Origin of the sequence: Promicromonospora panici (assembly GCF_900608595.1) — a bacterium.
In the GTDB taxonomy this organism is placed as follows: Bacteria; Actinomycetota; Actinomycetes; order Actinomycetales; family Cellulomonadaceae; genus Promicromonospora; species Promicromonospora panici.
The window spans coordinates 1-56,331 of sequence record NZ_UWYY01000020.1; the positions used below are offsets into that span (position 1 = coordinate 1).

56 protein-coding genes (1 of these 56 only partly in view) are annotated in these 56,331 nt (G+C 72.3%); 34 read left to right on the forward strand and 22 right to left on the reverse strand.

The features are described 5' to 3' along the window. On the reverse strand, window positions 1-921 hold a 921-nt coding region (locus tag EW117_RS21900; RefSeq protein WP_129788827.1), incomplete at its 3' end, for a DUF3866 family protein. 82 nt (window positions 922-1,003) lie between these two features. Here EW117_RS21900 and EW117_RS21905 point away from each other — a divergent pair. The 8 genes from EW117_RS21905 (at window position 1,004) to lnt (ending at window position 11,512) form a co-directional block, all read left to right on the forward strand. After that, entirely contained in the window at window positions 1,004-2,131 is a 1,128-nt protein-coding gene (locus EW117_RS21905; protein ID WP_129788828.1) for a helix-turn-helix transcriptional regulator, read from the forward strand. After that, window positions 2,124-3,140, forward strand: coding sequence for a helix-turn-helix transcriptional regulator (locus EW117_RS21910; protein WP_129788829.1), 1,017 nt, complete (start codon window positions 2,124-2,126; stop codon window positions 3,138-3,140). The genes EW117_RS21905 and EW117_RS21910 overlap by 8 nt, the downstream gene beginning before the upstream one ends. Before the next feature lie 11 nt (window positions 3,141-3,151). Next, entirely contained in the window at window positions 3,152-3,484 is a 333-nt protein-coding gene (locus tag EW117_RS21915) for a hypothetical protein (RefSeq protein ID WP_129788830.1), read from the forward strand. A gap of 164 nt (window positions 3,485-3,648) precedes the next feature. Next, window positions 3,649-3,948 (forward strand): Sec-independent protein translocase subunit TatA, encoded by a 300-nt coding sequence (gene tatA, locus EW117_RS21920; RefSeq protein ID WP_129788831.1) that lies wholly within the window; start codon window positions 3,649-3,651, stop codon window positions 3,946-3,948. 36 nt (window positions 3,949-3,984) lie between these two features. Next, complete coding sequence (tatC, locus tag EW117_RS21925; protein ID WP_129788832.1) at window positions 3,985-4,725, forward strand: twin-arginine translocase subunit TatC; 741 nt, start codon at window positions 3,985-3,987, stop codon at window positions 4,723-4,725. 106 nt (window positions 4,726-4,831) lie between these two features. Next, window positions 4,832-7,795, forward strand: a complete 2,964-nt coding sequence (locus tag EW117_RS21930) for a DEAD/DEAH box helicase (protein WP_129788833.1) — start codon at window positions 4,832-4,834, stop codon at window positions 7,793-7,795. Window positions 7,796-7,908: 113 nt separating this feature from the next. Continuing rightward, the gene (locus EW117_RS21935) at window positions 7,909-9,705 is read left to right on the forward strand and encodes an amidohydrolase (protein ID WP_242504441.1); all 1,797 of its coding nucleotides are present in this window, start codon (window positions 7,909-7,911) and stop codon (window positions 9,703-9,705) included. Between the two features lie 124 nt (window positions 9,706-9,829). Then, on the forward strand, window positions 9,830-11,512 hold the full coding sequence (gene lnt / locus EW117_RS21940) for an apolipoprotein N-acyltransferase (RefSeq protein WP_129788834.1): 1,683 nt from the start codon (window positions 9,830-9,832) through the stop codon (window positions 11,510-11,512). Between the two features lie 128 nt (window positions 11,513-11,640). On the opposite strand, the gene EW117_RS21945 is transcribed toward lnt, so the two are convergent. Next, complete coding sequence (locus EW117_RS21945; protein WP_026365682.1) at window positions 11,641-11,985, reverse strand: RNA polymerase-binding protein RbpA; 345 nt, start codon at window positions 11,983-11,985, stop codon at window positions 11,641-11,643. 345 nt (window positions 11,986-12,330) lie between these two features. Here EW117_RS21945 and EW117_RS21950 point away from each other — a divergent pair, with 345 nt between their 5' ends. The 6 genes from EW117_RS21950 (at window position 12,331) to EW117_RS21975 (ending at window position 18,268) form a co-directional block, all read left to right on the forward strand. Continuing rightward, window positions 12,331-13,488: an LLM class flavin-dependent oxidoreductase gene (locus tag EW117_RS21950; protein WP_129788835.1), complete on the forward strand. Its 1,158-nt coding sequence runs from the start codon at window positions 12,331-12,333 to the stop codon at window positions 13,486-13,488. After that, window positions 13,485-14,171 carry an FMN reductase gene (locus EW117_RS21955; protein ID WP_129788836.1) on the forward strand — a complete coding sequence of 229 codons (687 nt, stop codon included), beginning with the start codon at window positions 13,485-13,487 and terminating at the stop codon, window positions 14,169-14,171. The genes EW117_RS21950 and EW117_RS21955 overlap by 4 nt, the downstream gene beginning before the upstream one ends. Before the next feature lie 136 nt (window positions 14,172-14,307). Beyond that, window positions 14,308-15,135: a hypothetical protein gene (locus EW117_RS21960; protein WP_129788837.1), complete on the forward strand. Its 828-nt coding sequence runs from the start codon at window positions 14,308-14,310 to the stop codon at window positions 15,133-15,135. Window positions 15,136-15,399: 264 nt separating this feature from the next. After that, window positions 15,400-15,957: a hypothetical protein gene (locus tag EW117_RS21965; RefSeq protein WP_129788838.1), complete on the forward strand. Its 558-nt coding sequence runs from the start codon at window positions 15,400-15,402 to the stop codon at window positions 15,955-15,957. A gap of 26 nt (window positions 15,958-15,983) precedes the next feature. After that, window positions 15,984-16,820 carry a ChbG/HpnK family deacetylase gene (locus tag EW117_RS21970; RefSeq protein WP_129788839.1) on the forward strand — a complete coding sequence of 279 codons (837 nt, stop codon included), beginning with the start codon at window positions 15,984-15,986 and terminating at the stop codon, window positions 16,818-16,820. Window positions 16,821-16,834: 14 nt separating this feature from the next. Beyond that, window positions 16,835-18,268 carry an MFS transporter gene (locus tag EW117_RS21975; protein WP_242504442.1) on the forward strand — a complete coding sequence of 478 codons (1,434 nt, stop codon included), beginning with the start codon at window positions 16,835-16,837 and terminating at the stop codon, window positions 18,266-18,268. Between the two features lie 250 nt (window positions 18,269-18,518). Here EW117_RS21975 and EW117_RS21985 read toward each other — a convergent pair whose 3' ends face one another. Continuing rightward, entirely contained in the window at window positions 18,519-19,835 is a 1,317-nt protein-coding gene (locus EW117_RS21985; protein ID WP_207211992.1) for a CehA/McbA family metallohydrolase, read from the reverse strand. A 178-nt stretch (window positions 19,836-20,013) separates the two neighbouring features. Between EW117_RS21985 and EW117_RS21990 the strand changes: the two genes are divergently transcribed. After that, window positions 20,014-20,907 carry a Vgb family protein gene (locus EW117_RS21990; protein ID WP_242504443.1) on the forward strand — a complete coding sequence of 298 codons (894 nt, stop codon included), beginning with the start codon at window positions 20,014-20,016 and terminating at the stop codon, window positions 20,905-20,907. A gap of 13 nt (window positions 20,908-20,920) precedes the next feature. On the opposite strand, the gene EW117_RS30300 is transcribed toward EW117_RS21990, so the two are convergent. Next, complete coding sequence (locus EW117_RS30300) at window positions 20,921-21,862, reverse strand: DNA-binding protein (RefSeq protein ID WP_129788840.1); 942 nt, start codon at window positions 21,860-21,862, stop codon at window positions 20,921-20,923. A 591-nt stretch (window positions 21,863-22,453) separates the two neighbouring features. Here EW117_RS30300 and EW117_RS22000 point away from each other — a divergent pair. Together EW117_RS22000 and EW117_RS22005 are read left to right on the forward strand one after the other, a co-directional pair. After that, complete coding sequence (locus EW117_RS22000) at window positions 22,454-23,155, forward strand: M15 family metallopeptidase (protein ID WP_129788841.1); 702 nt, start codon at window positions 22,454-22,456, stop codon at window positions 23,153-23,155. Between the two features lie 2 nt (window positions 23,156-23,157). Further along, on the forward strand, window positions 23,158-23,478 hold the full coding sequence (locus tag EW117_RS22005) for a hypothetical protein (protein ID WP_129788842.1): 321 nt from the start codon (window positions 23,158-23,160) through the stop codon (window positions 23,476-23,478). 72 nt (window positions 23,479-23,550) lie between these two features. Here EW117_RS22005 and EW117_RS22010 read toward each other — a convergent pair whose 3' ends face one another. Together EW117_RS22010 and EW117_RS22015 are read right to left on the reverse strand one after the other, a co-directional pair. Next, window positions 23,551-24,273 (reverse strand): dienelactone hydrolase family protein, encoded by a 723-nt coding sequence (locus tag EW117_RS22010; protein WP_129788843.1) that lies wholly within the window; start codon window positions 24,271-24,273, stop codon window positions 23,551-23,553. 230 nt (window positions 24,274-24,503) lie between these two features. Next, entirely contained in the window at window positions 24,504-24,932 is a 429-nt protein-coding gene (locus tag EW117_RS22015; RefSeq protein WP_129788844.1) for a pyridoxamine 5'-phosphate oxidase family protein, read from the reverse strand. A 94-nt stretch (window positions 24,933-25,026) separates the two neighbouring features. Here EW117_RS22015 and EW117_RS22020 point away from each other — a divergent pair, with 94 nt between their 5' ends. Beyond that, window positions 25,027-26,004: an AraC family transcriptional regulator gene (locus EW117_RS22020; RefSeq protein ID WP_129788845.1), complete on the forward strand. Its 978-nt coding sequence runs from the start codon at window positions 25,027-25,029 to the stop codon at window positions 26,002-26,004. Here EW117_RS22020 and EW117_RS22025 read toward each other — a convergent pair. The 6 genes from EW117_RS22025 to EW117_RS22050 form a co-directional block, all read right to left on the reverse strand. Then, entirely contained in the window at window positions 25,976-26,350 is a 375-nt protein-coding gene (locus tag EW117_RS22025) for a response regulator transcription factor (RefSeq protein ID WP_129788846.1), read from the reverse strand. The genes EW117_RS22020 and EW117_RS22025 overlap by 29 nt on opposite strands. Window positions 26,351-26,408: 58 nt before the next feature. Further along, window positions 26,409-26,951: a hypothetical protein gene (locus EW117_RS22030; RefSeq protein ID WP_129788847.1), complete on the reverse strand. Its 543-nt coding sequence runs from the start codon at window positions 26,949-26,951 to the stop codon at window positions 26,409-26,411. Next, the gene (locus EW117_RS22035) at window positions 26,941-27,447 is read right to left on the reverse strand and encodes a pyruvoyl-dependent arginine decarboxylase (protein ID WP_129788848.1); all 507 of its coding nucleotides are present in this window, start codon (window positions 27,445-27,447) and stop codon (window positions 26,941-26,943) included. The genes EW117_RS22030 and EW117_RS22035 overlap by 11 nt, the downstream gene beginning before the upstream one ends. Next, on the reverse strand, window positions 27,447-30,116 hold the full coding sequence (locus EW117_RS22040; RefSeq protein ID WP_129788849.1) for a hybrid sensor histidine kinase/response regulator: 2,670 nt from the start codon (window positions 30,114-30,116) through the stop codon (window positions 27,447-27,449). Before EW117_RS22040 ends, EW117_RS22035 begins: the two co-directional genes overlap by 1 nt. A 194-nt stretch (window positions 30,117-30,310) precedes the next feature. Beyond that, the gene (locus EW117_RS22045) at window positions 30,311-30,688 is read right to left on the reverse strand and encodes a response regulator (RefSeq protein WP_129788850.1); all 378 of its coding nucleotides are present in this window, start codon (window positions 30,686-30,688) and stop codon (window positions 30,311-30,313) included. A gap of 116 nt (window positions 30,689-30,804) precedes the next feature. After that, on the reverse strand, window positions 30,805-31,968 hold the full coding sequence (locus EW117_RS22050; RefSeq protein WP_165362814.1) for a sensor histidine kinase: 1,164 nt from the start codon (window positions 31,966-31,968) through the stop codon (window positions 30,805-30,807). 147 nt (window positions 31,969-32,115) lie between these two features. Here EW117_RS22050 and EW117_RS22055 point away from each other — a divergent pair, with 147 nt between their 5' ends. From EW117_RS22055 to EW117_RS22065, 3 genes are read left to right on the forward strand one after another with little or no spacing between them, the layout of a single operon-like run. Beyond that, on the forward strand, window positions 32,116-33,141 hold the full coding sequence (locus EW117_RS22055; RefSeq protein ID WP_129788852.1) for an ATP-grasp domain-containing protein: 1,026 nt from the start codon (window positions 32,116-32,118) through the stop codon (window positions 33,139-33,141). Beyond that, on the forward strand, window positions 33,138-34,415 hold the full coding sequence (locus EW117_RS22060; protein ID WP_242504444.1) for a glycosyltransferase family 2 protein: 1,278 nt from the start codon (window positions 33,138-33,140) through the stop codon (window positions 34,413-34,415). The genes EW117_RS22055 and EW117_RS22060 overlap by 4 nt, the downstream gene beginning before the upstream one ends. A 23-nt stretch (window positions 34,416-34,438) precedes the next feature. Beyond that, the gene (locus tag EW117_RS22065; protein ID WP_129788853.1) at window positions 34,439-35,629 is read left to right on the forward strand and encodes a hypothetical protein; all 1,191 of its coding nucleotides are present in this window, start codon (window positions 34,439-34,441) and stop codon (window positions 35,627-35,629) included. A gap of 39 nt (window positions 35,630-35,668) precedes the next feature. Here EW117_RS22065 and EW117_RS22070 read toward each other — a convergent pair whose 3' ends face one another. The 3 genes from EW117_RS22070 to EW117_RS22080 form a co-directional block, all read right to left on the reverse strand. Further along, a complete protein-coding gene (locus EW117_RS22070; RefSeq protein WP_129788854.1) occupies window positions 35,669-36,226 on the reverse strand; it encodes a histidine kinase dimerization/phospho-acceptor domain-containing protein in 558 nt (185 codons plus the stop codon). Further along, entirely contained in the window at window positions 36,223-37,290 is a 1,068-nt protein-coding gene (locus EW117_RS22075; protein WP_129788855.1) for a PIG-L family deacetylase, read from the reverse strand. Before EW117_RS22075 ends, EW117_RS22070 begins: the two co-directional genes overlap by 4 nt. A gap of 112 nt (window positions 37,291-37,402) precedes the next feature. Further along, the gene (locus EW117_RS22080; protein ID WP_129788856.1) at window positions 37,403-38,674 is read right to left on the reverse strand and encodes an erythromycin esterase family protein; all 1,272 of its coding nucleotides are present in this window, start codon (window positions 38,672-38,674) and stop codon (window positions 37,403-37,405) included. 57 nt (window positions 38,675-38,731) lie between these two features. On the opposite strand from EW117_RS22080, the gene EW117_RS22085 reads away from it, so the two are divergent. Next, window positions 38,732-39,505, forward strand: a complete 774-nt coding sequence (locus EW117_RS22085; RefSeq protein WP_242504445.1) for a MerR family transcriptional regulator — start codon at window positions 38,732-38,734, stop codon at window positions 39,503-39,505. A gap of 129 nt (window positions 39,506-39,634) precedes the next feature. Continuing rightward, the gene (locus EW117_RS22090; RefSeq protein ID WP_129788858.1) at window positions 39,635-40,687 is read left to right on the forward strand and encodes a hypothetical protein; all 1,053 of its coding nucleotides are present in this window, start codon (window positions 39,635-39,637) and stop codon (window positions 40,685-40,687) included. 16 nt (window positions 40,688-40,703) lie between these two features. Here EW117_RS22090 and EW117_RS22095 read toward each other — a convergent pair whose 3' ends face one another. From EW117_RS22095 to EW117_RS22105, 3 genes are all read right to left on the reverse strand, one after another. Beyond that, window positions 40,704-41,873, reverse strand: coding sequence for an RNA polymerase sigma factor (locus EW117_RS22095; protein ID WP_129788859.1), 1,170 nt, complete (start codon window positions 41,871-41,873; stop codon window positions 40,704-40,706). Window positions 41,874-41,886: 13 nt separating this feature from the next. Further along, complete coding sequence (locus EW117_RS22100; protein ID WP_129788860.1) at window positions 41,887-42,303, reverse strand: YciI family protein; 417 nt, start codon at window positions 42,301-42,303, stop codon at window positions 41,887-41,889. Between the two features lie 170 nt (window positions 42,304-42,473). Beyond that, on the reverse strand, window positions 42,474-43,958 hold the full coding sequence (locus tag EW117_RS22105) for a tyrosine-type recombinase/integrase (RefSeq protein WP_129788861.1): 1,485 nt from the start codon (window positions 43,956-43,958) through the stop codon (window positions 42,474-42,476). Window positions 43,959-44,074: 116 nt separating this feature from the next. On the opposite strand from EW117_RS22105, the gene galE reads away from it, so the two are divergent. Further along, window positions 44,075-45,097 carry a UDP-glucose 4-epimerase GalE gene (galE, locus tag EW117_RS22110; protein ID WP_129788862.1) on the forward strand — a complete coding sequence of 341 codons (1,023 nt, stop codon included), beginning with the start codon at window positions 44,075-44,077 and terminating at the stop codon, window positions 45,095-45,097. A gap of 39 nt (window positions 45,098-45,136) precedes the next feature. Here the strand turns inward: galE and EW117_RS22115 are convergent, their stop codons facing one another. Next, window positions 45,137-46,552, reverse strand: a complete 1,416-nt coding sequence (locus EW117_RS22115) for a 3'-5' exonuclease (protein ID WP_129788863.1) — start codon at window positions 46,550-46,552, stop codon at window positions 45,137-45,139. A 207-nt stretch (window positions 46,553-46,759) separates the two neighbouring features. Here EW117_RS22115 and EW117_RS22120 point away from each other — a divergent pair, with 207 nt between their 5' ends. From EW117_RS22120 to EW117_RS22130, 3 genes are all read left to right on the forward strand, one after another. Next, entirely contained in the window at window positions 46,760-47,095 is a 336-nt protein-coding gene (locus EW117_RS22120) for a hypothetical protein (RefSeq protein ID WP_129788864.1), read from the forward strand. Between the two features lie 79 nt (window positions 47,096-47,174). After that, window positions 47,175-48,131, forward strand: coding sequence for a ribonuclease Z (locus EW117_RS22125; protein ID WP_129788865.1), 957 nt, complete (start codon window positions 47,175-47,177; stop codon window positions 48,129-48,131). Between the two features lie 278 nt (window positions 48,132-48,409). Continuing rightward, the gene (locus EW117_RS22130; protein ID WP_165362815.1) at window positions 48,410-49,204 is read left to right on the forward strand and encodes a tyrosine-protein phosphatase; all 795 of its coding nucleotides are present in this window, start codon (window positions 48,410-48,412) and stop codon (window positions 49,202-49,204) included. Here EW117_RS22130 and EW117_RS22135 read toward each other — a convergent pair. Then, window positions 49,155-49,685, reverse strand: coding sequence for a GNAT family N-acetyltransferase (locus EW117_RS22135; RefSeq protein WP_129788867.1), 531 nt, complete (start codon window positions 49,683-49,685; stop codon window positions 49,155-49,157). The two genes, EW117_RS22130 and EW117_RS22135, sit on opposite strands and share 50 nt — an antisense overlap. 89 nt (window positions 49,686-49,774) lie before the next feature. On the opposite strand from EW117_RS22135, the gene EW117_RS22140 reads away from it, so the two are divergent. The 3 genes from EW117_RS22140 (at window position 49,775) to EW117_RS22150 (ending at window position 52,626) form a co-directional block, all read left to right on the forward strand. Further along, on the forward strand, window positions 49,775-51,151 hold the full coding sequence (locus EW117_RS22140) for an NAD-dependent malic enzyme (RefSeq protein ID WP_129788868.1): 1,377 nt from the start codon (window positions 49,775-49,777) through the stop codon (window positions 51,149-51,151). Window positions 51,152-51,309: 158 nt separating this feature from the next. Beyond that, entirely contained in the window at window positions 51,310-51,558 is a 249-nt protein-coding gene (locus tag EW117_RS22145; protein ID WP_129788869.1) for a hypothetical protein, read from the forward strand. 39 nt (window positions 51,559-51,597) lie between these two features. Then, window positions 51,598-52,626: a LacI family DNA-binding transcriptional regulator gene (locus tag EW117_RS22150; protein WP_242504446.1), complete on the forward strand. Its 1,029-nt coding sequence runs from the start codon at window positions 51,598-51,600 to the stop codon at window positions 52,624-52,626. Window positions 52,627-52,659: 33 nt separating this feature from the next. Here EW117_RS22150 and EW117_RS29520 read toward each other — a convergent pair whose 3' ends face one another. Continuing rightward, window positions 52,660-52,836 carry a hypothetical protein gene (locus EW117_RS29520; protein ID WP_165362816.1) on the reverse strand — a complete coding sequence of 59 codons (177 nt, stop codon included), beginning with the start codon at window positions 52,834-52,836 and terminating at the stop codon, window positions 52,660-52,662. Between the two features lie 111 nt (window positions 52,837-52,947). On the opposite strand from EW117_RS29520, the gene EW117_RS22155 reads away from it, so the two are divergent. From EW117_RS22155 to EW117_RS22170, 4 genes are all read left to right on the forward strand, one after another. Further along, window positions 52,948-53,970: an LLM class flavin-dependent oxidoreductase gene (locus EW117_RS22155; protein ID WP_129788870.1), complete on the forward strand. Its 1,023-nt coding sequence runs from the start codon at window positions 52,948-52,950 to the stop codon at window positions 53,968-53,970. A gap of 104 nt (window positions 53,971-54,074) precedes the next feature. Next, window positions 54,075-54,833 (forward strand): GAF and ANTAR domain-containing protein, encoded by a 759-nt coding sequence (locus EW117_RS22160; protein WP_129788871.1) that lies wholly within the window; start codon window positions 54,075-54,077, stop codon window positions 54,831-54,833. Then, entirely contained in the window at window positions 54,830-55,528 is a 699-nt protein-coding gene (locus tag EW117_RS22165; protein ID WP_129788872.1) for a GAF and ANTAR domain-containing protein, read from the forward strand. Before EW117_RS22160 ends, EW117_RS22165 begins: the two co-directional genes overlap by 4 nt. Window positions 55,529-55,628: 100 nt before the next feature. After that, window positions 55,629-56,198 carry a carboxymuconolactone decarboxylase family protein gene (locus EW117_RS22170; protein ID WP_129788873.1) on the forward strand — a complete coding sequence of 190 codons (570 nt, stop codon included), beginning with the start codon at window positions 55,629-55,631 and terminating at the stop codon, window positions 56,196-56,198. An 11-nt stretch (window positions 56,199-56,209) separates the two neighbouring features. Here EW117_RS22170 and EW117_RS22175 read toward each other — a convergent pair whose 3' ends face one another. After that, a protein-coding gene (locus EW117_RS22175) for an AAA family ATPase (RefSeq protein ID WP_165362817.1) crosses the window boundary here: on the reverse strand, window positions 56,210-56,331 show its end. The gene runs 571 nt beyond the window's last position; only the last 122 of its 693 coding nucleotides appear in the window; its start codon lies beyond the right edge, outside the window; the stop codon is at window positions 56,210-56,212.

Here is a 56,331-nt window from a genome sequence, read left to right on the forward strand (position 1 = left end):
GGAGACGCCGAGGTGGCGGTCGCGGGGGTCGGCCCCGGACACGCGCAGGGACGCGACGGGGCGGCCGCGCAGGGTGGCGGCGGCGTTGACCGCTTCGCCGGCGGCGACGCCGGAGTAGCCCCAGCGGGTGCCGGTGCCGAGGTTGCCGGGGCCCTGGGCGACGATCGCGACGTCGCACCCGGCGACGTGTCGGGCCGCGAGCAGCCCGGTGTGCACGGTGACGGCCTCCAGGTCGCCGCCGAAGGCCTGGCCGACGGTGACGCAGGTGTGCAGCCAGTCGGCGTCGCGCAGGGCGGCGATCGTGCGGGAGAACGCGGCGGGCAGCGCACCGCCGTCGGTCATGACGTAGGCGATCTTCAGGCCGTCGGCGCCGGTCCCGGTTCCCGTCCGGGCGGCGGTCCGGGCGGCGGCGTGCCGCAGTCCCGCGACCACGGCGGGCAGCGCGGAGTGCAGGTCCGCGACGACGACGGGCATGCCGTCGAGGCTGTCGGCGTCGGCCAGGGTGGCGTGGTGCGGCGACTCCTGCTCGTCGACGCCGAGCACCATGGTCTGCAGGGGCGTGTACCGCGCTTTGACGAGGTGGCCGGGGCCGGGCGCGGGGTCCGGCGGCAGCCGCGTGCCTTGGGCCGCGGGCCCGACCACGAGCGCGTACCCGCCGGTGCCCAGCCCTCGCGCGAGCGCGGACACGTTGAGCAGCAGGGCGTCACCCGGGACGGGCTCACCGACCAGGTCCGTGTACGCCAGGGCGCGTACGGTCACGTGCGCGCCGTCGATCACACCGCCCGCCACGCCCTCGAGCTCGGCGCCGCCGCGGCCGGGCAGCGGCCGGTCCAGGGCCACCTCCAGCTCGAGGGCTCCCCGCCAGGCCTTGCCCGTCGACCTGCCTGTGGAAATCACGGTCCCGATCCGCCACGTCATCACACGGTGGAGGCTACCGGCCGATACCGTTGTCCTGATGCCCACCGACCCGTCCCCCAGTCAGTCCTCCACCACGTCTCCATCCATGTCCTCACCGATGCCCTCGCCCGCGGCGCCCGCACTGAACCCCGCCGAACGGCTCCTGAACCTTGTCATCGCGCTCGTGAACACGAACGCGGCGATGACCAAGCAACAGGTCCGCACCGCCGTGGCGGGGTACTCGGACGCGCCCAGCGACGAGGCGTTCGAGCGGATGTTCGAGCGGGACAAGGACATGCTGCGCGCCCTGGGCATCCCCGTCGTGACGGTCGGGACCGGTGGGCACACCGACGAGCTCGGGTACCGGATCGACCAGGACGCCTACGCTCTGCCGCCGATCGACCTCACCCCCGCCGAGCTCGGCGTGCTGTCCCTGGCCGCGCAGTTCTGGCAGGACAAGACGCTGCAGACCGACATCAACCGCGCGATGGTCAAGCTGCGGGCCGCCGGAGCGGGCGACCCGTCCGCCGACGCCCTGGCCGGGCTCGCGCCGTCCGTACGCGCCGTCGGCGACGCCTACGGGCCCCTCATGGAAGCGATCGAGGCCCGCCGGGCCGTCACGTTCAGCTACCGCGCCGCGTACAACGGGGCGGTGCTGACCCGGCATGTCGAACCATGGCGCATCGCGGCTCGCGACGGCGGCTGGTACCTCATGTGCTTCGACCGCGACCGGCAGGCACCCCGCGTGTTCCGCATGTCACGCATCGAGTCCCGCGTCCGCATCACCGGCCCGACGGACGCCTACGAGATCCCCGACTTCGAGACCGACGTCATGCTCGGCAAGGCGCACGGAGAGGTCCGGCAGGCCGTGGTCGCCGTCCGCCCCGAACGCGCCGGAGCCCTGCGCGCCCGCGCCAAACCCGTGCCCGACGGCGAACGCGAGGCCTACAACGGACGCCTGCCCCGCCCCGCCGGCGGCGCGGACGGCGGCGCGGACGACCGTGCGGACGACCGTGCAGGTGCGCGCGCCGGGTGGGACATCCTCGAGGTGCCGTACCGGTCCCTGTCCGGCATGGCGGCCGAGGCCGCCGGATACGGGGCAGCCCTCGTCGTGCTCGAACCCCAGGCGGTCCGGGAGGAGACGCTGCGCCGCCTCACAGCCGCGGCCGCCCTGGGCTCCGGGCCGGAGACCGGTTCCACCGCGGGCACACAGGCGGAGGCAACCCGTGGCTGAACGCGCCGACGACCGGCTCCTGCGCCTGCTCGGCATCGTCGCCTACCTCGACGGCGCCGGCCCCGTACCCGTGGCCGACCTCGCCAAGCGGTTCGGGACCACACCCGCGCAGATCCAGAAGGACGTCGACGCCCTCTGGGTCTCCGGCACCCCCGGCTACTGGCCCGACGACCTCATCGACTTCGATGCCGCATCAATCGACCGCGGCGTCGTGCACCTCACCGAGGCACGCGGCATGACCCGCCCCCTGCGGCTCGGCACCCGCGAAGCCGTCGCCCTGGTCGCGGCCCTGCGCGCCATGAAGGCGACCGGCGCCGTCCAGGCCGACCCCGCACGGTCCGCCGTGGTCGAGTCCGCCCTCGGCAAGCTCACCGACGCCACCGGCGAGGCCGCGAGCGCCGTGGACGTGCGGCTCGCGCCGGGCGGGGACCGGCAGGTCGTGGCGGCGATCTCGTCGGCGCTGGTGGCGCACCGCCGGTTGCGGATCCGGTACGTGACCTCCTCCGACGTCGTCAGCGAACGGGAGGTGGACCCCGTACGGCTGCACACGCAGGACGAGTACGCCTACCTCGCGGCCTGGTGCTACCGGGCCGCGGCGCCGCGCACGTTCCGGGTGGACCGCATCCTGGAGGCGGTCGAGACGGACGTCCCGGTGCAGGAGCACCCGGGGGTGGGGGAGCCGTCGGCCGAGATAGATTTCGCGGCCCTGTTCGCGGGCGGGTCGTCGCCGCTGGCGACGATCCGGTTCGCGCCGAGGGCTCGGTGGTTCGCGGAGGAGGTCCCGGTCGAGTCGGTGCGCAACCTGCCCGACGGCGACTTCGAGGTGACGCTGCGGGTCACCAACCCGGGCTGGTTGCGCAGCACGCTGATCCAGCTCGCGCCGTACGTGCGGTCGGTCGCGCCGAGGCCGCTGGCCGACGACGTCGCGGGCGCCGCCCGGGAGGCGCTGGACGTCTACGGCGCAAGCTCGGTGCCCCGAGACGGAGCCACATCCGCGAATCACCACTAGGCTTGGCGACCATGTGGTTCTGGGTGTGGACCCTGCTGATCGTCGGCAGCCTCGTCGGAGCGTTCTTTCTGGCCCGCTACCTCTGGCGGTCCGCAAAGGGCCTGCTGGAGGAGCTCGGCCGGGCGTCGGCCCGGATCGGCGAGTCGAGCGACCGGCTGCAGGAGCTGTCCGACCGGGCGCGTGAGGTGGCGAGCACGCAGCACGCCGGGCCGAGCCTGTTCGACGACGTGACGATTCACTACCAGCGCGTCAACGCGCAGCGGGCGGCCCGTGCGGGGCGCAAGGAGGCGCGGCGGGCGCGGCACGTGGTGACGTGGCAGAAGTGGAAGCACTTCAACGACTGATCCGGGCCGCGATTCTGGGCCGTTCTGGGCCGTTCCGCGCTGTTCTGGTGGGTTGCCGCTACCTTCCGTCCACCGGAGGGCTACCTTTGTGCCCCTTGGATCCGCGTAGGATCGGTCATATCCGCACCGCACCGCGTAACAGCACCGCACCGTAAGGAGTCACCATGGGCGCAATGCAGCCGTGGCACTGGATCGTCCTGCTCGTCGTCGTCCTGCTGCTCTTCGGGTCCTCCCGTCTGCCGGGGCTGGCCAAGAGCGTGGGCCAGTCGATGAAGATCTTCAAGAAGGAGGTCAAGGACCTGCGTGAGGACGGTTCCGGGAACGCGAACAGCAACGCTGCTGACGCGCCCGGCGGGACGACCACCTCGAGCCCCAGCTCCACGACGGGACCGGGCGCGAGCTCTGGTACCGACTCGGTACCGGGCTTGATCGACAACAGGGACCGCGACATCCCCAAGGCCTGACCGGTGGCACGAACGAGGCGGCCGTCCGACGGCCGTATGCCTCTCCTCGAGCATCTGCTCGAGCTGCGCAAGCGATTCGTCCTCATAGCGCTCGGCCTGGTGGTCGGCGCCATCGCGGGATGGCTGCTGTACGACCCGTTGCTGGTCCTGCTCCAGCGTCCGCTCGTGGTGGCGGAGGAGATGCGGGGCAACGAGATGACCCTGAACTTCGCCGGGCCGATGGCGGCACTGGACCTGAAGATCAAGTCGTCCCTGTTCCTGGCCGTGTTCATCACCTGCCCGTGGTGGCTGTACCAGGTGTGGGCGTTCATCACGCCGGGCCTGAACTCGAACGAGAAGAAGTACGCGTACGGGTTCGTCGGCGCGGCGTTCCCGCTGTTCCTCGGTGGCGCCTACATGGCGTGGCTCGTGTTCCCGCACGCGATCCAGATCCTGTCGGGGTTCTTGCCGGACGACGCCACCGCGTTCACCAACGCCCAGGAGTACCTGTCCCTGGTGATGCGGCTGCTCATCGCGTTCGGGCTCGCGTTCCTGTCCCCGGTGCTGCTGGTGGGCCTGAACTTCGCCGGCCTGATGTCGGGCAAGGCGCTGCTGGGCGGCTGGCGGTGGGCCATCCTCGTCGCGTTCACGTTCGCCGCGATCATCACGCCGACGCCGGACGCCCTGACGATGATCCTCGTGGCACTGCCCATCTGCGTGCTGTACTTCGGCGCGGTCGGGGTGTCGGTGCTGCACGACCGGCGGGTCGAGAGGCGACTGGCGGCCGCTGAGGTCTGACAGCCAGCCGTTCTCGAGCCCTGAGTGCCCGGTCCTGCGACGAACGCGGACCGGGCACCGGTCTGTCACGCACAGGTGTGTCGGACAGTGACCGTAGGCTGTCCCCATGAGCGACCTGAGCCCTGCCGAGCGGTACACGGCCTTCCGGTCCCAGAGCCGTTCAGCGGCCGAGCACCCCGAGCTGACCAGCTTCCGGGAGGTCATCGGGTTCGAGCTCGACGACTTCCAGGTGCAGGCCTGCGAGGCTCTCGAACAGGGCCGCGGTGTGCTGGTCGCGGCCCCCACGGGGGCGGGAAAGACCGTCGTCGGCGAGTTCGCCGTGCACCTGGCCCTCGCCGGCGGACGCAAGGCCTTCTACACGACCCCCATCAAGGCCCTGTCCAACCAGAAGTACACCGACCTCGTGCGCCGCCACGGCATCGACAACGTCGGACTGCTCACCGGTGACACCACGATCAACGGCGACGCGCCCGTGGTGGTCATGACCACCGAGGTGCTGCGCAACATGCTGTACGCCGGGTCCTCGACCCTGGACGGCCTGGCCTACGTCGTCATGGACGAGGTGCACTACCTCGCCGACCGGTTCCGCGGCCCTGTCTGGGAAGAGGTCATCATCCACCTCTCCGACGACGTGCAGCTCGTCTCCCTGAGCGCGACCGTGTCCAACGCCGAGGAGTTCGGCGACTGGCTGGAGATGGTGCGCGGCGACACCGCCGTCGTCGTCTCCGAGCGGCGCCCCGTGCCCCTGTGGCAGCACGTCCTCATGTCGTCGCCGGAACCGCGTGGCAAGCCGCGCCTCCTGGACCTGTACGCCGGGCACGTCGACCCGACCGACCCCGGCACCAGCCCGCCCATCAACCCCGACCTGTCCGCGGCGTTCCGGTCCGGGCGCGGCGGCAACCGTCCCGGCGACCACGGCGGGCGCGGCCGCGGCCGGGGCAGAGGCGACCGCGGCTACCGCGGGCCGGGCGGCCGCAGGAACGGCGACCGGAGCAGCGACAACGGCGGCGGCATCGGCCCGAACCGGCGCACCCCGCCGCGGTTCATCGTCATCGACGCGCTCAACGCCGACGGGCTGCTGCCCGCCATCTACTTCGTGTTCTCCCGCGCCGGCTGCGAGGCCGCCGTCGACCAGTGCCTCAAGGCCGGCCTGCGGCTGACCAGCCCGCAGGAGGAGGCGACCATCCGCTCCGTCGTCGAGGAACGCACCGCCGCCATCCCGCCCGAGGACCTCGACGTCCTCGGCTACTGGTCCTGGTCGCAGGCCCTCGCACGCGGCATCGCCGCCCACCACGCCGGCATGCTGCCCGTCTTCAAGGAGACCGTCGAGGACCTGTTCTCGCGCGGCCTGGTCAAGATCGTGTTCGCCACCGAGACCCTCGCGCTCGGCATCAACATGCCCGCCCGCTCCGTCGTCCTGGACAAGCTCGTCAAGTGGGACGGCACCAGCCACGTCTCCGTCACCCCCGGCGAGTTCACCCAGCTCACCGGCCGCGCCGGACGCCGCGGCATCGACATCGAGGGCCACGCCGTCGTCGTCGACCACCCCGCCCTGGACCCCGTGGCCCTGGCCGGCCTCGCGTCCAAGCGCCTGTACCCGCTCAAGTCCAGCTTCCGGCCCACCTACAACATGGCCGTCAACCTCGTGGCCCAGGTCGGCCGCGACCGCGCCCGCGAGGTCCTGGAGACGTCGTTCGCGCAGTTCCAGGCCGACCGCGGCGTCGTCGGCCTGGCCAAGCAGGCCCAGGCGCACGCCGAAGCGCTCGACGGGTACGCCAAGGCCATGACCTGCACCGAAGGCGACTTCGGCGAGTACATGGACCTGCGCCGCGCCATCAAGGACCGCGAGAAGGAGCTGTCCCGCGCGGCCTCCGGTGCCCGCCGCGCCGAGGTCGTCGCCTCCCTGGAACAGCTGCGCCGCGGCGACGTCGTCGAGGTGCCCTCCGGGCGGCGACGCGGCTACGTCCTCGTGCTCGACCCCGGCGAGCCCGGCGGGTTCGACGGCCCCCGCCCCACCGTGCTCACCCAGGAACGCCAGGTCAAGAAGCTGACCCTGGCCGACGCGCCCGACGGCCTCGAGACCGTCACCACCGTCAAGATCCCCAAGGCGTTCAACCCCCGCAAGCCCGACGCCCGCCGCGACCTCGTCTCCTCCATGCGCAACGCCCTGGGCGCCATGGCCGACGACGTGCCCTCCGCCCACTCGACCAGCAGCCCCGCCAGCAGCCCAGCCAGCCGGGCCGCGCGCGGCGGCAAGGCCCTCGGCCGCCGCACCGACCCCGCCACCGACCCCGAGCTCGCGCGCCTGCGCAAGGCCCTCAAGGCACACCCGTCCCACGCCTGCCCCGAACGCGACGACCACGCCCGCTGGGCCGAACGCTGGAACAAGCTCAAGCGCGAGCACGACCAGCTCGTGCGCCGCGTCGAGGGCCGCACCGGCTCCATCGCCCGCACCTTCGACCGCACCCTGGACGTCCTGCTCACCCTCGGCTACCTGCAGCACACCGGGACCACTGACCAGCACGACGGCGGCGGCCGGGGCAGCGCCGGCCGGATCCGGGTCACCGACGACGGCCGCTGGCTGCGCCGCCTGTACGCCGAGAACGACCTGCTCCTGGCCGAGTGCCTGCGGCGCGGCGTCTGGGACGGGCTCGACCCCGCGGGACTCGCCGCCGTCGTCTCCACCGTCGTGTACCAGGGGCGACGCGACGACGCCCCCGACCCCTACATCCCCGGCGGGCCGACCGGGCGCCTCGCGGGCGTCCTGGACGACACCCAGCGCGTCTGGTCCGAGGTCGACGACCTCGAGGAGGCGCACGGCATCGAGGCCACCGGTCCGCTCGACCTGGGCCTGGTCGGCGCGATGCACCGGTGGGCGTCCGGCAAGGGCCTGGACAGCGTGCTGCGCGGCTCCGACCTCGCCGCCGGCGACTTCGTGCGCTGGTGCAAGCAGGTCGTGGACGTGCTCGACCAGCTCGGCGGCGCGGCGCCGTCCGACAAGCTGCGCACGACGGCCCGCAAGGCGCAGGACGCCGTCCTGCGCGGGGTCGTCGCCTACTCGAGCCTGTGAGCCGTGGTCAGCGGGTGACAGCCGGACGATCGTGCCGTCATTCGCCCGCTGACCAGCCAACGACCGGCCACTGACCAGGGCACGGACCCGGCAGATCGCATACAGTTCCGACCGTGAGCCAGCCCGTCCGATCCATCCTGTACCGCAACGGAGTCATCCACTCCGCAGCCGACCCCTTCGCCGAGGCGATCCTCGTCGACGACGGTGTCGTGGCCTGGCTGGGCGCCGACGACACCGCCGCCGGTCTCGCCGCCCGTGCCGACCGGGTGATCGACCTGGACGGCGCGCTCGTGACCCCCGGGTTCGTCGACGCGCACGCCCACGTGCTGGAGACCGGCCTGTCGAGCGACTCCGTCGACCTCACCCCGGCCGGCGGCGTGCACTCCCTCGCCGACGCGCTGGCCGCCCTGCACGAGGGCGCCCGCCGGCTCGCGGCCACAGACCCCTCCGGCGACGAGGTCCTGCTCGCCTTCGGCTGGGACGAGCAGGCCTGGCCCGAGCAGCGCGCCTTCACCCGCGCGCAGCTCGACGACGCCTGCGGCGGCCGCCCCGTGTACGCGGCACGGGTCGACGTCCACTCGGCGGTGGTCTCCACCTCGATGGCCGCCCGCGCCGGCATCGAGCACGACCCCGCCTGGACCGGCATGGGCCTGTCCGGTTCCGGCTGGTCCGACGCCCCCGCCGACACCGGCCTGGTCACCGCCGACCTGCACCACACCGTGCGCGACGTCGCCCACGCGCTGTCGCCCGAACGCCGCACCCGCCTCTACCGCGAGACCCTCGCCGCCTGGGCCGCCCGCGGCATCGTGTCCGTGCACGAGATGAACGGCGAGCACCTCGACACCCGCGCCGGCCTGGCCGAGCTGCACGCCATGACCACCCACTCAGTGACCGCCGAGGCACAGGCCGACCCAGGCGTCCCCGCCCTGCCCCACCTGGTCGCCTACCGCGGCGAGCTGTGCCGGAGTGCCGACGACGCCCGCGCGCTGCTCGCCGAGCTGCCCTTCCTCACCGGCATCGGCGGGGACCTCAACGTCGACGGCTCCATCGGCTCCCGCACCGCCGCGCTGCGCAGCCCATACTCCGACCTGCCCGTCGACCCGTCCTCCGGGTCCTTCACCGGCGTCCTGACCAACCCCGACGGCACCCCGTGGACCGGCAACCTGTACCTGACCGCCGAGCAGATCGCCCACCACCTGGCCGCCGTCCAGAACGCCCGCGGCGACGGCGCCGGCGTGCAGGCCGCGTTCCACGTCATCGGGGACCGGGCCATGGACGAGATGGTGCTCGGGCTCCAGGTCGCCGCCCAGCTCACCGGCGAGAGCGCCGTGCGCGCCGCGCACCACCGCATCGAGCACGGGCTGTTCGTCGACGCGGCCACCCTCGCCGCGCTCCTGGTGCAGGGCGTGGGCCTGTCCGTGCAGCCCGCGTTCGACTCCGCGTTCGGCGGCAGCAAGGGCGTGTACGCCTCCCGCCTCGGCGCGTCACGCGCCGGCTCCCTGATGCCGTTCGCCGACCTCGCGCAGGCCGGCGTGCCCCTCGCGTTCGGCTCCGACACCCCCGTCACCCCCGTCGACCCCTGGCAGGGCGTGCGCGCGGCGACCGGCCACGAGGACCCCGACCAGCGCATCTCCGCGGGCGCCGCCTTCCGCGCCCACACCCGCGGTGGCTGGCGCCTGGCAGGGCTGGACCACACCGGCGCCGGCCAGCTGCGGGTCGGCGCGCCCGCCCACCTCGCCGTCTGGCGGGCCGAACGGCTCGCCGTGCAGGCCGCACCCGGCCGCCTGAGCTCCTGGAGCGAGGAGGCCCGCGCGGGCACGCCCCTGCTCCCGGACCTCTCCCCGGACGCCGTCGAACCGGAATGCCTGCACACACTGCGCGACGGCGTCATCCTGCACGACACCTTCTGACCCGCGCGCCCCTTGGTTGTGGGCCTTGGTTGTGGGCGCGACCGTTGCGACTACCCGCCCGATTTAGGCGCAACGGTCACGCTCACAGCCAGGAGGACGGCGTTGGCGCCGGTAGGCTGCGGTTGTGCGTCTGCGTGAGCCGTCTCGGCTGCTGTCCCTGTTCCTGGCGGTGGCCGGTGGCCTCGTCCTGTGGACCGCGTTTCCCAACGCCGGTGTGTGGCCCGCCGCGTTCGTCGCGATCGCCGTCCTGTACTGGTCGCTCGGCCGCGACAACGCCTGGTGGAACCTGCTGATCGGGTCCCTGTTCGGCATGACGTTCTTCCTGCCCCACCTGTGGTGGGCGCACGAGTCGACGGAGGCCGCCCCCTGGATCGCGATCTCGGCCGTGGAGGCGCTGTTCCTGGGCGCGTTCGGCGTCCTGTGGACCTGGGCACGCCGGGCGCCGTTCCTGCGCCGGCGCGGCTGGCGGCTCGCCGCCGCGTTCGCCGTGCTCTACGTCGCCGTCGAGCAGTGGCGCGCCGACGTCCCGTTCGGCGGGTTCCCGTGGGGACGCCTGGCCTGGGCGATGGTCGACGCCCCGACCGGGCGCGCCGCCTGGCTCGGCGGCACCGTCGCGGTGAGCCTGCTGGTCGCCTTCGCCGGTGTGCTGCTCGCCCTGGCCGTCGCGGCCCTGGTCCGAGCGGTCCGACGCCGCGCACCGCGCGACGGGGGCCGCGCCGTGGGCGCCCTCGCGCTGGGCGTCGCGGTCGCCGTCGTGCCCCTGGTGCTGCCGCTGCCCACCTCCGCGAGCGCCGGGCCCGTCGAGACGCCGGAGGGCAACGAGGTGTACGACGCCGGGAGCGACCTGGCGGAGGACGGCACACTGTGGGCCGGTGCGGTCCAGGGCGACGTGGGGGAGCCGGGTCTGGGGGCGTTCGCGAACCGGGCCGAGGTGCTGAACAACCACCTGGAGGGTACGTACACGCTGGCCGAGGACTTCGCGGGCGAGCTGGACGTGGTGCTGTGGCCGGAGAACGGTTCGGACCTGGATCCGCAGACGACGCCGGACGTCGCGCGGGGCCTGGACGCGGCCGCGACGGCGGTGGGTGCGCCGATCCTGGTGGGGGCGCAGGAGTTCCCGGAGTCGGGTGGGCGGTACAACGTGTCGTTGCTGTGGCAGGCGGGCAGCGGGGTGATCGGGCGGTACGCGAAGCAGCATCCGGCGCCGTTCGGTGAGTACATCCCGATGCGGTCGTTCCTGCGGCTGCTGTCGGACCAGGTGGACCGGGTGACGACGGACATGATCGCGGGGGTGAACCCGCCGTACGTGGACGTGCCGAGCCGCCTGGGGCAGGGCGGGTACCGGATGGGCACCATCATCTGTTTCGAGGTGGCGTACGACGAGATCATCCGGGACGCGGTGCTGAGTGGTGCTGAGGTGCTGGTGATCCCGACGAACAACGCGTCGTTCGGGTTCACCGCGGAGTCGACGCAGCAGCTGGCGATGTCGCGGATGCAGGCGATGACGACGGGGCGGGCCGCCGTGCAGATCTCGACGGTCGGGGTGTCGGGCGTGATCACGCCGGACGGGACGGTGGTGCGGCGGACGGGGCTGTTCACCGATGACGTGTTCGTGGCGAACCTGCCGTTGCGGTCCTCGATCACGCCGGCCGTGGCGGCTGGCTACTGGCCGGGCTGGGTGGTCGGCGGTCTCGCGTTCGTGCTGGTGGTGGCCGGTGTCGTGGGCGGGATCCGCGCCCGGCGGGGCAGGGTTCGTGCGGAGGCCGCGGCTGCGGTCGACGGTGCCGCCGAGACCCTGACCCGGTAGGGGGCAGGCTCGGTAAGGGCAGGCGTAGAGACGACCGTCGGGTCCAGGCCATGTGGCCTGGACCCGACGGTCGTTCTGCGGTTATTCCGTTGTTGCTGCCAGCCGTTGCGCTGCTGGCCGTCCTGCCGTCAGGCGGAGCGGCGGAGCTTGCCGGCGCGCAGCAGCTCGAGGCGCTCGTCGAGCAGGTCCTCGAGCTCCTTGACCGTGCGGCGCTCCAGGAGCATGTCCCAGTGGGTGCGCTGGGGCTTGGTCGCCTTGGGCTCCGGCTTCTCGGCGTCGCGCAGGAGTGCCTCCTCGCCGCAGCGGCATTCCCAGATCGGGGGGACGTCCGCGTCGGTGGCGAAGGGCAGGATGATGGTGTGGCCGTTGGGGCAGTCGTAGTAGGCCTGGAACCGAGGGGCGAAGTCCACGCCCTCGTCGGACTCCATGCTCTTACTACCGATGCTCATACCGCGCAGTGACCGGTCGGGCACGATGTCCTCCAGAGGGTTGTCGGGATAGGTGGCGGAAAGAGGTCCGTAGTGCCAACGCAGGGACCCTCTGTGATGTTCCAGCCGTTCCAGCCGTCTATTTTCCAGCCGTCTGATCAGGCTACGCGTCGGATGTGCGCTCGCAAGCGCACTCCGGGCAAACTGGGCGCTGATGTGCGCGATCTCACGTACGTCACGGCTGGTGGGAGCGGAGGCCGTGGGAACAATCGACCTTAGCAGCCGGTTGACGCCCATGTGCATGCAGATGCATGAACCAGCGGCCGTCGCACGACCAGCAAGGTCATCGGAACGGCCATCGAGCAACACGACCATCGGGAGCGCGACAACATGCAGTTCGGGATCTTCAGCGTCAGCGACGTGACCACGGACCCGACGACCGGGCACACCCCGGACGACACCGAGCGTGTCCGGGCGATGCTCACCATCGCCAAGCACGCCGACGAGGCGGGCCTCGACGTCTTCGCGACCGGCGAGCACCACAACCCGCCGTTCGTGGCCTCCAGCCCGACGACGATGCTCGGCTACCTGGCCGGCGTCACCGAGAACATCACGCTGTCCACCGCGACCACGCTGATCACGACCAACGACCCGGTCCGGATCGCCGAGGAGTACGCGATGCTCCAGGTCATCTCGGACGGCCGGATGGACCTCATGATGGGCCGCGGCAACACCGGACCCGTCTACCCCTGGTTCGGGCAGGACATCCGCCAGGGCATCCCGCTCGCGATCGAGAACTACGCGCTCGTGCGCCGGCTCTGGACCGAGGACGTCGTGGACTGGGAGGGCAAGTTCCGCACCCCGCTGCAGGGCTTCACCGCCACGCCGCGCCCGCTGGACGGCGTCCCGCCCTTCGTGTGGCACGGCTCGATCCGCAGCCCCGAGATCGCCGAGCAGGCCGCCTTCTACGGTGACGGGTTCCTGCACAACAACATCTTCTGGCCCATGAGCCACACCAAGCAGATGATCCAGTTCTACCGCCAGCGGTTCGAGCACTACGGCCACGGCCGCGCCGACCAGGCGATCGTCGGCCTCGGCGGCCAGGCCTTCATCCGCAAGAACAGCCAGGACGCCTGGGACGAGTTCCGCCCGTACTTCGACAACGCGCCCGTCTACGGGCACGGCCCCAGCATGGAGGACTTCACGCGCGACACGCCGCTGACCGTCGGCTCCCCGCAGCAGGTCATCGACCGCTACGGGTCCTTCATCGACGACGTCGGCTACTACCAGCGCCAGCTGTTCCTCACCGACCACGCCGGCCTGCCGCTCAAGACGGTCCTGGAACAGATCGACCTGCTGGCCTCCGACGTCGTGCCGGAGCTGCGCAAGATCGCTGACGCCAAGCGACCGCAGGACGTCCCGGCCAACCCGCCGACGCACGCCGAGCGCGTGGCCGCTGCCCGCGCCAAGGGTGAGGCCGGCGCCACGCACGTCGGCGACGGCGGGGACGAGTACACCGGCAAGCGGGCCGAGGAGGTCCTCTCGTGACCACCGTTCCGACGTTCGGCGCCGAGGGCGCCGGCGGGCCGGAAGACCGGACCCCGCGCACCATCGCCGTCGTGCACGCCGGGCTGGGTCAGCCCTCCTCGACACGCCTGCTGGCCGACCGCCTGGCCGACGCCACCACGCGTGAGCTCGAGGCCCTCGGCCACGAGGTGACCGTCGAGATGGTGGAGCTGCGCGACCACGGCCACGCGATCATCGACGCCATGCTCACCGGGTTCCCCACGGGCGACCTGGCCCGGGACATCGAGGCGATCACACAGGCGGACGGCGTCATCGCCGTCACGCCGCTGTTCACCACCACCTACTCGGGGCTGTTCAAGTCGTTCGTCGACATCCTCGACAAGGAAGCGCTCACGGGCATGCCGGTGCTGCTCGGCGCGACCGGCGGCACCCCCAGGCACTCGCTCGCGCTCGAGTACTCGATGCGCCCGCTGTTCACCTACCTGCGGGCCGACGTCGTCACGACGTCGGTCTTCGCCGCCACCGACGACTGGGCACAGTCCGCCGGCGAGAAGCACGACGACGGCGGCAGCTCCCTGCCGCAGCGCATCGAGCGGGCCGGCCGGACCCTCGCCGGCCTCGTGTCCGAACGGGGCGAGCACACCAAGCCGGCGGACCCGTTCTCCAGCACCCCGAGCTTCCTGGACATGCTCGGCGGCGACTGACCCGGCCGGCCGATCGCGCGCGCTGCCCGCACCAGGTCGCACCAGGCCCCGGGGCTTGCACCCCCAGGGCCTGGCAGGGAACATATGGGACAGCGGTCGCCACTTGTCGTGGCCGCGTCGAGGTGAGGAGCGCGTCATGGCGGACGGTACGGAGAGCCAGGTCTCGGAAGATTCGGGCGCGGACAGCCACTCAGGCAGCGAGAAGAGCACCGACGTGCACCTCCTGAACACCGACACCGACCGCGTCGCCCGGATCGTCGCGGCGCTGCGCAAGGCACACGCCGAGCAGGCGGCAGCCTCGTCGGCCACCGCGGTTGTCATGGCACCCGTTCCGGCGCCGCCCGCCGAAAACGTCGCGGCGTCGGTCTCTGAGCCCGAGCCCGCTTCGGCGTCCGTCGCAGAGTCCGTTTCAGACTCGGCCTCGGAGTCCGCCTCGGAGTCCGTTTCGGCAGCCCCGGCAACAGGCTCGGCGACGCAGACCGCCGAGATGCCGGACGCGCCCGCACCGCGCCGGGAGACCACGGGCGTCCGCCCCGCCGCGCCGGCCCTGCCCACCCTGCGCTGGAACCCCGGCGCCCGGTACCGCGCGTCGCGCCTGGCCGACCGGCCGGCTCTGCCGGCGGCGTCCGCCGCGGAGCCTGCGACGCCGGCCGCGACACCCGCTTCGGGACCCGCCGGGCAGCTCCGCGTCCCGCCGCCTCCGGTGCCGGGACCGCCCGTCCAGGGACCGCCCGTCCCGGCGCATCCCGTCGGCGGACCCCCGCCCCTCGCCGGGCGGCTGTACCGGGGCCCTGCCCGGCGGACCGGCGTCTTCGAGCGAGAGATCTGGTACCCGGCCGCGCGTTCCTCGCGGGTGCCGCGTGACGTCAGCGATGCGCTGGTCCGCGCCGTCGAGCGATACCGCATGGGCTCGATCTCCACCTCGGGCCTCGTGCGCGCGATCGGCCGCGCCCACGCCGCCTGAACCCACAGATTCTCTTGGTAGCCCCCGTGTTTTCACATGGTGGCAAATTGACCGTTCGATCCGGTGAGGTTCGCCCAGTGCCGGCCTTGTCCCGCATTCGTGCAACGGAGGAATATTCGTTGCACGACGAGCGCGCGACGTGGCGTTCGTGAACGAGTGCACCAAGCGCAACGTCCGGTCCCTCTCTCTGTGGAGGGGCACCTCTCTGTGGAGGGGCACCGAACGAGGTGCCTGGCGGCCCGCACGAGGAGGACGAGACCGGCGATGCGACGGCAAGCGGGGGTTCTGGTCGGCGCACTCGCCGCGCTCGGGCTCCTGAGCGGCTGTGCCACCGACACCAGCGCCGCCAACTTCACCGCACCGGAGGAGTACGGGACGGTCGAGCAGCTCGTCGCCGACGCCGACGTCGTCGCCCTGGTGCAGGCCGGTGACTCCGGCGTCGACGTCGTCGACCGTGTGCCCTACACCCGCACCGAGCTCCAGCTGCGCAAGGTGCTGCTGGGCGTGGTCGCGAAGAACGCCAGCATCGCCGTCACCCAGGTGGGCTCCACGGCGTCGCCGCCCGGTGACGGTCTGCCCGCCGTCCTGCGGGACGGCCAGGAGTACGTGGTCGTCCTGCACCGAACCGGGCCGGGGGAGTTCGAGGTGGTCGGCCCGGGCGTCTGGCGTGCGGACACGCTCGGCGCCAGCCTGACGCTGCACACGGCGATGGCCGCGTGCGTCCCCGCGGCGATCCCGCACGTCACCACCCCGTGGGACCTCGAGGTGCAGCTCGGCAAGGTCGGCGAGGCACTCGGGACGAGCGTGATCGGGAGCGCCTGACCCGGCTGCTGGGCCAGACTTGGCGTATGACGCGCAGCCTCGTCCTGACGGCGGACGACGCCGGTACCGATCCCGATGCCGACCGCGAGATCGCCGCACTGCTGGCCGGCTCGCCGCTGACAGCGGTTGGCGTGATCGCCGCGGATCCGGAGAACGGATCGGAGAACGGGCTGGGGAGCGCACCCGGCAACGGCCCGGAGAATCCCGGCGTGGCGCGGGCCGTGAAGCTCCTCGCCCAGGCGGCGCCCGACGTCGCACCGGGCGTGCACGTCGTGCTGCCGACGCCTGAGCCCGAAGGTGGCTTCGACGACGTCGTCGAACGGATCACCACGCAGGCGGACACGCTGACGCGGGCCGCTGCCGCCGTCGGCCTGCCCGCGCCGGCCCGGATGGACTCCCACGAGGGCACGCTCTACGGGCTGCTCGGCCGCTCCTACCTGCCGGAGGCACTCGGGGTGTGCGCGCGACGGGGCATGGCGTTCCGCCTGCCGCGGGGTCTGGAGCTGTACGGGGACGACGACCCGCTGCTCGCCACGCCCGCGGTCCGGGCGCGGCATGCGAGCGCCGTCGCAGCCGCGGACGCCGCGGGCGTGCGGCTGCCACGGGTGATCGCCACCCGCCGGGGCGGCGACGCCGAGGCCCGGGACTACGCGACACTGCGGGACCACTACCTGCGCCTGCTCGAGCGACTGCCCGAGGGTGCGAGCGAGATCTTCCTGCACCCGGCGCCGGACACGGCGCGGCTCCGGGAGGCGTCGGCGGGGTGGTGGCGCAAGCGGACGTGGGAGCTGCGCCTGCTGGGCGACCCGGTTTTCATCCGGGAGATCGAGCGGCAGGGCATCGACCTCGTCAGCAGCTGGTGAGTAGGGTCACGAGCGTGAACGCCGAGCGAGCGGCAACGGGCGGGCCGGAGAGCGGGCCCCTGGCAGGGTCGTCCGAAGGGGCAGGGTCGTCCGAAGGAGAGCCGCCCGAGGGACTTCCGCCGCGGGCCGGAACGTCGCCGCTGCGTTACGGCATCGGGATGTTCGGCACCTCGCTGCCGATCAACCTCGTCAAGGGCTCAATGCTCTACGTGTACGTGGAGCTGCTCGGCCTGGACGCCGTCGTCTACGCGACGGTGTACGCGGTGTACGGGGTGCTCGACGCGGTGGACAACCCCGTGTTCGGGCACCTGTCGGACCGCACGCGGTCGCGGTGGGGGCGGCGTCGGCCGTACCTGGTGACCGGTGCGCTGGTGCTGGCCGGCACGACGATCGCCCTGTTCTCCGTGCCAGGCCCGGTGGCGGAGTCGGCGGTGGGGCTGGCGGTGTGGTTCGCGGTCTTCGCGATCACCACCGAGATTGCCGACTCCTTGATCAACGCCAGCTACGGCGCGCTGCTGCCCGAGCTGTTCACCCACGAGAAGCGCCGGGCGACGGCGAACGCGGTGCGGCAGGGCGCGCAGCTGATCGCCCTGGTCATCGCGCTGGCGCTGACGCCGGTCCTGGCCCGCAACGTGCTGGGCACCGAGGGTTCGACGGTCGGTTACGGGCGCCTCGCGGTGATCTTCGCGGTCGTGGCGGCGGCCGTGATCCTGTGGACGGCGTTCGGGGTGCGGGAGGACCCGGCCCTCGACGCGGAACCCAAGCCCCAGTTCTTCCGCTCGGTGGGGCAGATCCTGTCGACGCCGCAGTTCTGGACCGTCGGTGTTGTCAACGCCTGCTACGGCGCCGCGATGGCGCTGGTCCTGGGCGGCCTGCAGCTCTACGTGCACCACACGCTGGGCGGGACGGCGCTGGACGCCAGCATCCTGCAGCTCGTCGTGATCGTCGTCGCGATCGGGATGCTGAGCGTGTGGGCCGCCGTCGTGCGGCGCAAGGGTGCCGCCTGGACGTGGCGGCTCGCGCTACCGGTGGCGGCCGTCGGGTTCATCCCGATGTACTTCGCGACGGACCTGATCACGGGGATCTTCGCCGGGCTCGCGGTGGCCGTCGGGTACTCCGGCGTGCTCGCGACCAACGACCTCGTCATCGCGCGCGTGCTCGACGCCGACGCCGCCCGCCACGGCACCCACCGCAGCGGCCTGTTCCTGGCGGCGTTCGGCGTGCTGGGCCGGCTCAACGCGCTGGTGACGGCCGGCGCGCTGGCATCCCTCGCCGTGTGGTTCGGCTACCGGAACGGCGCCGACCCCGGGCCCGATCCGGGGCAGGCGTTCCGCGTGTACCTCTCCCTCTACCCGTTCGCGCTGCTCCTGATCGGGACGACGGTCTCGCGCTTCATCCGCCTGCCGGCCGCTCCGCAGGAGGCCGGCTCACAGGAGGCCGGCTCCTGAGCCGACGCCGGCGCCCACGGGCGGCGGTCATGCCTTCGTGAGGACGAAGAACAGGAAGCACAGAAACCCGGCTCAAGGATCTGCTGGAAGAGTTCGCCGCCCGCCCGGACGACCCTGCCGCGCCCGCCTGGTCGCTCTTCATGGTGGTGCACTCCGACCCGAACCGACCCTGACTGTGGCGTCCGGTACCCCGCCCAGGCCCAGCACGACACGCCGACCACCAGATGGCCGCAAGGTACGCCGGCAAGGGTCACACGCTGATGGCCAGCAGGGTTCGGTCGGGCGCCTCCAGCCGGTAAGGGCCGTGCTCGGGCGGGGCGACGAGGGTCACCCGGTCGCCGCGGATCCGCCGTCGGCGACCGGTGCCGCCTGATCGCGTCGACTCCTCAGCCGTGCGGTCGCCCGCCAGGCCCGTGCTGTCCACCAGGACCGTGCCGTCCGCGTCGATCGCTACCAGGTCCTCGCCCACGCGCACCAGTACCGGCTCGCCCGGCCCGGGGAACCGGCTGATGGCGGTCCGTCCATGTCGGACGGCGTCGAGGATCGCCTCGGGCGTGCGGTCCTCGGCCGCGACCCAGGTGGTGGGCGTGCCGGGCGGATACCCCTGGTCGGGCGTGTGGAAGTCGCTGCCACCGAGGAACACGGGGCGTTCGGTCGCGCCCGGCGCTCCCGCGGCGCCCGCGAGCGCCCGCAGGTAGGCCCAGGGACCCGTGGCCGTCAGGTCCAGGAACCAGGAGATGTGCCACAGCTCGAGGTAGCCGGTCCGCACCGGATACAGCCAGCCGCAGTCGTCCTGGACCGGGTGGTTCACGGACAGCAGCCCGCCCCGCTCCTCGACGTCGGACAGCCACTGCGCCGCCGGGCGCCGGAAGTCCACCCAGCCGATGTCGCCGAACGCGTTCGCGTGGCCCGCGTGGGTGGTCACCTCCTGCCCGGGCAGAAGGCACAGGTCGTAGGCGGCGCCGACGGCGGGCAGGTGCGGGTGGTGCGAGACGGTGTTGTGGTCCGTCACGGCCAGGAAGTCCAGGCCCCGGCCCGCCGCGGCGGCCGTGAGCTGGGCGATGCTCAGCGTCCCGTCCGAGTGCGTGGTGTGTGCGTGCAGGTCGCCTGCGTACCAGGTCAGGCCGTCGGGTGCGGGCAGGTCGCGCCCGAGCCGGGTCCTGCCCGGCGCGATGCCCGACGGCGGGGGCGGCGCCGGCGGTTCGTCCTCGACCTCGCCGGCATCCACCCCGGTGGAGACGGTGACGGTGACGTCGACCGGCTCGGCCGGCATCGCGTGCAGGCCGAGCACCACCGCCCACTGCCCGGCGACGAGCTCACCCGGCTCGTACCCGGGCGTGGCCGCGTCGGGTGCGATCACGAAGCGGGAGCGGGCGCCGCCCGACCAGCCGCGCCACCGCTCCGGGTCACGACAGCCCAGGTCGATGACGGCGGCGTCCTGGTTGTAGGCGAGGGTCACCTCCAAAGCCGGTGTGCCGCCGGCCGGCAGCTCGAACGGCACCTCGAGGTACCGGTTCTCGATCTGGTCGTCGACGAACAGGCGCAGGCGGCGTTCCTCGCGGGTCACGCACCGAGGCTATCCCCGCCGCGGTCGTCCGGGTTGCACCACGGTCTTGTCCCAGGCAGGGTGCGGTGACCGCCCGGGACAGCCATCCGCCGCAGACGGCCCCGGTCTCGGGGCGGTAGTGCATCCGTCATTCGATTCTGCCGTCCGTCCGTGCCGACTTTCATCGCAAGGAGTTGCTGTGCACCGTTCCGAAGCCGTGTCCATCACGGAGGTCTCCGTGGCCGATGCGAAAGCCGGTCCTTACGGCATAGCCGCCGGGCCGGACGGTGCCCTCTGGCTCACGCTCGCGCAGGGCGGCGGCATCGCGCGCCTCACCCTGGCCGGCGAGGTCACGGAGTACCCGCTGGATACGGTCGCATGCCTCCCCACGGTCATCACTCTCGGGTCCGACGGAGCGCTGTGGTTCAGCCGCTCCCAGGACCATCGGATCGGCCGCATCGTGCCCGACGGCACGGAGCAGGCCTTCCCCGTGCCGACGCCGAACAGCGGTCCGTACGGCATCACTCCGGGACCGGACGGCGCGATGTGGTTCACGGAGATGAACGCGGACCGGATCGGCCGCATCGGCGCCGACGGCCGGATCGCGGAGTTCGAGGTTCCCGTGGCCGGCGGCATGCCGTCGACGATCACCACGGGCCCGGACGGCGCGCTGTGGTTCACCCTCAACCAGGCGAACGCGATCGGCCGCATCACCGTCCGAGGCGACGTCGCTATCCACCCGCTGCCCACCCCGGGCGCCGGACCTGTCGGCATCACCAGCGACGGCGCGGCCCTGTGGTTCGTCGAGATCGCGGCGGGGCAGGTCGGGCGGATCTCGGTCGACGGCGAGATCCAGGAGTTCGCGCTCCCGGACCGCACCGCCAAGCCTCACGCCATCGTCGCGGACGTCTCGGGCGGCTGCTGGTTCACCGAGTGGGGTGCCAACCGCATCGGCCACATCACGCCGGGCGGTGAGGTCACCGAGCACGACCTGCCGACGCCGTCGTCCGAGCCTCACGGCCTCACGATCGGACCGGACGGCGCGGTGTGGGCCGCCCTGGAGATCGGCAAGGTCGCGCGCCTGGCACGGTAGCCGGGCCCGGTGGTCAGCTGCGGTTCGTCGACGGTTCCGCAGCGGCCGGGGTGGTCGTCCCCGCGGCCTCCAGCGCTTCCCGCAGCCCGGCGGCCGTGCCCTCGGCCTGGGCCTGACCCGCGACGGCGGCGAGGCGCGCCCGCTCGGCCTCCGTCGCCTGGGTGCGGGCGGCCTCCAGCGCGCCGCGCGACGCGGAGAGCTCGCCCTCCAGCCGGGCCACCGACGCCTCCGCGGCAGCGCGAGCGGCCTCGGCGGTCGCGCGATCCCGGTGAGCCTGTGCGACGTCGCCCCGCGCCGCCTCGAGCGTGCCGCGCAGATCGGTCAGGGACTCCCGCAGCCCGACGGCGGCGCCCTCCGCCTGCGCGCCTGCCGCCTCGGCGTCGGACCGGGCGCGTTCGGCCGCCGCCGTCGCGGCTCGTTCCTGGGCGAGCTCGTCCCGCGCGGCGTCGAGCGCCTGTCGCGTCGCCGCGAGATCGCCCTCCAGCCGGGCCGCGGCCGCCGCCGTCGCCGCACGCTCCTTCTCCGCCGCGCCGCGCTCCTCCTCCGCCGAGCGCGCGTGCTCGCGCGCCGACTCCAGCACGGCACGGAACTGCGCCAGCTCGGTGTCGGCCTCGTCCACGCGGGCGGCAAGAGCATCCGCCTCGCCGACGACGGCGGCCAGTGCCTCGTCCGACGCCGCGGCCGCCGCCTCGTGCTCGGAGCGCGCGGCCTCGACCGCCGCGCGCCACAGCGCCTCGATGCCGCGCTCCGCCAGCGCGGCGACCACCGCCGGTAGGTCGGGGAGGGCCTGGCGTGCCTCGTTCTCGGCGGCCTTGGCGTCACGCCACTCCCGCAGGTACTTCGTCGCCGTGGCGTTGGAGCAGCCCGCGCGCTCGCGCACGTTGGTCACCGTGACCGGCGCGCCCTCCGCTGTCAGGTCCTCGGCCGCCTGGAAGACCCGTTCCTTGTCCCGCACGTCGTTCCCCGATCAGTTCGTCGTCCCGGTTTTGCCACTCTCGTAGTAGTACGAGGAGGAGCACAATACTACTACTACTTTGGTATCCACAAAGTGCGCACCCGCTTTCCTAAAGCGGGTGTGCACTTGAAGTACAACCGGCTAGTTCACGCCGATTGTGAACCCCCATGGACTGCGCGCAACGCGTCAACGGGAGCACATAGTGAGCGTCGAGTGCGCCGGGCGCGCCGCGCCCAGCACAGGCGGCGGGGCCTGGCGGTCGAGATCGGCTGTGTCCGCGACGGCGTCGGCGACGAGGGAAGTGCGATCGCCCGGGAAAGCGGAACAAGCGCGGGTCTCTCGTGTGCCGGTTCCACGAGGTGACGTGCCGGAGAGCAGGTAACACCCTCTGATTGGCTGGTCAGAGGGTGTTTTTGCGTCTCAGCGCGCCAGTTCACCCGGCCCGCGTGAGGAGGCCGGGTGAACTGGAGCGCGAGGGCTGGCGCGCGGTCGGGGGCGGCGTAGCGTGTGAGCCAGGTAACACGGTTCTGCTGTGCAGAAGCCAGGGGGAGTAACGCTCGTCTCGTTGCTGCCCCGAAGGGACCTGACCCCATGGCACTCCTGAACGGCCGCCTGCCGGCGGCCAGCCTGACGCCCCTCGCATTCGCTCCAGGACACCGAGCACAGAAGGACGCCGCCCGTTCCCTGACCGCCCTGTCGGCCCGCTTCCGACGCGAGTTCCAACACGACATAGCGGTCACCGATGCCTACCGGACCTTCGACCAACAGGTCGCCCTGAAGATCGCCAAGGGGTTCCTCGCCGCCGTGCCCGGCACGTCGAACCACGGTTGGGGCCTGGCCTTCGATCTCGGCGGGGGCATCAACGTGCGCACGTCCAAGGAGCACGAGTGGATGCAGCGTGAGGCGAAGCACTTCGGCCTCGACAACCCCAACTGGGCCACGTTCGGCGCCTCGGGCTTCCAGAAGGAGGAGCCGTGGCACTGGGAGCACGTCAGCAATTCGCGGGACGGTTCACGGGCCGTCGTCGAGCTGCAGAACAAGCTCAGGAAAGCAGGATTCCTCAGGGGTGCGGCCGACGCGTACTGGGGTACCGACACGGAGAGGGCATGGGACGGGCTGATGAACAACATCCGCGCAAAGGAAGCCACCAAGGAACGCATCAAGTGGCTCCAGACCATCCTGGCCCGCTCGTACGTCGGGCGCCTGTACACCGACCGGATCGACGGGGTGTGGGGCGACCACTCAAAAGCCGCGGCGGCCACCTTCCACACGCGGTTCTCGGGGGTGAAGTAGCCATGACCGGGTCGGAGACGCTCCTGCCGCGCGCACGCACGGTCGCCTACTTCGCCGCCCTGGCCGCCGGCGTCGTGCTCACCTTTGGCTGGGGCCGCCTGGCTGACCGGGCCGGGAGCCGCGTCCTGGGCCGGATCGCCGGGGCGGTCTTGCTCGCCGCCGGCGTGGCCGGCGTAGCCGACCGTCCGACCCGCCCGGAGCCTGGCGCGTTCCAGGCGGGGGAGGCGGGTGGCGTCATGTTCGACGAGGGCGACGCGCAGGCGGTACTGGCCGAGCTGGAAGGCCTCGAGGGCGACGACCTGCCCGAGCTGGAACGCCACTAGCCAGGCTGGCAATGACAACCGGCGTCCGGCCGACAGCAAGGTCAGGGACCGCTGCCGGCCGGACGCCCGGGCTCACCTCAGGTGCCGGCCGAAGAACCGGTCCCCGTCCTCCCGCTCGAACCACGGCGTGCCGAGGTGTCCGCCGAGGTTGGCGTGCAGCGTCTTCTCCGTGCTGCCGAAGGCGTCGAACAAGTCGAGGGCCCGTTGGCGGGGGTTGCCCTCGTCGTCCCACTGCAGCAGGAGCAGCAGCGGGATGGCGACCTGCGGGGCCTGCTCGCGCTGGGCGCGGGGCACGTAGCCCCCGGCGAAGAAGCCCGCGGCCGCGATGCGCGGCTCGAGAGTCGCCAGCCGGATGCCGAGGGCCGTCCAGCCCGAGTACCCGACCGGGCCGCCGATCCCGGGCAGTGCGAGGAGCGCGTCCAGGGCGGTCCGCCAGTCCGGGGCCGCTTTCTCGACCAGCGGGCCGATGAAGGACTCGAAGACCTCATCGGCGGGGTCGCCGGCCTGCATGGCCCGGCGGAAGTCGGCGCGAGCCCGCTCCTCGTCGGCGGAGCGGGGCCGGTCACCGCACCCGCGGGCGTCGATGGAGGCCACCGCGTAGCCGGCCGCCGCGGACAGCCGGGCCCGCGCCACCAGCCGCGACGCGCTCTTGGGCAGGCCGTTGTTGTGGGCCATCAGGATCAGCGGGGCCGGTGCGGCCGACCCAGGCGTCCACAGGGTGCCGGGGATCTCGCCGAGGGTGAACTCGCGTTCGAGGACGCCGTCGTCGAGGCGCTGTTCAGAGATGAATCGCATGGTCGTGCCTTTCGGGAGTGCGCATGTGCGGCGCTCCCGGACGACCTATCGCCCGACCATGACCCCGGAGGGGAGCACCCATGTCGATACTGCGTTCACGGGTACCACCTCCTCGTTCTCTTGCACGGCCTCCGGAAGGTTAACAGTGGCCGCGTGATCCGCGAACGGGTTTTACGGAGGGTCCGACGCGGCTCCTCGAACGGCGTCCCGAACGGTACACAGGGACGGCGTCAGTACGCGTACCGGTGCACGGTCTCGGGGTGGATGACCATGCGCACCTGCTCGGTGGCCAGGATCGCCGCGAGGTCGCGGGCCCGGGTCTCGTCGGCGAGGTCCCAGTAACGCGCGGCGAGCCGGGAGGCGAGCTCGTGCGCCCCGTCGGCCTCTACCGTCGCTCGGCCGGCGACGGACACCCAGCGCTCCCGCTCACCCACCGGCGCCGCGACGACGAGGGAAGCGCGAGGATCGCGGCCCACCCGGCGCACCTTCAGCGAGTCCCGCTCGGTGAAGAGCTCGACCGTCCCCTCGGCAGTGGCCTCGAACCACACGGGCCGCGGCTGCGGCGGCTGGGACCCACTGGCCACGGACAGGAACCCGTGCAGGGGGCGTCCGAGGAACTCGACGTCGTCGGCGGTCAGCTGATTGGTGTTCTCGCTCATGATCGTGATTCAACGGCACCCGCTCGGACGGATCCATGGGTGAGGAGCCGGATCGCCTGTGTGATCGTCCGACGTCGTCGGCTAGCCTCGGCGGGTGGACGCGTTCGGTGACCTCTTCCGCGGGATGCGGGCCCAGGGCTCGTTGTTCGGCAGCTCGACCCTGACGGCGCCCTGGGCGCTGCACTTCGTGGACGGCGCGCCACTGACCCTGTGCACGGTCATCGGCGGGGAGGGCTGGATAGTGCCGCAGGACCGCCCGCCCGTCCAGCTCCGCGCCGGCGAGACCGTCGTCGTGCGGGGCCCCGCACCGTTCACGTTCGTCGACGAGGTCGGCACCCGGGCCGAACCGGTCGAGTGCGGCGAGCACTGCGCGCTGCCCGAGGAGGGCGGGACCCGGCACCGGCGCGGCTGGAACGACGGCGACCCCGGCTCCTGCGAGGGCTCGACCACACTGATCGTCGGCGCCTACCCGGTGCACGGCGAGATCAGCCGCCGGCTGCTGGACACGCTGCCCGTCGTCCTGCGGGTGGAGGCCGGGGGACCGGGCGACGCCGTGCTGGACCATCTCGCGGCCGAGGTCGCCGCCGACGTGCCGGGTCAGCAGGTGGTGCTGGACCGGCTGCTCGACTGGCTGCTGGTCTGCGCGGTGCGCGCGTACTTCGACCGGCCCGGCGGCGAGCCGCCGGCCTGGTACGCCGCCCAGCGGGACCCTGTCGTCGGGGACGCGCTGCGCCTCCTGCATGCCGAACCGGCCGCGCCCTGGACCGTCTCGACGCTCGGCCACCGCACCGGGGTCTCCCGCTCCACCCTGGCCAAACGGTTCGCCGACCTGGTCGGCGAACCGCCGCTGACCTATCTGACCCGCTGGCGCATGACGCTCGCGGCGGACCTGCTGACCGAGCGCGAGGGAGCGACCGTCGCCGAGGTCGCCCGGGCCGTGGGCTACTCCGACGCGTTCGCCTTCAGCGCCGCGTTCAAACGCACCCGGGGCGTCAGCCCGAGCCAGTTCCGGCGCGCCGGCAGCGGGAGCCACGGTGCACGAGTCATCGCGCCCGGGCCAGGATCCCGTTGACGCGGTCCAGCAGCTCCCGTGGGCTGAACGGCTTGGCCATGTAGTCGGTGGCGCCGACGTCGAAGCCGACCTCGGTCTTCCGCTTGGCGCTCAGGAGCAGCACCGGAACGCCAGGGGTGTCGCTGTCGCGGATCTTGCGCAGCACGTCGATACCCGACAGGCGGGGCATCATGATGTCGAGCACCGCCAGATCCGGGGGCGCCGCCTGGAACGCCTCCCACGCGGCCTGCCCGTCGTCCGCCGTGTCCACCGTGTAGCCGGCCGTGCCCAGCTTGAACTCGATGATGTCGCGGATATCGCCGTCGTCCTCGGCAACCAGGATCCGTTCCCCGCCCCCTGTGGTCATGCCCTCGTGAGTAGCACCGGGGCAAGTGCGGCGCAAACGCAACGGTCGTCCGGCGGCGTCAGTGGAACGTGGTCGCGTAGTACGTCTGCCGGTCCACGGTCTCGACGGTGACGTCCTGGGTGTGCTCGAGGTGGCGGCGCAGGTTGTCGGCGAACCGCAGCGAGTCGTCGTTGAACCGGGAGACGTCGTAGGCGCACACGACGCGGTTCTCGGCGAGGTGGGCGACCAGGGCGTCGATCATGTCCATGAACGTGCGTGTGGACCGCCGGCCCGGGTGCGCGAGGGTGAACCCGATGTACCAGATCGCCCCGCGCGCCGCGTGCTCGGGATAGCGGGCGGCGTAGAACTCCGGGCTCACCCAGGGCACCGCGGCGAGGTCCGTCGCGAGCGTGGTCAGCCCCACGGCCTCGCCCCGGTCGTCCCGGGCGAGGAGCTTGGTCACGCGATGGTCGGCCATCTCCTCGTCGAACTCCTCGCGACGCAGGACGTGCCGAGCGGCAGCGCGCGTCCGCAACGGCGCGAACGCCTCGAGGTACAGGTCCCAGAACCGCTGGGCGACGTCGCCGTCCACCGTCTGCTCGAAAGTGACGTCAGCGTCCACCGTCGGGTTCCTCCCAGCCCGTGCGGCGGAACGTCGCGACGACGACGGCGCACACCGGCAGCGCACTGCACGTGATGCCGACGAGCTTCCGGCCGGCCGGGTGGTACCTGCCGCCGCGCGTGGCCGAGAGGTCCTCGAGACTGTGCAAGAGGTCCGTGGAGACCTGTTCCTGCGACGGGCCTTCATGCTCGACGAAGAGCCCGGCACCACTGCCGTCGTCGCGTTGGGACCAGGCGAGCCCCGCCCAGGCCTCGTGCCCGGGCAGCGAGGCGTGGGCACGCGCGTACACGCAGTACAGGGCGTCCCCGTGGGCGCCCTGGAGCTGCTCCGGACCGTCCACCTGGAGGATCCGGCTGCCGGGAGGGGCGATGGAGCTCAGCCGGACGAGGTTGAAGTCGCTCACGCCGGCGCCGGCGAGCGCGGCGTCGAACGCGGCGAGCGTGGTCCGCCCGGTGCCGGTACCGGCGCTCACGCGAATGATCAAGGGTTCGGTCATCAGGTCCTCGAGGGCGGGAGGTCGCGGGACTCGTCGTCGACGTCGGTCCGTCCGGCGGATGCGTCCAGCAGGTCCAGCACAAAATCCAGGACGGCTTCCGGCGCCGTGCGCCCCTTGGTGAGGAAGACGGTGCGGCCGAGGCGAAGCTTCTCACGCTCCTCGGTGCCCACCTCCGCGCCCGAGTAGACGACCAGGGGGACCCGCCGCAGCTGGCCGTCGCGGCGCAGGGCGGCCACGAGCTCGTACCCCGAGCCGCCGGGCAGCACGAGGTCGAGGACCACCAGGTCCGGCTCGTCGCCGCGCGCGATGGCGTCTCGCGCCTGGGCCACCGAGGACGCCTGCGTGACCGCGAGGCCGCCGTCCTGCAGGACCGTCGCCACGACCCGCCGCAGGTCGTCGTCGTCCTCGACCACCAGCACCCGGTTCTGGTGCGGCCGCCGGCGGATCAGCCGCGTCAGTGCCTCGGCCCCGCTGGTGCCCGGGGTCGCGAGGTCGAGCACCAGTGCGGTGGGATGTTCGGTACCGATGGCCGCGAGCGCCGTCTGTACGTCCGTGACGCCGACGACGTCGTACCCGCGACCCTCCAGGACGGTGCGCAGGACCTCGATGACCCCGGGGTCGTCGCCTACGACCACGACCCTCGTCGTCGCGGACGTGGCCTGCGGAGGCTTCGCTGCTCGTCGGGCACCTTGCGGGGTGACGCGGCGGAGGGTGAACCGGAAGCTCGATCCCCGGCCCTCGCCCTCGCTGACCGCCCACAGCCGCCCGCCGTGTCGTTCGACGATGCTGCGGGCGATGGCGAGCCCGAGCCCGCTGCCGCCTCGTTCACGGGTGTCGGAGGCGTCGACCTGTTCGAACCGGCCGAAGACCGCCTCGAGCTTGTCCTGTGGGACGCCCCGGCCTTCGTCGTCGACGCGCATCTCGACCAGGTCACCGACCGGCTCTGCCGTCACCCGGACGGTGCTGCCCCGCGGGGAGAACTTCACGGCGTTGCCCAGCAGGTTGGTCAGTGTCTGCACGATGCGCTCGCCGTCGGCGCGGACGACCTCCAGGGAGCCGGTGGGTATCAGGACGACGCCGGCTTCTTCCGCCTGGACGGAGACCTCGTCCACCGCCATGGCGACGAGCTTGTTCACCCTGTGGTCCGCCAGCTCGAGGCGTGTGGTGCCGGCGTCCAGGCGCTCCATGTCGAGGATGTCGTCCACGAGGCGGCTGAGTCGCTCGCTGCTCGTGAGCGCGATCCGGGCCATGCGCGCCGCCTGCTCGGGTGAGTCGTCGAGAGCGCCGCTGTCGAGCAGCCCGAGTGCACCGCGGATCGACGTCAGCGGGGTGCGGAGCTCGTGGCTCACCACGGACACGAACTCGTCCTTGATGCGTTCCATCTCGCGCCGCTCGGTGACGTCGCGGAAAGCGACGACCGCACCGCGGATCGCCCCGTCGTCGCGCAGGGGGCTCGTGGTGACCTCGACGGGCACGTCCTTCCCGTCGAGGCGCCGGTAGACGTCCTGTTCCGCCGTGGCCGTGATCCCGGCGCGCAGGGTCTGAGTGATGTGGCAGTCCTCCAGCAGGTGCGCGGTGGCGTCGTCGGCCGGAACGTGGAAGGTGGCGTGTGCCTCGCGCCCCACGAGGTCCGCGGCGGACGCGCCGAGGGTGTGCGCCGCGGCGGCGTTGATGAAGGTCACCCGCCCTTCGAGGTCCACGCCGTAGATCCCGTCGGCCACGGACTCCAGCGTCCGCTCACGCTCGCTCGCCAGTGAGCGCAGCTGTGCGGTGCGTTCGTGCACCCGCCGCTCGAGCCCCTGGCGCAGGGACTCGTTGTCGGCGACGACGAGGACCTGGCGCACGACGACGGCGATGAGGACGGCGACCCACAGCATGTTCGCCACCCCGGGGAGGGCCTGGCTCATCTGGCCGACGCGCACCAGCGCCGCAGCGAGGAACAGGCCGAACGTCACGGCCGTGCCGAGCAGCGGCGACCAGTCCCCGGGCGCGCCGGCGACCGTGCTCCCGGACGCCGCGGGATGGCGGGCGGCGAGCGCGATGGCCACGTAGCCGCCGACCCAGCCCACATCGACCGGGCTGCCGAATGCGAAGTCGCCCGTCGCGGACAGGAGCGCGAAGGCCACGTCCGCCACGGCGTACAGCACGAACCCGCCACCCACGAGCACGAGTGGCACACGTTCGGCGGCGGTCGAGCGGGTCATGACGAGGACCGCGAGGGTGGCGAGCAGGGCGTCGACCACGGGCAGCGCGTATGCCGTGGGGGCCGGATCCGCTGCCGCTGCGACGGGCTCCAGCGCGACGGCGAAGATCGCGATGTACAGGACGGAGCCGCCGACCACGACGCTGTCCAGCAGCATGCGCGCGATCTCCTGGCCGCGCGTGCGGGATGCCGGGAAGAGCGAGAGGCCGACGACGCCGAGCAGGAGCGCCGCGATGTAGGCGGCGTCGCCTGCCTCCGGATCGCCGACGAGCCCCGCGTAGACATTGCCGGCCAGGCCGACGACTCCGCCGAGGGAGAGAGCTCCCCACGCCCGCCGGCGACGGCCCATCGACCGTGCGGCGCGCCAACCGCAGCTCGTCGCGGCGACGAGGCCCGCGGCGGCGAGCGCCGACATGGAGATCAGCTCGCGTGTGGCCTGGTCCAACGGGCCGGAGAGTGCGAGCACGAACAGGAGTACCGCGATGCCGGCAGTCCAGCACCAACGCACGAAACTCGCCCGTGATCGCGCAGCAGCGCCTTCCGCCCGCATATGCCAGAGCGTAGGTCAGGGCCGCAGGCCCCGCAGTTCAGCGCTGCGATCGAGGACCGGCGAGCTGACGAAGAGAGAGGGCTGGTGAGGGGGCTGGCGAGGGCCAGACCTCAGCGTCGCCAGCCGAGCAGGCCGGCGATCTGGTCGGGCAGGGCGAGCGGGTCGAACGGCTTGGTGAGCACGCCGGCGACGGCGAGATCTTCGTACCGGCGCCGCTCCGCGGGCTGCACCTTGGCGGTCAGCAGGATCACGGGGACGCTGCGCGTGCGCGGGTCGTCCTGGAGCCGAGCGAAGGTGGTGGGCCCGTCCATCGTGGGCATCATGACGTCCAGCAGGACCGCGTCCGGTGGATCCGCGCTGCACATCGCGACCGCCTGTGCTCCGTTGGAGGTGGCCTCCACCTTCCATCCGGCGAGCACCTCCAGGCCGGTCCGGACGACCTCCCGGATCGTCTCCTCGTCGTCGACGACCAGTATCCGGCGGCTCATCCGGCCGCCTCCGTAGCTTCCGTCTCGAGTCGTCCGTGCATCTGCCGTTCGACCTCCTCGCGGTTGGAGCGCCTGGTCATTCATCGTGACACGGCTGGGCGAGGGCGCACCCGCTGTCAGGCAGGAGCCGGGAGGCGCACGAGGAAGACCGCACCGGGGTCGGTGTTCTCGAAGCTCACCGTGCCGCCGTGCGCCTCGGTGAGGATCCGCACGATCCACAGCCCGAGACCGACCGAGTCGGTGTGCGGCCGGCCCTCGGCGAGGCGAGTGAACAGCCTGGACGCGTCGCGGTCGCTGATGCCCGGCCCGTGGTCCCGGACGGCGAGCACCATGGCGCCGGGTTCGGAGCGGGCGCCGATCTCCACCGGACCCAGGCCGTGCCGCAGGGCGTTGTTGGTCAGGTTTAGCAGGATCTGCTCGAGGCGGTCGCGGTCCGCGTGGACGGTCGTGCCCGGGGGGATGTCGACGGTGACCTTTCCGGGATCGGTCAGCTGCACGACGCCGGCGGCGATCTCCGTGACGTCAAGGTCTTCGAGCTGCAGCTGCAGCTTGCCGTGCTCGACCCGCTCCAGGTCGAGCAGTCCGCCGGCGAGCCGGGTCAGGTGATGGGTCTGCCGAGTCGCGGAGTCGAGCATCGGGCGCAGGTGGGCGGGGACCCTTTCGTCGTCGCCGACGATCTCCAGCACACCGGCGATCGCGGTCAGCGGCGAGCGGACGTCATGGGCCAGAGCCGACACCATCGCCGTCCGCCAGCGCTCCTGGGCCCGCAGCTGCTGCTCGGCGTCCTGCAGGTGGCGTACGTAGCGGGAGATCACCAGCCCGACGGTCACCATGACGGGGACGCCGACCACCGTGGAGCCCATCACCGGGGGTGGCGCGTCCGACAGGACGAGGCCCCCCGCGTAGGACACGGTGGCCGGGACGGCCGCCCACCAGACCGCTCTCGGCGCCTGGTGCAGCCCCAGCCAGACGAAGATCAGCACGTAGAACGGCAGAGTCCCGCCGATGAACCCGTCGAAAGCCCACGTCGAGAACCCTGCCACCGCGAACCCGGCGAGGCTGACCCACGCCACCCGGGAGACGGGCCACCGCGACCAGGGCAGGAGGAAGCACAGCAGTGCCACGACGAGGTCGGCGACGGCGACCCCGACGAGCGCGGACGCGGAACCGGGGGTCGCGGGAATTCCCACGAGGGCCAGAGACCCGGCCACGACGAACAGGTAGCCGCCCTGCTTCGCGGCAGTGCTGCCGCGCGCGGTCTCCTCGTCCGCTTCCCCCATGGCGGCAGCGTAACGAGAGGCCGCCCATTTCACCCGGCGTGACGGCCCTCCGGAGGTGCTGGGGGAGTTCCGCATGCGCCCGCACACCCGGCGCGCGAGACTCGCACTAGACGTCGAGCCGAGGAGCCTGCCGATGCGGTCCACCCGATGACCTCCCTTCTCGTGACCGGCGCGGGCGGTCCCGCCGGCCGTGCGCTCGGCGCGCAGCTCGCGGCCCGGGCCGGCGCGGGCGCTGACCTGACGTGGGTCGGCGTCGACATCGCACCCGTCACGGACCCGCACTTCCCGGCCACCGATCACGCCCCGCGCGCCGACGGCTGGGACTACGCCACCGGTATGCGGGACCTGATCGACAAGCACGCCCCCGACCTCGTGATCCCCACGGTGCAGGACGAGCTGCCCCAGGTCGCGGTCCTCGCGGAGGCGCTCGGCCGCGCCACGCCCGGCGGCGCGACCGGGGCGCTTCGCGCAGCGAACGGCATGCCCGGCCCGGCCGGCGCCGTGGTGACCGCGGCCCCGGGCTCCGCCGCGATCGCCGCCGACAAGCTCCTGACGATGCTGGCGCTCGACCGGACGGGCGTGCCCGTCCCCAGGCATGCCCTGACCACGGACTTCGCGAGCATGCGTGAGGCCCTCGCCTGGGCTCGCGGCCCGATCGTGATCAAGCCCCGCGTCTCGCGCGGCGGGCGCGGCGTGCGACTGATCGAGTCGTCCGAGGACATGCCCGGCCCCCCGAACTGGGACCGGCTGGACGCTTCCTGGATCGTCCAGCCGTTCGCCGGCGGGACCGAGTACAACCCGCAGGTGTACCGCTCACCTTCCGGCGAGTCCCACGTGGTGGTCCTGGAGAAGACCGTGCTCAAGCAGGGCCGGGTGGGCAACGCCGCCGCCGTCGTGCGCCTGGCCGAGCGTGCCGTGCCCGACGTCGAGGAGACGGCGCGCCGCGCTGCCGACGCCCTGGACCTGGTCGGCCCCATCGACATGGACGTGCGCCGCGACGTCACGGGCAAGCCCGTGGTGCTGGAGGTCAACGGCCGGTTCGGTGCCAACTGCGCGCACGCGCCCGAGCTGCTGGACGCGGTGCTCGCCCTACGGGCCGCACCGGAGCTCTGGGGACCGCGGCGAGCGGCGCCGCAGCCTGAGAAGCAGTCGCACGGAAGGCCGCCCACGTGATCCAGGTGCTCACCGCTTTCACACTCGTGGTCGGCGTGACGATGCTCGTCGTCGGCATCGTGCGGCTGCTCATGGTCCCGTTCGCCGTCCGGTACGAGATCCGCCGCCCGCGCCGGCCCTCGGGTGCCCCGCCGCATGCCGGAACCATCTTCGACCGCCCAGACCGCACCGCACCGCCCTCGATCTCGGTGATCGTGCCCGCATACAACGAGAGCGTCGTGGTGGAGAACTGCGTACGCTCCATCGTGCGCAGCCGTTACCCCGACTTCGAGGTGGTGTGCGTCGACGACGGCTCCAGCGACGACACCTACGCCAAGCTCCAGGCGCTCGCCGCCGAGCTCCCCGGTGTGCGTGCGTACACACAGCCCAACAGCGGCAAGGGCGCCGCGCTCAACCACGGCCTCAGGAACGCCGCGGGCGAGATCCTGGTGATGGTCGACGCAGACGGCATGCTCGGGCCCGACACCCTCACCGAGATGGTCCGCGGCTTCACCGACGAGCGCATCGGCGCCGTGTGCGGGGACGACCGGACCCTGAACCTCGAGGGCGTGCAGACCCGGTTCCTCACAGTGATCAACCACCTCGGCACCGGACTGATGCGCCGCGCGCTGAGCGTGCTGCACTGCCTGCCGATCATCTCCGGCAATACCGGCGCATGGCGCCGCGACGTGCTGGAACGCACCGGACCGCTCCGCGAGGACACGATCGGCGAGGACCTCGAGCTCACCTGGCGGGTCTACCGGGCCGGATACCGTGCCGCCTTCGCGCCACGCGCACTGGTCTACGCCGAGTACCCGTCCACGCTGCGCACGCTCTGGAACCAGCGCGTGCGCTGGGGACGTGGCCTGCTGCAGACCATCCGCCTGCACTACGACATGACCGGCAACCCACGCTACGGATCGTTCGGCCTCTACCTGGCGTTCAACCTCGTCGCGCAGGTTCTGGGGCCCATGGCCCAGGTCTTCGCGCTCGCCGCGTTCACGGCACTGGCGTTCCTGGGCGACCCGACCATCGTGCCGGTCACCTTCTGGCAGGTGCTCCTGTTCCTCAGCCTGCCGCTCTCGCTCGGCCTGCTCGCGTTCGCGATCTTCCTGGACCGCTCGCCGCGCGACCTGCGGCACGCGTGGACCCTGCCGCTGTGGCCGTTCTTCTCGACCATGATGAGCCTGGTCATGCTGCGCGCGGCCTGGCTGGAGCTGCGCGGCGCCGAGAGCCGGTGGAACAAGATGGACCGCAGCGGGAGGGTCTCCGTCGACACCGGAGAGAGCCCATGAGTGGTCCCCAGGCTCGCCGGGCCATGACGACCGTCGCTGTCGCGGCCCTCGCCAGCGCTCTCGCCACGTGCTCGGGTCCCGTCCCACCCACCGTGGACCGCCCCCTGGTGCGCGCACCCGACATGCATTCGATCAGCTTCGGCATCGAGGACGTGGCGGATCCGGAGCAGGACTGGGATGCCGTCAGGCAGCGGCTCGAGGCGGTGAACGCCAACGCGGTCACGCTCGCGGCAGGCCGGCCGGAGTTCGTCGCGTTCGACTGGGACGCCCACCCCGAGACCGCGGCGGAGTCGGGCCGCGACCACCTGGCCCACGCGATCGCCGAGACGGCACGGGGGCCCGGCGACGAGCCACGACTGGTCGACCTCGTCATCGACGCCCTGATTCCCCGCTGGATCGAGAACGAGCCCTCGGTCGCCGGCGTGGCGGAGGACGGTTCCCGCTCGCGGTACACGCCGTCGGCCAGCGCGGTGCACCACGGCCCCGTCGGCAAGCGCTACCTCGAGCTCGTGGGGGAGCTGGCCCGCCGCTACCAGCCCGACCAGATCACCTTCACGGAGCTCAAGTTCGACGACGAGACCTTCGGCGACGACGACGCGGCCCTGTACCGGGAGATGACCGGCGCGCACGACTGGCCGCGCCTGCCGGACGGGAGCATCAACGAGGAAGCGCCCGAGATCGCCGACTGGCGATCACGGGTGCTCGCCGACTTCCTGGACCGCGCGGGCGACGTGCTGGACGACGTGGCCGCCGAGACCGGAAAACGACCCACCCTCGCGATGGACGTCCTGATCAACTGGGAAGACCCGGAAGCGGGCAGGCCCGAGGCCGGCCTCAGCTACCCCCTGCTCGCCGAGCACGCCGACCGGCTCGTGCTGTGGGCCTATCTCGCCAGCGACAACCGGACGGCCGCCGAGCTCGAAACGGTCGCCGCGGCACTCGCGGACGCCGATGCCCCGGCCGACGGCTTCACCATGTCCGTGGGCCTCTGGGACCACCGTGCAGGGCCGAGGGGCAGGATCTCGCCGCAGGACATGGCCGGCGCGGTCCGCGCCGTCCAGGCGCACGGCATCACGTCGGTCAACGTCACTCCGTACGACCTGATGTCCGATGCGTACTGGGCCGCGCTCAGCGATGTGTGGACCGAGCTTCCGCCGACGAGCCCGTCGCCGGAGTCATCGCCGGCAGGGTCATCGCCGGCGGAGTCACAGTGACCCTGGTTCACCCGCTGAGGGAGCTACTGGCGACCTCGATCACGGCTTCTCGGCCTGCAGCTCGTTGATCAGGTCCAGCAGGCGCCGTCCGTTACGTTCGATGGCATTCACGTACGCGTGCTGCTCGTCGGTCAGGGGCTCCGCGTCCAGGAGCTGGGCGTACCCGACCACCGAGGTCAGCGGCGACCGCAGATCGTGGCCGAACTGAGCGATGAGCTCGTCCTGGAGCCGCTCGGCCCTGCGCCGCTCGGTCACGTCGATGGCGACGAACAGGTGTCCCGCCGGGGCGCCCTCGACGTCGGGTCCGCGGGTCACCACGACCTGGGCCAGGACAGGCACGCCGTCGCGACGGCGCAGCGTCCGGTCGCGAGGCGCCGGGGCGTCCGTGTCCAGGTCGCCCGCGAGCGCGGCCCGCAGCTCCTCCTCGTCGAGGATGCGGGTGACGTGGCTGCCCAGCACCTCGTCACGCGGGTAGCCCAGCAGGATCTCGGCGCCGCGGCTGAAGACGACCACCACACCGTCGTCATCGGTCGCGAAGATCGCATGGCCGGTCGCCGCGTCGACGAGCCCTGCCTCGGCGTCCCTCCTCGTGCTCACCCGTGCCCCGGATCCCCGGGCAGCCCGCCGGGTGCGTGCGGGAGCCGCAGCGTGGAGCGCACGGTCTCCAGCGGCTCCGCGTACCGGCCCGTCGTGAACCGCGCCCAGTAGCGGGCGGTGGCCCGCACGAGGTCCTCCGCCAGGTAGTCCCGGTGGGACTGCGACTCGAACGCCCGCAGCATCGCCAGCTTGGTCTCCAGGTGCTCGGCGATGTCCACGAATCGATTGGGCCGGTAGTCGACGGTCGACGAAGGGCTCTGGAAGCACGCCAGGTCTCGCACCTCCCGGGTCGCGACCTGCACGGCCTGGTGCACCGCTCGATGGTCCTGGTGCCGGTCATGGTTGCTGTGCGTGTAGACCTGGTCAGGGCCCACCTCCCGGACCACCTCCTCCACCGCCGTGATCGGACCCGACGCCGGGTCCAGGTGCGAGTCCTCGAAGCCCAGGGCGATGAGCTGCGCGCCCACGATCTCCGCGGCGGCTCGCGACTCCTTGTGCCGCGCCTCCGGATCCCCACCCAGCGAGCCACCCGACAACGTCAGGATCACCAGCTGGTCGCCGGCGCTCGCGTGGGCGGCGAGGGTGCCGCCCACGCCGATCTCTACATCGTCCGGGTGGGCGCCCACCGCCAGCACGGTCTTCGTCCGATTCTCCTCCCGGCGCTGCCTGCCCCGGCGCACCAGCATGGTCGCCCGCGAGGCGAGCAGCCCGACGTCGACGGGCTTGACCAGGAAGTCGTCCACGTCGCCACGCAGGGCGCCCACGGCGTAGTCGACGCGGTTGTGCGCGGTCAGGATGATGACGGGGACCCCCGCGGCCAGCCGGTGCACCTCCGGCAGGATCTGCAGGCCGGAGCGCCCGGGCAGCTCGACGTCGATCACCACGAGGTCGAAATGCTCGGCCCGCAGCGCGGCCAGCGCGGCGTCGGCGTCCGCGGCCACGACGACTCGCATGCCTGCGCGTTTCTCGAGGACCGTACGGGCGAACGCCCCCGCGTCGGGGTCGTCCTCCACCACCAGCGCGGACCAGACGTCGGGTGGAGCGTTGGCTGTGTCGTCCGTCATCGACCCTCCTGCACGCGGTGGGCGACGTCGCCCCTGTTGTCCCGGCCTCGCTTCGACGGTATGCATGAACGCGGCCGGGCGCCTGTCGTCGGCCGCGTGCACGACGCGGTGGCTACCGCTGCAGGACGTCCTTGACGAACACGATCCCGTCGGCCTTCGCGAGGTGGGCCGGGCTGAGCGGGGCGTAGCCGTACCAGGGAGATACGCGGGCAGGCGGCGGCGCGCCCAGGGCGGCGGCCAGCCGCGGGGCGTCGACGACGGCGCCGGCCCGCGGCAGGATCTCGTCGAGCAGGGTCTCGTCGAGCGGAGCCTCCTGGAGCTGGGCCTCCTGGAGCTGGGCGTAGAGCATTCCCTCGACGGTGTCCGGCGCGGGGGCGCCCACACCGTGTTCTGGGATCGTGCCGAGCGCGGTGGCCAGGAAGCCGTAGCCGGCACCGGCCCGTGCGCTCACCAGCGCCCCTGCGCCCCACCACTCCAGTCGCGGGTGCCCCCACATGGTCATTTCGCTCGGGCTGCGCTGGAGGTGGCTGTTGTGGCCGTACGCCAGCGTAGGCGCGCGCTCGGCCAGGGCGTGCAGGTTCGCCGCCATCATCGCGTCCCGCACGCCGAGCAGCCACGTCATACGTCCGGGCGAGGTGTCGGCCAGCCAGAAGTGGTAGCGCAGCAGCCCGGTGGCGGTGCGCCCGAACAGCCGCACCCGCTCCCACGCCTCCGGTGACGACGTGGCGATCAGGTGCGGGGCCTGCGCGTCGAGGAGGGCCACCAGGTCGTCGGCGAGCAGCCGCAGCTCACGAGCCTCCGCGGACTGCCCGACGGACCGGGACGGGTCCAGCATCGCGTCCGGGTCGGTCCAGCGGGCGTCGGCGCCGATCATCCGGTCGAGCGCCTCTGCGGTGCACGGCAGCAGGTCGGCGTCGACCCGCGCGGACAGGTACTCGTGGAGCGCGGTGAGCACGGGCCGGGGGCTCGCGCCGCCCGTGATCTCGAGCGGCCCGTCGAACCCGGCGAAGCGGACCCGGTCGGGTGCGGGCAGGCCCTCGTTGTGAGCGCGCATCCAGCGCACCAGCTCGCGGTTGCCCGGGAAGGCGCCCCACTCGTGGCTGAAGCCGCGTTCCATGACCTCGTCCAGGCCGAGGTCGGGGTCGCCCGCACGGGTGATGTAGTCGTCCACGAGCAGGCCGCCGAGGCAGTCGACCTCGAGGGCGATGGTCCGGTAGCCCTCCCGTTCGACGAGCTGCCGGAACAGCTCGTTGCGCAGGCCGAGCAGGGTCTCCGCGCCATGGGTGGGCTCACCGAGTGCCAGCAGCCGTGGCCGGGTCCCGAGCAGGCGCATGATCGCCTCGGGGTCGACGGGATGAAGGGTGTCCTTGATATCTGTTGCCATTCCCTCAACGGTATCGTTGAAGGATCGGTTGAGACCTAGGCCCGACACTGGCCTGATATGGGCGGGATGATGGCGCAGAACCTTCAAAGCGACGTTCGGCTGAGGCCGGTCGACCTGGCGCGTGAGCACGGTCTGTCCACGCAGGCGGTCCGGAACTACGAGGAGGCGGGCATCCTGCCGGCCGCGGCCCGCACAGCCCACGGGTATCGCACCTACACCCCGCAGCACGCGCAGGCGCTGCGTGCTTTCCTCGCCCTGGTTCCGGGTCACGGCCACCGGACGGCGACGGCGATCATGCGGGCCGTGCACGACGGCGCGGACGCGGACGCGTTCCGCCTGATCGACGAGAGCCACGCCCAGCTCCTCGACGACCGCCGGACCCTCCAGGCCGTCGAGCGTGCGCTGCGCGACCTGGAGTCCACCGGGCTCGAACCGGGGCGCGGGCGCGGGTCCGGGCCGGTGCCCGCGCCCGGCCCCCGCGAGACCTTCATCGGACCGCTGGCGCGGAAGCTTCGGATCCGGCCCGCGACGCTGCGCACGTGGGAGCGTGCGGGGCTGGTCCGCCCGCGGCGGGACCCGCAGACGGGTTACCGCGTCTACGACGAGGCCGACGTGCGGGACGCCCAGCTGGCTCACCAGCTCCGGCGCGGCGGTTACCTGCTCGAGCAGATAGCCCCGCTGATCGCCCAGGTGCGGACCGCAGGCGGTCTGGAGCCGCTGGAGGCCACCCTGGCCGGCTGGCACGCAGGCCTGGCCGCCCGCGGACGGGCGCTGCTCGCCGGGGCCGCGGCATTGCAGGCGTACCTCGACCAGCGTGACCCGCTGCCCTGACCCGCAGAGCGCCCGGCAACCCGACCGGTCCCGGCCCTGGCAGCCGTGCCACGAGTTCCCCCGTACGGGGGAGCGGGTTCACCCGACGGCGGGAGCAGTGCCGCTCGGTGGCCGAGCACGCTCGTGAGCATGAACAACACACCGAACGCCCACGGAGGTAACACCCACGCAGATCCGTGTCCGCGATCGCACACCGAACCGCACACCGAACCGCACACCGTGCCGGACGTCGTCCGGCTCGTCTCCCGGGCCGTCGTCCTCACCTGTCTGCTCGCCGCTGCCGCATTGACGGCGATCGAGCTCGCGGGAGTCCCTGATCCCGTCGCGATGCCCACCGCACCGAGGTGGTTCGCCGCCGTCATGGCCGCCGCCACAGTGCTGCTCGTGCTGCCCACCGGACGGCCCGCCCCGCGGTGGCGCACGCTCCTCGCCGCGGGCACGGGGGCGGGGATGCTGAGCGGGAGCCTGCTCGCCGTGCCGCACTCGGTGCTCATGCTCGTGGTCGGGGTCGTCAACCTGGTCACGGGCGTCGGCGGCTCCTTCGAGTTCGAGATCCCCTGGGCGACGGCCGGCGCACATCTGGCCGTGGTCGTCGCGAGCTCGTTCGTGCTGGCCTGGCTGGTGACGCAGCGCCGGTCGCGACGCGGACTGTGCGCACGGTGCGGGCGAGCCGCTGCCGAGCCGCCCGTCGTCGGCGACGGGGTGCGCCGGGCCCTTCGCCTGCTGGCGACGGTCGCGGTGCTCGCCGTCCTGCCCTACGCCGCGCTCAAGCTCGCCTGGGGCCTCGGCGCACGGATCGGGCTCACAGGCAGCGCTTTCGACGACGTCACCTTCCTCTCACCCGGCTTCGGCGACACGGTGGTGCTGACGGCGGTGTCCGTGGCCGTCTCGCTCGTGATGGGTGCGGGCGTCGTCCCGACGAGCGCTCGGGGCGCCGTGGTGCGCACGGTGACCGCGGCGTTCGGGGTGATCGGCTCGCTGATGCTGGTGCCGGTCAGCGTGGTCGGCGTCTTCCTCCTGGTGACGGCGCCCCCGACCGGCGACGTCGAGATCGCCGGGTGGGCGTTCACCATGGTCTACGTCTGCTTCACCGTCTGGGGGCTGGCGCTGGCTCCGCTCACCGCCCTCTACCTGCGGGCGACCCGCCGGGCGTGCCGCCGTCATGAGCTGCCGGCGTCATGAACGGGCCGCTGCGGGCTCAGGCCCGAGCCCGCAGCCGCGCCGCCTGCTTGATGAGGTGGGTCAGCTCCGCCTTGCTGCTCGCCCGGTCCGCGGCGGTTAGGTAGTGCTCGATCGCCCGGGGGACGTCGTCGGCCCGCTCGTACAGGTGGGCCGCCACGGCGTCCCACCGGGACAGGCTCGGGTCGACGTCGGCCAGGGCGGCGAGCCCGGCGCGCGGGCCGTCGACCTGTCCGACGGCGACGGCCCGGTTGAGCGCGACGACAGGGCTGTCCGTGAGCCGGGTGAGCTCGTCGTACCACTCCAGGATCTGCGGCCAGTCGGTCTCGTCGGCGGTGGGGGCGTCGTCGTGCAGGGCGGCGATCGCGGCCTGGGCCTGGTACTCGCCGAGGCGGTCGCGGGCCAGGGCGCCCTGCAGGACGGCGACACCCTCCGCGATCATCGAGGTGTCCCACAGCGACCGGTCCTGCTGGTCCAGCGGCACCAGCTCGCCCGAGGCCGTGTACCGGGCGGCCCGGCGGGCGTGGTGCAGCAGCATCAGCGCGAGCAGCCCGGCGATCTCGGGGTCCATGCGCAGCGGCTCGGCGGCCTCGGCGGCGACGAGCTGGCGGGTCAGCCGGATCGCCTCGTCGGCCAGCGAGATCTCGCCGGTGAACCCCTCGTTGAAGATCAGGTACAGCACGTGCAGCACGGCGCGGACGTCGCCAGGCGTGTCGAACCGCTCGCCGCTGATGGTCCGCTTCGCGCGGGAGATCCGCTGGGCCATCGTCGCCTCGGGGACCAGGAAGGCGCGGGCGATCTGTGCGGTGGTGAGCCCTCCGACGGCACGCAGGGTCAGGGCGATCGCCGACGCCGGGCTCAGCGCCGGATGGCAGCAGCGGCTCAGCAGGAGCAGCGTGTCGTCCGCCTGCTCGGTGGGTCCCGGCGGCGGCTCGTCGCCGACGCGTTCCTCCCGCCGCCGTCGGGCCGCCTCGGAACGCTGGGCGTCGATGAGCTTGCGGCCGGCGACCCGCAGGAGCCACGCCTTCGGGTCGTCGGGCGGGCTGTCGGGCCAGTGGCGCACGGCCTCGATGAGCGCCTCCTGCACGGCGTCCTCGGCGCCTCCGAAGTCCGCTCCGCGCCGGACGAGGACGCCCAGGACCTGCGGCGCCAGCGTCCGCATCAGGTCGTTCACCTGGTCCTCGTGCATGCTGTCGTCCGGCTTACTCGGCCGTGGTCAGCGACTCGGTCAGGAACGGCCGGACCTCGAGCCACTCGTAGATCGGGCGCCCGCCCTGGCCGGGCGCCGCGGACAGCTCGGCGGCGGCCTCGTAGGCCCGCTCCTGGGACTCGACGTCGATGATCATGAAGCCCGCGATCAGGTCCTTGGTCTCCGCGAACGGCCCGTCCGTCACCGGCGGCCTGCCCTCGCCGTCGTACCGGACGAACGTGCCCTCCGGCAGGAGCGCGCTCTCGCTGACGAACTCACCGCGCTCCGTCAGCTTCTCGGCGAACCGGCGCATGTAGTCGATGTGCGCCGTGATCTCCTCGGGCGTCCACTCGTCCATCGGTGCGTCCGTGCCGGGAACGGGCGCGGGGCCGCTGCGGCGGTAGTGCTTGAGCAGCAGGTACTTCGCCATGATTTTCTCCTTGGTCGAGGGCCGTCGTCGGCCCTGCGTCAGGGACGCTGTTCGCGCCCTCCGACCCTAGGACGGAGCCGGCTGGATCGTCTCGACATCAGGATCCTGATGCGCAGACAAGACTTCGCAGAAACTTCACGGAGGGTCTGGCGCTGCGCTTCGGAGCCACGTCAGACGGCGGCCCGGGCCCGCCCGCCGGCCCCGATCGCGGTGACGCTCGCGGTTGCTTCCGCAGGCGCGCCCGACCCGCCCGGCGCGAGCCCCGGCCCGACGGCGGCCGCCTGGAACGCCGCGCTCATCGTGTCGCCCAGCGCGTCCAGGTCGTCCTCGAACAGGCCCGCGTACGTCGACAGGGTGAGCACCGGAGACTCGTGCCCGAGCATCCGCTGCACCGCCTTGACGGTGGCCCCGCCGGAGATGGCGAGCGATGCGGCGGTGTGGCGCAGGTCGTGCAGCGTGAGCGTGTCGAAGTCCTCGGCGCCCGGCCCGAGCGTGGTCCGCGACAGGGCGTTCAGCAGCCGGGTGCGGCTCGCCTTCTCCCCGCGGGTCAGTGCGGGCGTCCGCCGGTCGCGGTGCGCCCGGTCGGCGTCGGACACCAGGGACCAGGTCGTCGGGTCGCAGACGCCCGTGGGCTCGATACCGCCGTCGGACTGGAGACGGCGGACCGCGGTGACCACGCCGTCGTCGTACAGGCCGGAGCCGGGCAGCCCCAGGGCCTCGCGCAGCGAGTGGACGGCGCGGCCGGCCGCGCCGACGGCGGGCCGGAACGCGGACCGGTCGAAGCTCTCGCGGCGCAGCGGGCCGCCGCGGGTCCCGGTGAACAAGAGGTCAGCGGGCGCGCGGCCGGCGGCCTGCACCGCGACCGCGTCGACGAGTGTCGCCGGCAGGGGGACCTCCCGGCGGGCGTGCGTCTTGGTGTCGCCGAGCAGGAGGGTGCCGTCGTCGAGGCGGGTGAAGGCCTTGGTGACGCGGACCCGGCGGCGCAGCGGGTCGACGTCGGCCACGGTCAGCGCGCTGACCTCGCCCCAGCGCAGGCCGGTCAGGGCCGTGAGCAGGACCAGCGTGCGCGTCTGCGGGGAGGCGGCCGCGTCCGCCACGCGCCGCAGCTGCTCGTGGGAGAGGTAGCGGTGCGGCTTGGTCTTCGGTGCACGGGGCAGGGTGGGCACCTTGCCCGACGGCGTCCGCGCGGGGTTCGTGCGCAGGCGCCGGGCGTCGACGGCTGCGTCGAGCAGCGCGACCAGGAGGCGGGCGGCGTCGCGGCGCCTGGCCGGGGAGGCGGTCTCGCCGGTGGTGGGGGAGGTCATGGTGGCGGCCCAGCGGGCGACGTCCTCGTGCGTGACCTGCCGCAGCGGCCGATCGCCGAAAGCGGGCTCCACCAGGGAACGGAAGCGCTCGCGCTCGGCCTCGATCGTGCGCGGCGCGCGGTCGACGCGGGACTCCTGCCAGGTGGCGAACCACTGCGCGACGGTGACACGGCTGGAGGCCGGATCCACCCACTCGGCGTGCTTGCCTGCCTCCTCCTGGCGCCGGGCCTCCGCGAGCGCCTCGCGCTTGACGGTGAAGCGGCGGGTGCTGCGCAGGCGCCCGTCGACCCGGAACCGGCCGATGTAGCCGGTGCGTCCGTCGGAGTCGGTGCGCTGCTCGGTGTACGCCACGTGGTGAGGGTAACGGGCGTGCTGGTGCAGGTCAGGGAGCGACGCGGGGCGCGGCGGCCCGTCCCGTGGGCTGGGCACTGCCCCTGTTGCGGCGTGTCGACCGGTAGTTTGGGATCATGCGCGTACTCGTCTCGGGTGGGGCCGGCTATATCGGCTCGCACACCGTCCTCGCCCTGGTTGCCGCTGGTCACGACGTCGTGGTGGTCGACGACTTCTCCAACTCGAAGCCCTCGGTCAAGGGCCGCCTGGAGGCGCTCGCCGGTCGCGAGATCCCGTTCCACGGCTTCAATCTGACCGACGCCGACAAGACCGAGGCGCTGTTCGCGCACGAGCGGATCGACGCGGTCATCCACTTCGCGGGGTTCAAGGCGGTGGGGGAGTCGGTGACGAAGCCGCTGGAGTACTACCGCAACAACCTCGACTCGACGTTCGCCCTGGCCACGTCGATGACGAAGTACGGCGTGACGAAGCTGGTGTTCTCGTCGTCGGCCACGGTGTACGGGGAGAAGGCCCCGGTGCCGTACCGGGAGGACTACGAGCACCTGTCCTCCTCGTCGCCGTACGGGCAGACCAAGGTGATGATCGAACGGGTCCTGACGGATATCGCGCAGATCTCCGAGGGCTGGAAGGTGGCGCTGCTGCGCTACTTCAACCCGGTGGGCGCGCACGAGAGCGGCGACATCGGCGAGGACCCGCAGGGCATCCCGAACAACCTGATGCCGTTCATCGCGCAGGTAGCGGTCGGACGCCGCGACAAGCTGACGGTGTTCGGGAACGACTACCCGACGGCGGACGGCACGGCCGAGCGTGACTACCTGCACGTGACCGACCTAGCGGCCGGGCACGTCGCCGCGCTCGAGCACCTCGACGACATGGCCGAGCCGGCGCGCGCGTTCAACCTGGGCACGGGCACGGGGACGTCGGTGCTGCAGCTGCTGAAGGCCTTCGAGCGTGCGGTCGGTCGCGAGCTGCCCTATGAGTTCGGGCCGCGCCGGGCCGGTGACCTGCCCGCGTTCTGGGCCGATCCGACGCGCGCGAACACCGAGCTGGGCTGGCACGCGACCAAGACGATCGACGACATGTGCGCCGACACCTGGCGCTGGCAGTCCAAGAACCCGCGAGGCTTCCCGGACGCCTGACCTCGGGGCTGGACACGAGTCAGCCCATCGTGGGCCGGGTCAGATCACCGGGTTGCCGATCGGCGGGGTCTCCAGCCGGTCGAACTCGAGCTGGGGCACACCCTCGTCCGGGTCGGGCTCGTCGCCGGGCCGGCGGTCCGACCGGGTCGGCCGCAGGATGGGCCGCAGCTCGGCGGACGCGTGCCGGGCTTCGCGCGCCGGCGGGTCGGGCACCGACAGGTCGTGCAGCGTCTGGTCGGTAAGCGCCTGGCCCTTCGTCGCCTGGTCCTGTGCAGCCTTGTCCTGCTGGGCCCCATCCCGCGCGGCCGCATGCGCCGTCCGGTCGACCGGCTCCGCGTGTGCCTCCTCGAAGGCCCGCACGATCGACCACGGCAGCCGGATGTACCCCTCGACGTCGAACCCGTTGGCGATGGCCCAGGCACGCATCTGCGCGGGGGTCGCGACGCTGCGACCGTCCGTGGGCTTCTTGGCGCCCGACTCGTCGACCAGCTTGGGGAACTCGACAGGTGTCGCCTCGACGATCGGCTCGATCACCGCGTCCCGAGGGCAGCCGAGCGTGTCCGCGACGCGCCACAGCTCCTGGCGGGCCTCCAGGTGGTAGCGGTCGGCCTCGATCGCCTGGTGCACGAGCGCGTCGAAGAACTTCCTACGGATGCCGGACGCCGCCTCGGGCGTGAGCCGGTAGAGCGGCTCGGTGTCGGCCAGCCCGGCGGCGGTCTCGGGCGTGAGCCGGCCGTCCTGGAGCGTCTCCGCGACGAGCGCGAGGTAGCCGTGGGTGTGCACGTCCGCGACGGCGGAGATGGCGTCCGCGAGCGGCTGCCCGCCGAGCATCGTCAGGATGCCCGGTCCGCGGCGGCCCGGCCACGGGCGCGGAGCCTTGGCCACCCGGCTGGGCCCCTCGGGCCAGGGGTAGACCCAGGCGCGCAGAGTGACCTGCAGCAGCTCGGGCAGGTCCGGCACCCCGCCCACGCTCTGCACGAACCGGGACAGCAGGCCGGCGGTGGCGCGCGCCTCGTTCACCGGGCTGGTGTGCGGTGGGCTGCCGCCGCCCTCGAACGGGACTCCTGCGGCGGTGCAGCAGTCCGACAGGCGGCGGTGCGCCAGTCCCGGCAGGTAGTGGTAGCTCGCGTCGAGCGTCGTCATCTGAGCGAACGTGGGAAGCTGCCATCCCAGGTGGGCCAGCTCCGCCCGCAGCACCTCGATGCCGAGCCGGCCGTTGTGCGTCACGATCGCCATCTGCGACAGGCGCTCGCGCAGGGTGGAGGCGACGTCGGCGAGCGCGATCCACGCGCCGTCGGGGTGCAGCACCGCGGACCACTCGTCGACGACGGCGCCGCGCTCGTCTATGCGCACGACAGCGATCTCCCGCAGGCGCGCACGAGCGACCTCGATGCCGGTGATCCTTGTCGACACCGCTGCGTACGCAGGCTTGCCTACGCGTTCATCCCTCGCCATGCGCGTCCTTTCTCGACAGCCGTGCCGCCGGTAGCGCTACGACGCGCCACAGAGTGCCATCAGTGCGAGAGTCCCGAAAGTGGAGATCGTACGAATATGTCGGATTTCGTGAAAATCACTGCCAAAGCTGGCGGGCCGCCCCCCGATTATTAACACTTGTAGAGGGTGTTTGGCCACCGTCTGGGGTGGGTCAAAAGGGAGGTCACGGTGTTGTCGAAGCTCTCGGTGATGGACTGGCGTGCGATCGCGGCGCTGGGGTTCGCTCTTCCGTACGTGGCGCTGGTGCTTCTGGGGGATCGGTTCGGGTGGCTGGAGCCCTCCGCATCCGACGCTCTGACCAGCCCAATTACCATTGTGACACTGGGCTGCCTGCTCGCCGGAGCGGCACTGGCGCTGGCGCCGGTGCTCCAGGACGGAACCTACCCCGTCCTCAACATCCTCGTCGGCGGAGCCATGCTGCTCGGATTCGTCTGGGCGGTTCTCGTACTGGCGCAGGCCAAGTATGGGTGTGACCCGCTGAACGCGTTGCCAGGCTGCGGGTGATCTTTCGGAAGTTGGTGCCGGCGGTGCACGCCCGGTGATTTCGCGTGTCGGTTCCGGCGCGTTGGGACACAATGCGAACGTGTTCCAGCGCCCCGCCAACCACCGCGTCTCGAGCCGGGAGCTCGTGACGCTCGGCACTGCCAGCCAGGTGCCGACGCGCACCCGCAACCACAACGGCTACGCCCTGTTCTGGGACGACGAGGTCATCCTGTTCGACCCCGGCGAGGGCACCCAGCGCCAGCTGCTGTACGCCGGGATCTCCGCGACGGACCTGACGCGGATCGCGATCACGCACCTGCACGGCGACCACAGCCTCGGCCTGGCCGGTGTCGTGCAGCGCATCAGCCTCGACGCCGTGCCGCACACCGTGCCGGTGACGTTCCCTGCGTCCGGCCGGCGCTGGGTCGAGGCGCTGTGCGACGCCACGGCCTACTACCACCAGGAACGCCTGGCCCTGCAAGGGCTGACCAGGGACGGCGTCGTGCCGCGGGTGCCCGGCGAGCTGCACGGCCCGGCGACGCTGCGCGCGGCGCGCCTCGACCACTCCCTGGAGGCGTACGGCTACCGGCTCGACGAGCCCGACGGCCGGCGCATGGACCCCGACCGGCTGGCGGCCGCGGGTATCACCGGGCCCGACGTCGGACGCCTGGCCCGGGAAGGCACGCTGCGGACGGCGCGCGGCACGGTCCGGGTCGAGGACGTCAGCGACCCGCGTCCGGGACAGTCGTTCGCATTCGTCATGGACACCCGGATGTGCGCGGCCGTGGAGAGCCTGGCGGACGGCGTGGACCTGCTCGTCATCGAGTCGACGTTCCTGGACCGCGACCGGAACCTGGCCCGCGACCACGGACACCTGACCGCCCTGCAGGCGGCGACCGTGGCCGCCCGGTGCGGGGTGCGCAGCCTCGTACTGACCCACTTCTCGCAGCGGTACACCGACCCGACGGAGTTCGAGAAGGAGGCCCGCACCATGTTCGACGGCGACCTCACCGTTGCAGCCGACCTGGACCGGATCCCGGTACCGCGACGCAGGTAGGACGGGTCGCCCTTGACAAGGCCGGGCCGAGCAGCTGACCCGGGACCACAGTCGTCGCCGCACTGATCGAGGAGGGGCGCCTCACCGAGGAGGAGGCGCTCTCGCACTCCGACCGCAACCTGCTCAACCGCGCGATCGTCCCGGCCGGGACCGACGGTGGTCGTCGTGGACCTGCAGGAATGACCACACCTCTCGGCACCAGAGGCAGCGGCCAGGACCGTGTCCAGGGGCAGTTCTCCCCGTTGACCTGCCCCTGGCGCCGAACCACGATGCCGCCCATGAGCAACCCAGCCATGCGCACGAACCGGGACGGGACCTGGGCCGGGATCTGGGACGGCGCCGTCAACCTCCGCGACCTCGGCGGCCTCCCGCTCGACGACGGCGACACGACAGTGCCCGGGAAGGTCTGGCGCTCCGGCGCCCCCGAACCCATCACCCCCACCGGGTGGGCCGAGGCGCTCGAGGCGGGCCTGACCACCGTCGTCGACCTGCGCAACGCCGCCGAGATCGCCCAGGCCCACGACCACCTGCCCGACGCCGTCCGCCCGGGCCGGATAGTCACGCACCACACCCCGACCGAGGACCCCGGCGACCCCCACTTCCTCGAGGCCTGCGGGCCCTGGCTGGACCACCCCCGCTCCTACGCGCCCAACACCGCCATGTACCCCCACCTGTTCGGCGCGGTCTTCCGGGCGCTCGCGGACGCCGCAGGTCCCGTCCTCGTGCACTGTTCAGCGGGTCGTGACCGTACTGGGATGATCACGGCGATGCTGCTGTCGTTGACGGGGGTGGAGCACGGCGCGATTGCCGACGACTACGAGCAGGCGTTCCGCGGCACCGTCCACCGCGGCGGTATCGCCTACGACCCTGTGCAGGGTGCCTGGGTGCAGGCCGAGAGGGAAACGTGGACGGCGCACGAGATGGACGAGCGGGTCCGCGAGCGCCGTGCGGCGCTCCTAGAGTGGCTGGCCGACCTGGACCCGGTCGCCTACCTGCGGTACGCGGGGCTGGACGAGGGACGGATCACGGGCTTGCGGTCTCGCCTGCGACGGCCGGCAGCTCCAGGGTCATGAACACGCTGTTCGGGTCGAGGGTGTAGCTCCCGAACGGGCCGCACTCGGTGAACCCGTGGCGGGCGTAGAGCCGGCGTGCGGGGGCGAAGTAGTCCTGGGATCCCGTCTCCAGGCTGACGCGCAAGTACTCGCGGCGCTCCGCCTCGGCCAGGACGGCCTTCAGCACCTCCGAAGCTACGCCCCGGCCGCGGGCCCGAGAGGTCGTCCGCATGGACTTGATCTCGCCGTGTCGCGGTTCGGCGCCGAGGTCGAGCTCGCTCAGTGCGCCGCAGCCGAGCAGTACGCCGTCGTGGTCCCGCGCGGTCCAGAAGGTGACCGTCGGCGCGAGCAGGGCCGAGTGGTCCAGGGCGTGCACGCTCTCTGCGGGGGAGGTGGCGAACATGTCGGTGAGGTGCTCGTCGAGGAGCACGCGGACGTCGTCGCGAGCGGGGGAGTCTGGGGCGATCTTCACGGCAGTAGTTTGCGCGATCGCCGTCCGCATCGCGGGCCCGTGTGGCGCACGTCACGTCGCGCGGGTAGGAATGTCTCCTCGTGCGCGGACTCCCGCGTGTGCAACCAAGGAGAACCACGATGTCGCTGCCCAGCCCGAGCTACACCATCACCCTGCGCGTGGAGGTGGCCGCATCGCAGCGCGCCACGAGCTCGGTGGTAGCGGCCGTAGCCGACGCGGGCGGTGCGGTCATGGGCGTGGACATCGCGCACTCGACGTCGCACGGCCTGGTCGTTGACGTCACGTGCGACACGATCGACGCGGAGCACGGTGAGCGCGTCGTGGCGGCCGTGAATGCGATCGAGGGCGCTGAAGTGCTCAAGTCGAGCGACTCGACGTTCCTGATGCACCTGGGCGGCAAGATCGAGGTCACGAACAAGGTGCCGCTCAAGACGCGCCGTGACCTCTCGCGTGCGTACACGCCGGGCGTGGCCCGCGTGTGCCTGGCCATCGCGGACAACCCCGAGGACGCGCGCCGGCTGACGATCAAGCGCAACACCGTTGCGGTGGTCACGGACGGCACCGCGGTGCTCGGCCTGGGCGACATCGGGCCGGCGGCCGCGCTGCCGGTCATGGAGGGCAAGGCGGCCCTGTTCAAGGAGTTCGGCGGCGTGGACGCCTGGCCGGTGTGCCTGGACACGACCGACACCGACGAGATCGTGCGGATCGTCAAGGCGATGGCACCCGTGTACGGGGGAGTGAACCTGGAGGACATCGCGGCGCCGCGCTGCTTCGAGATCGAGGCGCGGCTGCGCGAGGAGCTGGACATCCCCGTCTTCCACGACGACCAGCACGGTACGGCGATCGTGGTGCTGGCGGCCCTGGTCAACGCGTTGAAGGTGGTCGACAAGAAGCTCGCGGACGTGCGGATCGTCGTGTCCGGCGTCGGCGCGGCGGGCAACGCGATCATCCGGCTGCTCAAGGCGCAGGGGGCGCGGCACATCGTGGCGTTCGGGCGCGACGGCGCCCTGCACCCCGGCGTGGTGACCGAGGACCCGCACCGGCGCTGGATCGTGGAGAACACGAACGTGGACGGGTTCTCGGGCACGCTCCAGGAGGGCCTCAAGGGCGCCGACGTGTTCGTCGGGGTCTCGGCGGGGGGCATCCTTTCGGGTGCCGACGTCGCTCAGATGGCCGAGCGCGCCGTCGTCTTCGCGCTGGCGAACCCGACGCCGGAGGTGGACCCGCTCGAGGCTGCCGAGACGGCCGCCGTGGTGGCCACGGGCCGCAGCGACTACCCCAACCAGATCAACAACGTGCTGGCCTTCCCGGGCCTGTTCCGGGGCCTGCTGGACACGGGCGCCAAGGACATCACGACCGAGCTGCTGCGGGTGGCTGCGGTGGCGATCGCGGACGTCGTAGGGCCGGACGAGCTGAACAGCGCCTACATCATCCCGGGCGTGTTCGACCACCGGGTCGCGGAGGCCGTCGCCGACGCGGTGCGCAAGCAGGCGTGAGCTAGCGCGGCGCGAGCGGGTGTGAGGTCGGGCGGAACGCGCCGGCCAGCGACTCCGACGTTTGTCCCCACCCTCCTCTTGACCGGTACAGAAACGCAGGGTTACCGTGAGGCGTACAAGTTCTGTACCGGTCAAGAAACCAGGAGGAGGTGACCGTGATGCACGAGTACGCCGGTGGGAACCTCGCGCTGCGGCGCGTGGTCGCCGAGGTGAACAGCGCCCGCCCGGACGCCCCGGTCGTGGACGGAGGGCAGAACCGGCGCGGGCGCCCTGCCCGGGTCTCGCGCCGTCTCGCCCGCCGTCCTGTAAGCCGTGGTACGCGGCTGCGGGTGGTGCTGGCGGGTGCGCTGCGCGGGGTTGCGGCCCGGCTCGACCCACCGTGCCCGACGCCGCAGGCTCTGCGGTAAGCCGTGGCACGCGGCGGGTCGGGAACGTGGGGGAGCGGTGTGAGCGATACTGGCGTGGATATGGCCAAGGTGACGTTGCAGTCCGTCGCGGACGAGGTCGGTGTGAGCCGGATGACGGTGTCGAACGCCTTCTCGCGCCCCGACCAGCTGTCCAAGGACCTGCGGGAGCGCATTCTCGCCACGGCGGAGCGGCTCGGCTACAGCGGGCCAGACCCGGCGGCCCGGGCGCTGGCCCGGGGCCGTACCGGGTCCGTCGGGCTCCTGCTGAACGGCCCGCTCAGCGAAGCGTTCGAGGACGATGTCTCGGCGGAGTTCGTGGCCGCCGTCGCCGACGAGCTGACCCGTCGCGGGCTGGCGCTGACCGTCCTGACCCCGCCGCAGGACGACGGGTTCCTGCCCGCGCGCGACGTCGCCGTGGACGGTGCCCTGGTCTACACGTGCGACCCGGACTCCGCGGGGGTCGTGTGGCTGGGGCGGCGCAAGCTGCCCGTGGTCGCCGTCGACCAGGACCTTGGGTCCGACGTGACCACCATCGGCGTCGACGACGTCAGCGGCGCGCGGGCCGGGGCGCAGCACCTGCTCGACCTCGGCCATCGCCGGATCGGGGTCCTCGCACTGACCGAGCAGTACGCGCTCGACCCGCCCAACCGGGACCGCCTGCTCGGGTGGCGGGAGACGCTGGCGGCGTCCGGGGTGGAGCCGGTCGTCGCGCGGACGACGCTCCTGCCCCGGTCGGCGGCCCTGGAGGCGGCCACGGAGCTGCTGGAGTCGTCCGACGTCACGGCGGTGCTGTGCTTCGACGACGTGTTCGCCCGTGCCGTGATCACGGCGGCCGCCGCACTGGGGCGGTCCGTGCCGGGTGACCTGTCGGTGGTCGGCTACGACGACAGCCGGGTCGCCACGGCGGGTGTTCCCGCGCTGACCACGGTGCGACAGGACGTGACGACCAAGGGGCACCTGGCCGCGGGGGCGCTGGCGGATCTGCTCGGCGGCCGTGCCGCATCGTCGCACACACTGCCGACCGAGCTGGTCGTCAGGGACAGCACCGGACCGGTGCCGGCGCCCTGACCTGCGAGAGAACTGACCCGCGAGAGCCTCTGGTCAGCCCATGCCGGCGATCGCGGTGTTCACGATGTTGCTGACCACCGCTGCAGTGCCGAGCACGAGGACGAGCAGGGCGCCGGTGGAGGCGACGAGAGGGATCCACCAGCGGACGGGCTCCGGCTGGTCACGGTTGTTGGTGCGGTTCGGGAAGTTGTTGTTCACACTGTTGCTCACACTGATTAAGACGCGTGGGAACCGGAAAACGATGCCCCGGTGCCGATAACAGTTCGGGAACGGTCCGCGGTCCCGGGACGGGGCGCACACCCCGGAGGAGTTGAGGTCAGCGTGAAGAAGATCGGGTTCCTGTCCTTCGGTCACTGGACGCCGCATCCGCAGTCGGGCACGCGCTCGGCGTCGGACGCGCTGCTGCAGTCGATCGACCTGGCCGTGGCCGCCGAGGAGCTGGGCGCCGACGGCGCCTACTTCCGCGTGCACCACTTCGCGCGCCAGCTCGCCTCACCGTTCCCGCTGCTGGCGGCGATCGGGGCGCGCACCAGCCGCATCGAGATCGGCACGGGCGTCATCGACATGCGCTACGAGAACCCGCTGTACATGGCGGAGGACGCCGGGGCGGCGGACCTCATCTCGGGCGGACGGCTGCAGCTCGGCATCAGCCGGGGGTCACCCGAGCAGGTCATCGAGGGTTACCGGCACTTCGGGTACGAGCCCGCGCCGAAGGACGCCGGCGCCGCCGACCTCGCCCGCGAGCACACCGCCCGGTTCCTGGAGGTGCTCGACGGCGAGGGGTTCGCCGAGCCGAGCCCGCGCCCCATGTTCCCGAACCCGCCCGGGCTGCTGCGGATCGAGCCGCACTCCGAGGGGCTGCGCCGGCGCATCTGGTGGGGTGCGGGTTCGCGCGCCACCGCGGAGTGGACGGCCGCGCAGGGCATGAACCTCATGTCGTCCACGCTGCTGACCGAGGACACCGGGGTGCCGTTCCACCGGCTGCAGGCCGAGCAGATCCAGCGGTTCCGCGACGCGTGGGCCGAGGCGGGGCACGAGTTCGAGCCACGGGTGTCCGTCAGCCGCAGCATCTTTCCCATCACCGACCAGCGCGACCGGCAGTACTTCGGCATGGAGGTCTACAGCGAGGACCAGGTCGGCCACCTCGACACCGGTCCCGCCCGGTTCGGCAAGACGTACGCGGGCGAGCCCGACCAGCTCGTCGAGGACCTGCGCGAGGACGAAGCCGTCCAGGCCGCCGACACGCTGTTGCTGACCGTGCCCAACCAGCTCGGCGTCGACTACAACGCGCACGTCATCGAGAACATCCTCAAGCAGGTGGCGCCCGCGCTCGGGTGGCGGTGAGCGAAGTTGCCACCGGCCCCGTACCGCCAGGATCGGGGGCATCTCTGCGGCTGCGATTTGCCTCAGAAGTGGGACAATCGCGGGCAAGGAGGAGATCAACGGTCATGGACGGCGCCGAGATCCTGGCGCTGCTCGCACGCACCCTGGCGCGCAAGCAGACGGCAGGCCAGTCAGAGGGGCACCTTGCGGCCCGGCTGTGCGACGCGTGCACGGAGATCCTCGGCGCCGACGCCGGCACGCTCACGATCGACTCGGCGACCGAACGCCTGGCCGTCCGCACGGCGGAGTTCCCGTTCGCACAGTTCGAGGACCTCCAGGTCGTGCTCGGCGAAGGCCCGGCCCAGCTCGCGCTCGCCGAGCAACGCGCCGTGGTCACGCACCTGAGCGAGCACCAGAGGGACACCGACTCGTTCCCCGTCTTCACCTCGATGGCGTCCGACCTGGACGGGCCGCTGACCGTGTGCGCAGTGCCGATGCGACCCGGCGGCCGGATCGTCGGCGTCCTGACCCTGTACCTCCGGGCCGACAGGTTGGCCCGGACCCTGAAAGAAGCACAGTTCCTCGCCGACGCCGCGGGCGCGGCACTGCTCGGCGACCCCGGAACCGCCGATGTCGATGCCCAGCCGTCCTGGGCGCAGCGCGCCCGCGTGCACCAGGCCACCGGGCTCGTCGTCGCCCAGCTCGGGATCGCACCCGCGGACGCCCTCGCGGTCCTGCGCGCGCACGCCTTCGGCCGTGCGTCGACCCTGGAGTCCGTGGTGGACGACGTCCTGGACCGCACACTGTCCTTCTCGTACGAGAGGGCAGACGCCGACTCCGACGGCATCATCTCGAAACAGCACCCACGAACCGAGGAGTCATGACACCGCGTACCCCTGCCGACACGCTCGCGCTGACCACGGCCGCGCTGCTGCACGACCACGACGTGACGGACCTGCTCTACAGCATCGTGCGCGACAGCGCCCGCTTCACCGGGTCGGACGCGGCCGGGCTGCTGGTCCGCACCGCGGGCGGCGCCCTGGAGCTGCTGAGCGCGACGTCGCACGCCGCCGTCGAGCTGGAGCTGTACCAGGCGCAGGTCGACGAGGGCCCATGCGTCGACGTCCTGCGCCAGGGGGAGCCGGTCGCTGCCGTCGGCGCCGACGCGATCCGACGACGCTGGCCGACCGTCGGCGCCGCCATCGTCCAGGCCGGCTTCAGCGCCGTGCACGCCTACCCACTGAACTGGCGCGACGGCGCGCTGGGCGGCCTCAACCTGTTCCGTCACCCCGCCCGGGCCGACGACGCCGAGCAGACCGCGACCGCCAGATCCTTCGCCGACATGGCAGCGCTCGTCCTGGTCCAGCCCGAACGGCTCGAGCACGACGACGTCGCCACGGGCCTCGCCCACGCCCTCGACGGTCGAGTCATCATCGAGCAGGCCAAGGGCGTCCTGGCCCAACAGCTCGACGTCGACATGGAGACGGCGTACACGGCGCTCGTCGACCTCGCGGCGCAGAACGCCATACCCTTGTCGTCCATGGCGTACGCCGTCGTCCACCAGGCCTACCGCCGCTGAGCGCCCGGCTGACCGCCGACCAGGCCGCGCGCGGGCCGGACCCCGCGATGTCACCCGGTGCTTCTCTGTCGGGCCGACGACAGCGGTGGCACGCTGGAGCATGACGATCATCAGGACGCCCGAGCCGGCCGAGGCGACGGGAGCCTGGGCCGAGGTGTACGCGGGCGACCAGGAGTCGCTCGGGTACGTGCCCAGCCACACCCGCGTGATGGCCACCAACCCCGACGCGCAGCACGCCTTCGAAGCGCTCGTGGGCGCCGTCGTCCCGAGCCTGGGCCTGCGACTGTACGAGCTGGTGACCCTTGCCGCGGCCGGCGCGATCGGGTCGCGGGCCTGCCGGCTCGCGCACGGGCGCAAGTCCCGCACCGTGTTCGACGACGCCCAGCTCGAGCGGATCGCCCGCGACTTCCGCACCGCCGGCCTCACGGAGCTGGAGGTGGCGGCGATGGACGTCGCCGAGCGGCTCAGCCGCGACTCCTCGGCGATGACCCAGGCCGACAGCCTGCGGCTGCGCGAGCTCGGACTCACCGACCGGCAGATCGTCGACGTCGTGCTCGCGGCAGCAGCGCGCAACTACTACAGCCGCGCACTGCACGCCCTCGCCGTCGTCCCGGACGTGCCACCCGACCTGCCCGAGCCGCTGCGGGACGCGCTCGTCGAAGGGCTCTGACCCGGAGGGTTCTAGCGTCGAGGATCTCCGGCCGGGAGCCGGCGCCTAGCCAGCTCACGGACCGGCCGGAACGCGTCACACCTCGCCATCAGGTAGACACCCGACCACGGGCCACGCGGCCCGCCGTCGAGGT

Excerpts from the sequence above, each read along its gene's own strand:
- EW117_RS22065 (WP_129788853.1), top strand. The coding sequence starts at position 34,439 with ATGACGACCGTCGCTGTCGCGGCCCTCGCCAGCGCTCTCGCCACGTGC.
- EW117_RS21930 (WP_129788833.1), top strand. The coding sequence starts at position 4,832 with ATGAGCGACCTGAGCCCTGCCGAGCGGTACACGGCCTTCCGGTCCCAG.
- EW117_RS22135 (WP_129788867.1), bottom strand. The coding sequence starts at position 49,685 with ATGCGGACGGCGATCGCGCAAACTACTGCCGTGAAGATCGCCCCAGAC.
- EW117_RS22140 (WP_129788868.1), top strand. The coding sequence starts at position 49,775 with ATGTCGCTGCCCAGCCCGAGCTACACCATCACCCTGCGCGTGGAGGTG.
- EW117_RS21915 (WP_129788830.1), top strand. The coding sequence starts at position 3,152 with ATGTGGTTCTGGGTGTGGACCCTGCTGATCGTCGGCAGCCTCGTCGGA.
- EW117_RS22115 (WP_129788863.1), bottom strand. The coding sequence starts at position 46,552 with ATGGCGAGGGATGAACGCGTAGGCAAGCCTGCGTACGCAGCGGTGTCG.
- EW117_RS22080 (WP_129788856.1), bottom strand. The coding sequence starts at position 38,674 with ATGGCAACAGATATCAAGGACACCCTTCATCCCGTCGACCCCGAGGCG.
- EW117_RS22000 (WP_129788841.1), top strand. The coding sequence starts at position 22,454 with ATGGCACTCCTGAACGGCCGCCTGCCGGCGGCCAGCCTGACGCCCCTC.
- EW117_RS21960 (WP_129788837.1), top strand. The coding sequence starts at position 14,308 with ATGGCGGACGGTACGGAGAGCCAGGTCTCGGAAGATTCGGGCGCGGAC.
- EW117_RS21970 (WP_129788839.1), top strand. The coding sequence starts at position 15,984 with ATGACGCGCAGCCTCGTCCTGACGGCGGACGACGCCGGTACCGATCCC.
- EW117_RS22165 (WP_129788872.1), top strand. The coding sequence starts at position 54,830 with ATGACACCGCGTACCCCTGCCGACACGCTCGCGCTGACCACGGCCGCG.
- EW117_RS22075 (WP_129788855.1), bottom strand. The coding sequence starts at position 37,290 with ATGACGGACGACACAGCCAACGCTCCACCCGACGTCTGGTCCGCGCTG.
- EW117_RS22170 (WP_129788873.1), top strand. The coding sequence starts at position 55,629 with ATGACGATCATCAGGACGCCCGAGCCGGCCGAGGCGACGGGAGCCTGG.
- EW117_RS22160 (WP_129788871.1), top strand. The coding sequence starts at position 54,075 with ATGGACGGCGCCGAGATCCTGGCGCTGCTCGCACGCACCCTGGCGCGC.
- EW117_RS22025 (WP_129788846.1), bottom strand. The coding sequence starts at position 26,350 with ATGACCACAGGGGGCGGGGAACGGATCCTGGTTGCCGAGGACGACGGC.
- EW117_RS21950 (WP_129788835.1), top strand. The coding sequence starts at position 12,331 with ATGCAGTTCGGGATCTTCAGCGTCAGCGACGTGACCACGGACCCGACG.
- EW117_RS22145 (WP_129788869.1), top strand. The coding sequence starts at position 51,310 with ATGCACGAGTACGCCGGTGGGAACCTCGCGCTGCGGCGCGTGGTCGCC.
- EW117_RS21905 (WP_129788828.1), top strand. The coding sequence starts at position 1,004 with ATGTCCTCACCGATGCCCTCGCCCGCGGCGCCCGCACTGAACCCCGCC.
- EW117_RS22130 (WP_165362815.1), top strand. The coding sequence starts at position 48,410 with ATGAGCAACCCAGCCATGCGCACGAACCGGGACGGGACCTGGGCCGGG.
- tatA (WP_129788831.1), top strand. The coding sequence starts at position 3,649 with ATGGGCGCAATGCAGCCGTGGCACTGGATCGTCCTGCTCGTCGTCGTC.
- EW117_RS22050 (WP_165362814.1), bottom strand. The coding sequence starts at position 31,968 with ATGGGGGAAGCGGACGAGGAGACCGCGCGCGGCAGCACTGCCGCGAAG.
- galE (WP_129788862.1), top strand. The coding sequence starts at position 44,075 with ATGCGCGTACTCGTCTCGGGTGGGGCCGGCTATATCGGCTCGCACACC.
- EW117_RS22085 (WP_242504445.1), top strand. The coding sequence starts at position 38,732 with ATGGGCGGGATGATGGCGCAGAACCTTCAAAGCGACGTTCGGCTGAGG.
- EW117_RS22010 (WP_129788843.1), bottom strand. The coding sequence starts at position 24,273 with ATGCGATTCATCTCTGAACAGCGCCTCGACGACGGCGTCCTCGAACGC.
- EW117_RS22005 (WP_129788842.1), top strand. The coding sequence starts at position 23,158 with ATGACCGGGTCGGAGACGCTCCTGCCGCGCGCACGCACGGTCGCCTAC.
- EW117_RS22055 (WP_129788852.1), top strand. The coding sequence starts at position 32,116 with ATGACCTCCCTTCTCGTGACCGGCGCGGGCGGTCCCGCCGGCCGTGCG.
- EW117_RS22100 (WP_129788860.1), bottom strand. The coding sequence starts at position 42,303 with ATGGCGAAGTACCTGCTGCTCAAGCACTACCGCCGCAGCGGCCCCGCG.
- EW117_RS22095 (WP_129788859.1), bottom strand. The coding sequence starts at position 41,873 with ATGCACGAGGACCAGGTGAACGACCTGATGCGGACGCTGGCGCCGCAG.
- tatC (WP_129788832.1), top strand. The coding sequence starts at position 3,985 with ATGCCTCTCCTCGAGCATCTGCTCGAGCTGCGCAAGCGATTCGTCCTC.
- EW117_RS22045 (WP_129788850.1), bottom strand. The coding sequence starts at position 30,688 with ATGAGCCGCCGGATACTGGTCGTCGACGACGAGGAGACGATCCGGGAG.
- EW117_RS21965 (WP_129788838.1), top strand. The coding sequence starts at position 15,400 with ATGCGACGGCAAGCGGGGGTTCTGGTCGGCGCACTCGCCGCGCTCGGG.
- EW117_RS22035 (WP_129788848.1), bottom strand. The coding sequence starts at position 27,447 with ATGACCGAACCCTTGATCATTCGCGTGAGCGCCGGTACCGGCACCGGG.
- EW117_RS22015 (WP_129788844.1), bottom strand. The coding sequence starts at position 24,932 with ATGAGCGAGAACACCAATCAGCTGACCGCCGACGACGTCGAGTTCCTC.
- EW117_RS22090 (WP_129788858.1), top strand. The coding sequence starts at position 39,635 with ATGAACAACACACCGAACGCCCACGGAGGTAACACCCACGCAGATCCG.